60 protein-coding genes and 2 tRNA genes (1 of these 62 only partly in view) are annotated in these 53,889 nt (G+C 65.4%); 21 read left to right on the top strand and 41 right to left on the bottom strand.

Going from position 1 to position 53,889, the window contains the following annotated elements; translation table 11 throughout:
* A protein-coding gene (locus N0D28_RS01500) for a hypothetical protein (protein ID WP_260560648.1) crosses the window boundary here: on the top strand, window positions 1-104 show its 3' end. The gene continues 931 nt to the left of window position 1, outside the view; 104 of the gene's 1,035 nt are visible here — the last part of the coding sequence; its start codon lies beyond the left edge, outside the window; the stop codon is at window positions 102-104.
* A 61-nt stretch (window positions 105-165) separates the two neighbouring features.
* On the opposite strand, the gene N0D28_RS01495 is transcribed toward N0D28_RS01500, so the two are convergent.
* Genes N0D28_RS01495 through N0D28_RS01485 form a run of 3 tightly spaced genes read right to left on the bottom strand, consistent with a single transcriptional unit; the run spans window position 166 to window position 1,254 of the window.
* On the bottom strand, window positions 166-540 hold the full coding sequence (locus tag N0D28_RS01495; RefSeq protein WP_260560647.1) for a VanZ family protein: 375 nt from the start codon (window positions 538-540) through the stop codon (window positions 166-168).
* Window positions 537-1,013: a VOC family protein gene (locus N0D28_RS01490; protein WP_260560646.1), complete on the bottom strand. Its 477-nt coding sequence runs from the start codon at window positions 1,011-1,013 to the stop codon at window positions 537-539. Before N0D28_RS01490 ends, N0D28_RS01495 begins: the two co-directional genes overlap by 4 nt.
* A 10-nt stretch (window positions 1,014-1,023) precedes the next feature.
* Complete coding sequence (locus N0D28_RS01485; RefSeq protein ID WP_260560645.1) at window positions 1,024-1,254, bottom strand: hypothetical protein; 231 nt, start codon at window positions 1,252-1,254, stop codon at window positions 1,024-1,026.
* 196 nt (window positions 1,255-1,450) lie between these two features.
* Here N0D28_RS01485 and N0D28_RS01480 point away from each other — a divergent pair, with 196 nt between their 5' ends.
* On the top strand, window positions 1,451-2,440 hold the full coding sequence (locus tag N0D28_RS01480) for a biotin--[acetyl-CoA-carboxylase] ligase (protein WP_312846427.1): 990 nt from the start codon (window positions 1,451-1,453) through the stop codon (window positions 2,438-2,440).
* Between the two features lie 151 nt (window positions 2,441-2,591).
* Window positions 2,592-3,206, top strand: coding sequence for a biotin transporter BioY (locus N0D28_RS01475; RefSeq protein ID WP_260560644.1), 615 nt, complete (start codon window positions 2,592-2,594; stop codon window positions 3,204-3,206).
* Window positions 3,207-3,410: 204 nt separating this feature from the next.
* Here the strand turns inward: N0D28_RS01475 and N0D28_RS01470 are convergent, their stop codons facing one another.
* Genes N0D28_RS01470 through N0D28_RS01460 form a run of 3 tightly spaced genes read right to left on the bottom strand, consistent with a single transcriptional unit; the run spans window position 3,411 to window position 5,856 of the window.
* Window positions 3,411-4,067 carry a phosphoribosylanthranilate isomerase gene (locus N0D28_RS01470; RefSeq protein ID WP_260560643.1) on the bottom strand — a complete coding sequence of 219 codons (657 nt, stop codon included), beginning with the start codon at window positions 4,065-4,067 and terminating at the stop codon, window positions 3,411-3,413.
* Window positions 4,068-4,118: 51 nt separating this feature from the next.
* Complete coding sequence (locus tag N0D28_RS01465; RefSeq protein ID WP_312846426.1) at window positions 4,119-5,072, bottom strand: DNA polymerase III delta subunit-related protein; 954 nt, start codon at window positions 5,070-5,072, stop codon at window positions 4,119-4,121.
* 34 nt (window positions 5,073-5,106) lie between these two features.
* Window positions 5,107-5,856, bottom strand: coding sequence for a metallophosphoesterase family protein (locus N0D28_RS01460; RefSeq protein ID WP_260560642.1), 750 nt, complete (start codon window positions 5,854-5,856; stop codon window positions 5,107-5,109).
* 111 nt (window positions 5,857-5,967) lie between these two features.
* Here N0D28_RS01460 and N0D28_RS01455 point away from each other — a divergent pair, with 111 nt between their 5' ends.
* Window positions 5,968-6,519, top strand: coding sequence for a hypothetical protein (locus N0D28_RS01455; protein WP_260560641.1), 552 nt, complete (start codon window positions 5,968-5,970; stop codon window positions 6,517-6,519).
* Between the two features lie 62 nt (window positions 6,520-6,581).
* Window positions 6,582-7,754 carry a radical SAM family heme chaperone HemW gene (hemW, locus tag N0D28_RS01450; protein WP_260560640.1) on the top strand — a complete coding sequence of 391 codons (1,173 nt, stop codon included), beginning with the start codon at window positions 6,582-6,584 and terminating at the stop codon, window positions 7,752-7,754.
* 139 nt (window positions 7,755-7,893) lie between these two features.
* On the opposite strand, the gene cutA is transcribed toward hemW, so the two are convergent.
* Both cutA and N0D28_RS01440 read right to left on the bottom strand, forming a co-directional pair.
* Window positions 7,894-8,208, bottom strand: a complete 315-nt coding sequence (cutA, locus tag N0D28_RS01445; protein WP_260560639.1) for a divalent-cation tolerance protein CutA — start codon at window positions 8,206-8,208, stop codon at window positions 7,894-7,896.
* A gap of 59 nt (window positions 8,209-8,267) precedes the next feature.
* Window positions 8,268-8,780: a macro domain-containing protein gene (locus N0D28_RS01440; RefSeq protein ID WP_260560638.1), complete on the bottom strand. Its 513-nt coding sequence runs from the start codon at window positions 8,778-8,780 to the stop codon at window positions 8,268-8,270.
* A gap of 371 nt (window positions 8,781-9,151) precedes the next feature.
* Here N0D28_RS01440 and N0D28_RS01435 point away from each other — a divergent pair, with 371 nt between their 5' ends.
* The 4 genes from N0D28_RS01435 (at window position 9,152) to N0D28_RS01420 (ending at window position 13,549) form a co-directional block, all read left to right on the top strand.
* Complete coding sequence (locus tag N0D28_RS01435; RefSeq protein WP_260560637.1) at window positions 9,152-10,063, top strand: ROK family protein; 912 nt, start codon at window positions 9,152-9,154, stop codon at window positions 10,061-10,063.
* Window positions 10,064-10,808: 745 nt separating this feature from the next.
* Window positions 10,809-11,087 carry a cold-shock protein gene (locus N0D28_RS01430; protein ID WP_312846425.1) on the top strand — a complete coding sequence of 93 codons (279 nt, stop codon included), beginning with the start codon at window positions 10,809-10,811 and terminating at the stop codon, window positions 11,085-11,087.
* A 125-nt stretch (window positions 11,088-11,212) separates the two neighbouring features.
* Complete coding sequence (locus tag N0D28_RS01425; protein ID WP_260560636.1) at window positions 11,213-12,055, top strand: HAD hydrolase family protein; 843 nt, start codon at window positions 11,213-11,215, stop codon at window positions 12,053-12,055.
* Between the two features lie 57 nt (window positions 12,056-12,112).
* Window positions 12,113-13,549 (top strand): CbiX/SirB N-terminal domain-containing protein, encoded by a 1,437-nt coding sequence (locus tag N0D28_RS01420; RefSeq protein WP_260560635.1) that lies wholly within the window; start codon window positions 12,113-12,115, stop codon window positions 13,547-13,549.
* An 82-nt stretch (window positions 13,550-13,631) separates the two neighbouring features.
* Here N0D28_RS01420 and alaS read toward each other — a convergent pair whose 3' ends face one another.
* A complete protein-coding gene (gene alaS, locus N0D28_RS01415; protein WP_260560634.1) occupies window positions 13,632-16,511 on the bottom strand; it encodes an alanine--tRNA ligase in 2,880 nt (959 codons plus the stop codon).
* Window positions 16,512-17,110: 599 nt separating this feature from the next.
* Between alaS and N0D28_RS01410 the strand changes: the two genes are divergently transcribed.
* The 4 genes from N0D28_RS01410 to ahbA all read left to right on the top strand — a co-directional run bounded on the left by N0D28_RS01410 (window position 17,111) and on the right by ahbA (window position 20,381).
* Window positions 17,111-18,175, top strand: a complete 1,065-nt coding sequence (locus N0D28_RS01410) for a PP2C family protein-serine/threonine phosphatase (protein ID WP_260560633.1) — start codon at window positions 17,111-17,113, stop codon at window positions 18,173-18,175.
* Window positions 18,176-18,286: 111 nt separating this feature from the next.
* A complete protein-coding gene (locus tag N0D28_RS01405; RefSeq protein ID WP_260560632.1) occupies window positions 18,287-18,655 on the top strand; it encodes a RidA family protein in 369 nt (122 codons plus the stop codon).
* 94 nt (window positions 18,656-18,749) lie between these two features.
* Window positions 18,750-19,217 (top strand): Rrf2 family transcriptional regulator, encoded by a 468-nt coding sequence (locus tag N0D28_RS01400; RefSeq protein ID WP_260560631.1) that lies wholly within the window; start codon window positions 18,750-18,752, stop codon window positions 19,215-19,217.
* A gap of 78 nt (window positions 19,218-19,295) precedes the next feature.
* Complete coding sequence (gene ahbA / locus N0D28_RS01395; protein WP_260560630.1) at window positions 19,296-20,381, top strand: siroheme decarboxylase subunit alpha; 1,086 nt, start codon at window positions 19,296-19,298, stop codon at window positions 20,379-20,381.
* 22 nt (window positions 20,382-20,403) lie between these two features.
* Here the strand turns inward: ahbA and N0D28_RS01390 are convergent, their stop codons facing one another.
* Together N0D28_RS01390 and N0D28_RS01385 are read right to left on the bottom strand one after the other, a co-directional pair.
* On the bottom strand, window positions 20,404-21,447 hold the full coding sequence (locus tag N0D28_RS01390) for an alpha/beta hydrolase (RefSeq protein ID WP_260560629.1): 1,044 nt from the start codon (window positions 21,445-21,447) through the stop codon (window positions 20,404-20,406).
* Window positions 21,448-21,487: 40 nt separating this feature from the next.
* A complete protein-coding gene (locus tag N0D28_RS01385) occupies window positions 21,488-21,790 on the bottom strand; it encodes a hypothetical protein (RefSeq protein ID WP_260560628.1) in 303 nt (100 codons plus the stop codon).
* A 72-nt stretch (window positions 21,791-21,862) separates the two neighbouring features.
* On the opposite strand from N0D28_RS01385, the gene N0D28_RS01380 reads away from it, so the two are divergent.
* On the top strand, window positions 21,863-23,617 hold the full coding sequence (locus N0D28_RS01380; RefSeq protein WP_260561951.1) for a dynamin family protein: 1,755 nt from the start codon (window positions 21,863-21,865) through the stop codon (window positions 23,615-23,617).
* A 142-nt stretch (window positions 23,618-23,759) separates the two neighbouring features.
* Window positions 23,760-24,518, top strand: a complete 759-nt coding sequence (locus N0D28_RS01375; protein ID WP_260560627.1) for an ABC transporter substrate-binding protein — start codon at window positions 23,760-23,762, stop codon at window positions 24,516-24,518.
* 96 nt (window positions 24,519-24,614) lie between these two features.
* Here the strand turns inward: N0D28_RS01375 and N0D28_RS01370 are convergent, their stop codons facing one another.
* From N0D28_RS01370 to N0D28_RS01320, 11 genes are all read right to left on the bottom strand, one after another.
* Window positions 24,615-25,643: a DUF4384 domain-containing protein gene (locus tag N0D28_RS01370; protein WP_260560626.1), complete on the bottom strand. Its 1,029-nt coding sequence runs from the start codon at window positions 25,641-25,643 to the stop codon at window positions 24,615-24,617.
* A 145-nt stretch (window positions 25,644-25,788) separates the two neighbouring features.
* Window positions 25,789-25,862 (bottom strand) — tRNA-Gln (locus tag N0D28_RS01365).
* Between the two features lie 91 nt (window positions 25,863-25,953).
* Window positions 25,954-26,361 (bottom strand): ribosome silencing factor, encoded by a 408-nt coding sequence (rsfS, locus tag N0D28_RS01360; protein WP_312846424.1) that lies wholly within the window; start codon window positions 26,359-26,361, stop codon window positions 25,954-25,956.
* Window positions 26,362-26,427: 66 nt separating this feature from the next.
* Window positions 26,428-27,789, bottom strand: a complete 1,362-nt coding sequence (locus N0D28_RS01355; protein ID WP_260560625.1) for an LCP family protein — start codon at window positions 27,787-27,789, stop codon at window positions 26,428-26,430.
* Complete coding sequence (yqeK, locus tag N0D28_RS01350) at window positions 27,786-28,379, bottom strand: bis(5'-nucleosyl)-tetraphosphatase (symmetrical) YqeK (RefSeq protein WP_260560624.1); 594 nt, start codon at window positions 28,377-28,379, stop codon at window positions 27,786-27,788. Before yqeK ends, N0D28_RS01355 begins: the two co-directional genes overlap by 4 nt.
* Window positions 28,380-28,461: 82 nt before the next feature.
* The gene (gene obgE, locus N0D28_RS01345; protein WP_260560623.1) at window positions 28,462-29,769 is read right to left on the bottom strand and encodes a GTPase ObgE; all 1,308 of its coding nucleotides are present in this window, start codon (window positions 29,767-29,769) and stop codon (window positions 28,462-28,464) included.
* A gap of 218 nt (window positions 29,770-29,987) precedes the next feature.
* Window positions 29,988-30,263, bottom strand: coding sequence for a 50S ribosomal protein L27 (rpmA, locus tag N0D28_RS01340; protein WP_260560622.1), 276 nt, complete (start codon window positions 30,261-30,263; stop codon window positions 29,988-29,990).
* A gap of 89 nt (window positions 30,264-30,352) precedes the next feature.
* Complete coding sequence (gene rplU / locus N0D28_RS01335; RefSeq protein ID WP_260560621.1) at window positions 30,353-30,655, bottom strand: 50S ribosomal protein L21; 303 nt, start codon at window positions 30,653-30,655, stop codon at window positions 30,353-30,355.
* 170 nt (window positions 30,656-30,825) lie between these two features.
* On the bottom strand, window positions 30,826-31,143 hold the full coding sequence (xseB, locus tag N0D28_RS01330; RefSeq protein WP_260560620.1) for an exodeoxyribonuclease VII small subunit: 318 nt from the start codon (window positions 31,141-31,143) through the stop codon (window positions 30,826-30,828).
* 10 nt (window positions 31,144-31,153) lie between these two features.
* Window positions 31,154-32,083 carry a hydroxymethylbilane synthase gene (hemC, locus tag N0D28_RS01325; RefSeq protein ID WP_260560619.1) on the bottom strand — a complete coding sequence of 310 codons (930 nt, stop codon included), beginning with the start codon at window positions 32,081-32,083 and terminating at the stop codon, window positions 31,154-31,156.
* A 169-nt stretch (window positions 32,084-32,252) separates the two neighbouring features.
* The gene (locus tag N0D28_RS01320; protein WP_260560618.1) at window positions 32,253-32,459 is read right to left on the bottom strand and encodes a hypothetical protein; all 207 of its coding nucleotides are present in this window, start codon (window positions 32,457-32,459) and stop codon (window positions 32,253-32,255) included.
* Window positions 32,460-32,635: 176 nt separating this feature from the next.
* On the opposite strand from N0D28_RS01320, the gene N0D28_RS01315 reads away from it, so the two are divergent.
* From N0D28_RS01315 to argR, 3 genes are all read left to right on the top strand, one after another.
* Window positions 32,636-32,720 (top strand) — tRNA-Leu (locus N0D28_RS01315).
* 119 nt (window positions 32,721-32,839) lie between these two features.
* Entirely contained in the window at window positions 32,840-33,202 is a 363-nt protein-coding gene (locus tag N0D28_RS01310; protein ID WP_260560617.1) for a cupin domain-containing protein, read from the top strand.
* A 53-nt stretch (window positions 33,203-33,255) separates the two neighbouring features.
* Window positions 33,256-33,717 (top strand): arginine repressor, encoded by a 462-nt coding sequence (argR, locus tag N0D28_RS01305; RefSeq protein ID WP_260560616.1) that lies wholly within the window; start codon window positions 33,256-33,258, stop codon window positions 33,715-33,717.
* An 18-nt stretch (window positions 33,718-33,735) separates the two neighbouring features.
* Here the strand turns inward: argR and N0D28_RS01300 are convergent, their stop codons facing one another.
* The 4 genes from N0D28_RS01300 to N0D28_RS01285 all read right to left on the bottom strand — a co-directional run bounded on the left by N0D28_RS01300 (window position 33,736) and on the right by N0D28_RS01285 (window position 37,289).
* Window positions 33,736-34,509, bottom strand: coding sequence for a PIG-L deacetylase family protein (locus N0D28_RS01300; protein WP_260560615.1), 774 nt, complete (start codon window positions 34,507-34,509; stop codon window positions 33,736-33,738).
* A gap of 87 nt (window positions 34,510-34,596) precedes the next feature.
* Window positions 34,597-36,165: a bifunctional metallophosphatase/5'-nucleotidase gene (locus N0D28_RS01295; protein ID WP_260560614.1), complete on the bottom strand. Its 1,569-nt coding sequence runs from the start codon at window positions 36,163-36,165 to the stop codon at window positions 34,597-34,599.
* Window positions 36,166-36,218: 53 nt separating this feature from the next.
* The gene (locus N0D28_RS01290; protein ID WP_260560613.1) at window positions 36,219-36,704 is read right to left on the bottom strand and encodes an endonuclease/exonuclease/phosphatase family protein; all 486 of its coding nucleotides are present in this window, start codon (window positions 36,702-36,704) and stop codon (window positions 36,219-36,221) included.
* Window positions 36,705-36,770: 66 nt separating this feature from the next.
* Window positions 36,771-37,289, bottom strand: coding sequence for a PadR family transcriptional regulator (locus N0D28_RS01285; RefSeq protein ID WP_260560612.1), 519 nt, complete (start codon window positions 37,287-37,289; stop codon window positions 36,771-36,773).
* Window positions 37,290-37,365: 76 nt separating this feature from the next.
* Here N0D28_RS01285 and N0D28_RS01280 point away from each other — a divergent pair, with 76 nt between their 5' ends.
* Window positions 37,366-37,884, top strand: a complete 519-nt coding sequence (locus N0D28_RS01280) for a DUF4188 domain-containing protein (protein WP_260560611.1) — start codon at window positions 37,366-37,368, stop codon at window positions 37,882-37,884.
* On the opposite strand, the gene N0D28_RS01275 is transcribed toward N0D28_RS01280, so the two are convergent.
* The 11 genes from N0D28_RS01275 to N0D28_RS01225 form a co-directional block, all read right to left on the bottom strand.
* On the bottom strand, window positions 37,881-38,726 hold the full coding sequence (locus tag N0D28_RS01275; protein ID WP_260560610.1) for an SDR family oxidoreductase: 846 nt from the start codon (window positions 38,724-38,726) through the stop codon (window positions 37,881-37,883). The two genes, N0D28_RS01280 and N0D28_RS01275, sit on opposite strands and share 4 nt — an antisense overlap.
* Window positions 38,727-38,797: 71 nt before the next feature.
* Window positions 38,798-39,538 carry an enoyl-CoA hydratase-related protein gene (locus tag N0D28_RS01270; RefSeq protein ID WP_260560609.1) on the bottom strand — a complete coding sequence of 247 codons (741 nt, stop codon included), beginning with the start codon at window positions 39,536-39,538 and terminating at the stop codon, window positions 38,798-38,800.
* A gap of 50 nt (window positions 39,539-39,588) precedes the next feature.
* A complete protein-coding gene (locus N0D28_RS01265) occupies window positions 39,589-40,107 on the bottom strand; it encodes a spore coat protein U domain-containing protein (protein ID WP_260560608.1) in 519 nt (172 codons plus the stop codon).
* Complete coding sequence (locus N0D28_RS01260) at window positions 40,095-42,188, bottom strand: translocation/assembly module TamB domain-containing protein (protein WP_260560607.1); 2,094 nt, start codon at window positions 42,186-42,188, stop codon at window positions 40,095-40,097. Before N0D28_RS01260 ends, N0D28_RS01265 begins: the two co-directional genes overlap by 13 nt.
* Window positions 42,189-42,378: 190 nt before the next feature.
* Complete coding sequence (locus N0D28_RS01255; RefSeq protein ID WP_260560606.1) at window positions 42,379-43,101, bottom strand: fimbrial biogenesis chaperone; 723 nt, start codon at window positions 43,099-43,101, stop codon at window positions 42,379-42,381.
* A gap of 269 nt (window positions 43,102-43,370) precedes the next feature.
* Window positions 43,371-43,877 (bottom strand): hypothetical protein, encoded by a 507-nt coding sequence (locus tag N0D28_RS01250; RefSeq protein WP_260560605.1) that lies wholly within the window; start codon window positions 43,875-43,877, stop codon window positions 43,371-43,373.
* A gap of 58 nt (window positions 43,878-43,935) precedes the next feature.
* Entirely contained in the window at window positions 43,936-44,463 is a 528-nt protein-coding gene (locus N0D28_RS01245) for a spore coat protein U domain-containing protein (RefSeq protein ID WP_260560604.1), read from the bottom strand.
* Between the two features lie 251 nt (window positions 44,464-44,714).
* Window positions 44,715-45,611 carry a pyridoxal kinase PdxY gene (gene pdxY, locus N0D28_RS01240; protein WP_260560603.1) on the bottom strand — a complete coding sequence of 299 codons (897 nt, stop codon included), beginning with the start codon at window positions 45,609-45,611 and terminating at the stop codon, window positions 44,715-44,717.
* Window positions 45,612-45,681: 70 nt separating this feature from the next.
* The gene (locus tag N0D28_RS01235; protein WP_260560602.1) at window positions 45,682-47,064 is read right to left on the bottom strand and encodes an alpha/beta hydrolase; all 1,383 of its coding nucleotides are present in this window, start codon (window positions 47,062-47,064) and stop codon (window positions 45,682-45,684) included.
* Window positions 47,065-47,191: 127 nt separating this feature from the next.
* A complete protein-coding gene (locus tag N0D28_RS01230) occupies window positions 47,192-47,362 on the bottom strand; it encodes a hypothetical protein (protein ID WP_260560601.1) in 171 nt (56 codons plus the stop codon).
* Window positions 47,363-47,419: 57 nt separating this feature from the next.
* Window positions 47,420-48,271, bottom strand: coding sequence for a M55 family metallopeptidase (locus N0D28_RS01225; protein ID WP_260560600.1), 852 nt, complete (start codon window positions 48,269-48,271; stop codon window positions 47,420-47,422).
* A gap of 37 nt (window positions 48,272-48,308) precedes the next feature.
* Here N0D28_RS01225 and N0D28_RS01220 point away from each other — a divergent pair, with 37 nt between their 5' ends.
* Window positions 48,309-49,043: a GNAT family N-acetyltransferase gene (locus N0D28_RS01220; RefSeq protein ID WP_260560599.1), complete on the top strand. Its 735-nt coding sequence runs from the start codon at window positions 48,309-48,311 to the stop codon at window positions 49,041-49,043.
* Here the strand turns inward: N0D28_RS01220 and N0D28_RS01215 are convergent.
* The 3 genes from N0D28_RS01215 to mglB form a co-directional block, all read right to left on the bottom strand.
* On the bottom strand, window positions 49,034-49,432 hold the full coding sequence (locus N0D28_RS01215) for an ACT domain-containing protein (protein ID WP_260560598.1): 399 nt from the start codon (window positions 49,430-49,432) through the stop codon (window positions 49,034-49,036). The two genes, N0D28_RS01220 and N0D28_RS01215, sit on opposite strands and share 10 nt — an antisense overlap.
* Before the next feature lie 21 nt (window positions 49,433-49,453).
* Window positions 49,454-50,044 (bottom strand): GTPase MglA, encoded by a 591-nt coding sequence (gene mglA, locus N0D28_RS01210; protein WP_161881457.1) that lies wholly within the window; start codon window positions 50,042-50,044, stop codon window positions 49,454-49,456.
* Between the two features lie 102 nt (window positions 50,045-50,146).
* Window positions 50,147-50,632 carry a GTPase-activating protein MglB gene (mglB, locus tag N0D28_RS01205; RefSeq protein ID WP_260560597.1) on the bottom strand — a complete coding sequence of 162 codons (486 nt, stop codon included), beginning with the start codon at window positions 50,630-50,632 and terminating at the stop codon, window positions 50,147-50,149.
* Between the two features lie 155 nt (window positions 50,633-50,787).
* On the opposite strand from mglB, the gene N0D28_RS01200 reads away from it, so the two are divergent.
* Complete coding sequence (locus tag N0D28_RS01200) at window positions 50,788-53,025, top strand: phosphodiester glycosidase family protein (protein ID WP_260560596.1); 2,238 nt, start codon at window positions 50,788-50,790, stop codon at window positions 53,023-53,025.
* 27 nt (window positions 53,026-53,052) lie between these two features.
* Here the strand turns inward: N0D28_RS01200 and N0D28_RS01195 are convergent, their stop codons facing one another.
* A complete protein-coding gene (locus N0D28_RS01195; RefSeq protein ID WP_260561948.1) occupies window positions 53,053-53,688 on the bottom strand; it encodes a metallophosphoesterase in 636 nt (211 codons plus the stop codon).
* Window positions 53,689-53,889: the final 201 nt, after the last annotated feature.

Here is a 53,889-nt window from a genome sequence, read left to right as displayed (position 1 = left end):
CGGGCAGCGGCTGGCGCGGCGCGAACCTGGCCAGCTTCAACAACCCGCGCGCCGTGACCTGGCTGATTCCGCTGAACGGTCCGGCAACCGAAGCCCAGCCTTAGAGCATTGGTGGTAAAAATACGCCTACTTTTACCACCGACCAACGGAAGTAGAACACAGGCTCTAGGGTGTCCCGCGTCGCCTGGACAGACCGGGCCACCACTCGCGCAGGCCGCTGCCCAGCCAGACGCTCCCGGCCCAGCCGCCCAGCAGATCAAACCACCAGTCCTGAAGACCCGCCTCGCGCCCCGGCACGAATGCCTGATGCATTTCGTCGAAGGCACCGAACCAGGCCGCCAGAATCCAGCCAGTGGCCCCCGAGCCGGACGCCCGCCCCAGGCAGAAGCCCAGCGCTGCGTAGCTCAGAAGGTGCGCCGCCCAGTCGAGTGGGTGCGGCAGCGGTAGGCCCAGCGGGTCGGCGCGGCTACTCAGCCACCACAGCAGGGCCATCAGTGCCAGCGCGGGCCACCACCACACCCGGTTGGCGGCGGGCCTCAAGCACCACTCCCGCTGGGGTGTTCGACCAGTTCGATCAGCGTGCCTGCGCCCCATTTCGGGTGCAGAAAGGCGACCCGCGTTCCGGCCCGGCCCGCACGCGGCTCGTCATTCAGGAAGTTTGCGCCCGCCGCCCGCAGCCGCCGCATCTCGGTCTCCAGATTGCCGACCCGCAGCGCCAGGTGGTGCAGCCCCGCGCCCTGCCGCGTGAGAAACGTCGCCACCGGGCTGTCCGGGCGGGTGGGGGAGAGCACCTCGATCAGGCTGCCCCCCACCACAAAGGCCCGCACCCGCACGCCCTGGCCCTCCACCCCCTCGTCCGGCCCCTCGGGATGCAGCCCCAGCGCCAGGTACGGGGCGCTGCCACTCTCCAGATCGGGGGCGGCAATTGCCACATGGTCCAGGGTCAGGTGGCCCAATTCAAGTTGAGCCAGTGCAAGCGGGGCGGGAGGCGGTTCACGGTTTGGCCCGGTCATGCCCATCAGTTTATGTCAGCGCCGCAGCGGGAACGTGCTGGGCTGAGGCAGGCCGCGCCGGGCGCACGAACGCCTCGGTCTGGTCGTCGGCGTAGATTTCCACCGAGACGCTCACCGACACGCAGGCAGGCAGCTCGGAAAGGTCGCGGTAGAGATGACCTCCGTGCAGGCCAGACAGGGGCAGGCCCAGCAGCGGTGGGGCGGGTTCGGGAGAGTCGGGCAGACTGGCCGGGTCGTACATACGAAGACTCCTGGGATGGACCGTGCGTGCACGGAAAGGCAGAGCGGCGTTAGCGACGTTGTGATGAACCCTCAGTCAAGCACGCTGGGCTGCCGGGCAGATAGGAGCTTCTTTAGAGCGCCCCCAGGTTGGCCTTGAGCGGCTGCCCATCTCGCGGGTTTGCGCTGGTCCGGTCCGGCGCGTCAGACTGCCCGGCGTGACCTCCCTGCCTGACCAACTGCTCGCCGCCCTGACGGAATGCCCGCAACTCCCGGCGACCCTGGCAGCGCGGCTCGGCCTTCACCCGGACAAGCTGGCCGATCTGGCGCTTCAGCTCCAGGCACTGGGTGTGCCGCTGGAGCACTTGGTCCAGGGCTATGCCCTGCGGCCCGGCACGCCGACGCCCGCCGCGCTGCGGGCCGCCGGGTTTTCGGGTACCTACCGCTATCTGCCGCAGGTTACCAGCACCCAAGACGAACTGCGCCGCTGGGCCGACGACCCGGCTGATCCGGCCCCGGTGGGCGCGGCGCTGCTGGCCGAGTCGCAACTCGCCGGACGCGGGCGGCGCGGGCGGGTATGGCAGACAGCGGGCGGGGAGGACGACCCGTCCAGCCTGAAGACAGCGGCAGGGCTCACTTTCAGCGTGCTGCTGGCCCCGCAGCACCTTGGTCGCCTGCCACTGCTGCCGCTGGCAGCGGGCGTGGCGCTGCGGGAAGCCTGCCTGGAATGTCTGCCTGCTGCTGCCGAGCCGCCGGGCTTGAAGTGGCCCAACGACCTGATCACGGAAGATGGCCGCAAGCTGGCGGGCATTTTGCTGGAAGCCGAGGTGCGCGGCGGGTCGGTGCGCCGGGCAGTGCTGGGCATTGGCCTCAACGTCACGGCTGCGCCCCCCGGCGCGGTGGGCCTGGCCGACCTCGCGCCGGGACACGTTTTTCGCCGGGCTGAGCTGCTCGCGGCCATTCTGCGGGCGCTTGGTGGCTGGCTCAGCGCCCCGGACGCCGAGATCCTGGGTGGCTGGCGAATCGCCAACCGCACCCTGGGCCGCCGGGTGCAGGTGCAGACTTCCGGCGGCCCAGTCAGCGGGCAGGCCCAGAGGCTGACCGACAGCGGCGAGCTGCAAGTCGTCACCGACGCAGGCAAGGTGCTGATGATCGGGGCGGGCGACGTGGAACTGATCGGGGAATTGGCGGCTGGAACGGAGCGCTAAGTCGCCCCCTGACCCCTGTCCGGCAGTCTCGCCGACGCAGCGTGAAGGCGGCGGACAAATGCTCTAGACTCATGCACCTCGGCCCCTTCCCAACGACGTTTCACAAGCGCAAGTACAAGTCGCTGCCCACCTTCGCGGCAAAGGAACTCCCATGACCCAGTCTTCCGGCCAGCCCCTGCACCTCACCCTCGCCCGCGCCCTCAGCGCCCCGGCCAAAGCCCAGTCCAGCCTGCTCCGCACCGTGGCGCTGGTCGTGGGCGGCGCGGCGCTGGTGGCCGTCTGCGCCCAGATCAGCGTGCCGATGTTCCCGGTGCCGCTCACCCTGCAAACGCTGGCAGTGCTGCTGGTGGGGGCTGCGCTGGGCAGCCGCCAGGGAGCCGCTGCGCTGCTGACTTATCTGGCGGCGGGCGCGGCGGGACTGCCGGTCTTCGCGGGCGGCGTCGGTTCGCTGCTCAGCGTCAAAACTGGCAATCTGACTCCCACCCTCGGCTACCTGCTCGGCTTCGTGCTGGCTGCCGGGCTGGTCGGCTGGCTGGTCGAGCGCTTCGCCGCTGACCGCACGCCTTGGGGCATGGCGGCGGCGATGCTGGTCGGCAACGCGGTGATCTACGCCGTCGGGCTGCCGGTGCTGGGTGCGCTGACTGGTCTGCACGGTCAGGCGTTGCTCGGCGCGGGCCTGATCCCCTTTCTGCCCGGCGACCTGATCAAGCTGGCGCTGGCCGCCGCGCTGCTACCGGGGGTCTGGGCGCTGCTGCGCCGCCGCTGACCCCCAACCCATATCAATAAGGTTCAAAGTTATCCACAGGCTTTTCCACAGGGTCTGTGGATAACTTGTGGATAACCTGTTTGAGGGCCACCGGGCCAGGAGCGGCCTAGGCCGTCTCAGACGCGATGGAGCAGGCTTTTTGAGGTGCTCTGGAACCTTCCAAAGTTATCCACAGTGAAACGGCAAACTGTGGATAACTTTTGTTTAACAGCCCACCGCTCCTGGTTTTGCTGCGTCCAGACGCGCATCGGCCTGCTGTGCGGCGGCCACGAAAGCCCATACCCGCGCCGGGTCCTTGATCCCAGGCCACTGTTCCAGGGCGCTCACCGCGTCTACCCCGGCGGGATGAAGGGCGCTGATCGCCTGCGCCACGTTGTGTGGTCCCAGCCCACCCGCCAGCCACCCGCCCGCTGGAAAGTGCGGCGCGAGTGCGGCCCAGTCGAGCGGCTGCCCACTGCCCGGTTGCGGCGCGTCGAGCATCAAGGTGACGTGGGGCGGCAGCGGCGCTTCAAAGTGATAGGTCAGTGTTTGCGGCGAAACCACCCGCAGGACCGGATAGAACCCGGCCAGTTCCGCGAGTTCGGGGCCTGAAAATTCTCCGTGAACCTGAACTGCGGACACGCGGGCCGCGTCTGCCAGCTGCAGTACCTCGGCCACGCTCTGATTTAGAAAGACCCCGACCCGGCCCACTCCCGGTCCCACTGACAGCGAGATCTCGCGGGCCAGCGCAGGTGCAACGAGCCGCTTGCTGACCGGCGCAAAGATCAGGCCAACGGCGTCCGCGCCCGCCTCGGCAGCGTTTAGCGCGTCGCCAAGGGTGGTGGTGCCACAGATTTTGACGAGGGTCCGGCCTGAAGGCATGGGCCAGAGGGTAGCATGCTGCGGCGGGATGGGTGGCCTGCGTTGACCGTCTCAGCCCGCTTCTCCGAAGGCGTCGCGCAGCGTCAGGGCAAACACCTGAAAACTCAGGCCCGGATTGGCGTAGGCTTCCAGCGCTTCTTGCAGGGCTTCGAGCGCCGTGTCGGCGGCGGCCCGCACCGTGCCCGGTTCGTCTCTCCAGACGAAGCGCAGCGCTTCCGGGTGCAGTGCGGGCGAGAAGGTCTTTTCCAGGGCGGCAGCGGCTTCCAGCGCGGGCCACAGCCCTTCTTGCAGCGCTCCGGTGAGCTGGCGGGCGTCGTTCAGAGCGGTCCGCACGGCGTCCAGATCGCTCAGCAGTCCGGCGCGTCCGGCGGCGAAGGCCAGCAGCGCCCCGTCTCCAGGCTGGTGCCCATCAGTCAGCAGCCGCGCCAGCTCGGTGTCTGGCACGGGCGGCACGTTCAGGCGGCTGGCGCGGCTGACCAGGGTGGGAATCACCGAGCGCAGGTCCTCGGCCAGCAAGACGAACAGGGCGCGGTGCGGCGGCTCCTCGATGAGTTTGAGCAGTGCGTTGGCGGCCTCGGGGTTGAGATGCTCGGCTCCGTCGATGATCACAGTGCGCCGCCGGTAGGTGGGCCGCACTTCCAGGAACTCGTAGACGTGCTGCTCGTAGTCCTTGCCCTGGTCGCGGGCTGAGAGCACCGCGCCGATGGGGATGATCTTGCGCCGCGCCGCCTTGCCGGTGCTGGTGACGGTGCGGGCCGAGAGAACCAGCACGTCGGGATGGACGCCCAGCGCTGCCGCCCGGCACGAGGCGCACTCGCCGCAGGGCAGTGGACCGTCCGGGTGGGCGCAGTTGTGCCGGGCGGCCAGCACCGTCGCCAGCGCCCGCTTGCCCACCCGCGCCGGGCCGGTCAGCAGCCAGGCGTTGCTCTGCGGCAGCGCGAGTTGCGCCATCAAAGCGGCGTGGCTCGCGGGCAGGTGCGGCAGGTCGGGCCGGATCAGGGTCACGGCGCGCAGGCCTCTGGACGCTTCATAGGTGGCCTCATTTGCCCAGCAGCAGCCGTGCGCCCAGCACTTCCGGCAGTCCGGCCAGGTTCACGTCGCGCTGCACCTGGGCCATGTCGTAGTTGACCCTGAATACCTGGAAGTGCCCGCGCGTGCTGTCGTAGACGGCGTAACTGGCCTGTGGGTTGCCGTCGCGCGGCTGGCCCACCGAGCCGGGGTTGAGAATGACCCGCGCTCCCGGCGGCACCATATAGCTGCCGCCCTGCACGAATGCCTGGTGCTTGACCCACTCGCCCACCGGGGCATTCAGCGTGGCATAGACCGCCGGGTGGTGGGTGTGGCCCACGAAGGCCAGCCGCCCGTGCCACCCGGCGAACGCCTCGCGGGCCGCCGTCACCGAGTCGGTGTAGTCGTCCAGGCTGGTGGGGGTGCCGTGGCGGTAGCGCGCGCCGATGCTCTGGTCGTCGATGCCGTCGCGCCAGCTCCGCACCCAGGCCAGGTCGCGGTCCGACAGGCGCTCCAGTTGCCACGCCAGCGCCTGCGAGACGATGCTCACGCGCATATTCAGGCCGTCGGCACGGTCCAGGAGCATCTGGTCGTGGTTGCCCATCAGGCAGGTCGCGTCGAGGTTGCGTAGGGCGCTCAGCACCTCGCGCGGGTGCGGGCCGTAGCCCAGCGCGTCGCCCAGATGCACGACCTGACTGTAGTTGCGCGCCTGGGCGTCCGCCAGGACAGCTTCGAGCGCGGTGAAATTGGCGTGAATATCAGAAAGCAGCAGCAGCCGCACGCAGGCATGATAGCGGCAAGTCTGCCCTCAGGCAGCCCGCTGTCCGCACAGCTCTCCAAACTGCCTCGCCCGACCCCTCACTGGCCTGCTGCGCCCGCTATGCTGGGCAGCGTGCCGAGCAACGTTTCCTCTCTCCATTTGCCCGCTCCGCCGCAGGTCTGGAGCGACGTGTACGGGGCGCTGCACGCCCGCTATGCCGCCCGCGCCGGGAATCATGCCTGGCTCGTCGCTGCCGCCCCCGAAACGGCTGGGGCCGCCGCCGAGGCCCTGGCGCTGTGGCTGGCGGGTGAGGGGGGGCGGCTCAAGGGCCACCTCGAACTGCTCGTCCACGGGACCCTGCTGCCGCTGGAGCGCACGCTCCGCGGGCAGCCGTTCAGCGGTGTGCTGGTGGTGGGCGGGGCGCTGGCGGGCGGCCCCGCCTTGCAGTGGCCCGAGCGGACTGTGACTGCTGCGAGCGGCCTGAGCTACCGCGAGGGTGGCCCCCTTCCGGCCTGGCGAGCGGCCACGCTTCTGAGCGGTGTGACCCGGCAGGGTGAGAGCGCTGCCGCCAGCCTCTGCGCCGCCCTCAGCGTGCCGGTGCTGGTGTGCGAACCGCCGCAACTGGGCGAGGCGCTGCTCAGCCTGGCCGGGCGGGTACCGCAGGGACTGGCACTGATCGGCTGAGAGGCCGCTGTGACCCGGTCGTCCTCACGGTTGCCCCGCGCCGCTGCCCCTAGACTGCCCGCGTGAGTGCGTTCCCCCCCTCCGTTCTGCCGCCAGCATTGCCGACTGAGGTTGGGCCGGTCCGGCATCTCTACGTGCATGTTCCGTTCTGTCCCAGCATCTGCCCCTACTGCGACTTCCACGTGCTGACGCGCCGCAGCGGGCAGGTGGAGGCGTATCTGGACCAGTTGGAGCGCGAGGCGGCAATGCTGGCGGCAAACTATGCCACTGACCTGGACACGGTCTACCTCGGCGGCGGCACCCCCAGCTTCCTGCGGGACGACGAGCTGGCCCGCCTGACCCAGACGATCCGGCGTCACCTCGGCTGGGGCAAAATCGAGAACACCCTGGAAGTCAACCCCGGTACCGTCAGCGCGGCGCGGGCGCGGCACTGGCGCTCACTCGGCTTTGACCGGGCCTCGGTGGGTGTCCAGAGCCTGGACGACGCCACCCTCAAGTTCCTGGGCCGCCAGCACGACGCCGAGCAGGCCCGGCAGGCGGTCCGGCAGCTCACCTCGGCGGGCTTGCGGGTCAGCGGCGACCTGATCACGGCGGTGGCGGGGCAGCCGCTGGAAAGCGACATCGCCGGACTGATCGAGCTGGGGGTGAATCACATCAGCGCCTACACCCTGACCATCGAGCCGGGCACGCCGTTTGCCCGCCGGGGCGTCACGGTGGCCGAGGACGACGAACGCGCGGGGTTCGAGCGCACCGCCGAGTTGCTGGGAGCGGCGGGCTTCGGGCGCTACGAGATCAGCAACTACGCCCGCTCCGGCGAGCACTCACGTCACAACAGCGCCTACTGGCAAAACCGCTTTTATCTGGGTCTGGGACCGGGCGCGGCGGGTCACTACCCGAGCCGTGATCCGCAGCTCAAAGCCGAGCGCCGCACCAACCCGCACCTGCACGACTGGCTGGCCCACGATTTCGCCTCGGGCCTCGCCGGGGAGGCGGAGGCGATTGACGCCGAGGAGCACGTCACCGACGCCCTGTTCATGGGTCTGCGGACCCGCGCCGGAGTCAATCTGACCGAGCTGTCGCGTGCCAGCGGCATCGCGGTGGGCGAGCGCTACGCCGGACCGCTGCAACGCAATCTGGTGGCGGGCCTGCTGATGCGCGAGGGCGAGCAGTTGCGCGCCACCGAGCAGGGCTGGTGGCTGCTCAACAAGGTGCTGGCCGACTTCGTGAACGGTTGATAGCCACTGAAGCTCAGCCCTAGCCGAAGCTGGGCGGAGCGAGAATAAGAAGGTCTCGGCTGACGGCGATAAAGACCTATGTTGGAAAAACACCGACATAGGTTGATCTCAGAGCAAGTTGGGATGAAGCTGTTTCAGTTCAGGACAGACTGAGGCTGCCGTTGAGCCAGCGCAGAAACTCCGGCGAGGCCCGGTCCACCGGCAGCGCCACGATCTCCGGCACCTCGTAGGGGTGGTGCTCCTTGATGAATCGCTCCAGCTCCGGGTAGCGCTCACCGTTGGTCTTGATCAGCAGCAGGGTTTCGGGTTCCTCGGCCACCTCGCCGCCCCAGCGGTAAACCGTCTGCACGCCGGGCAGCATATTCACGCAGCCAGCCAGCCGGTGTTCGACCAGTCCCCGCGCCAGTTCTGCGGCCCCAGCGGGCGGCACCGTGACCATCACGACTAAAGACATGCCGCACAGTCTAGACGATTGGGAAGCGGCTGAGCGCGCATCACCGTCCATTTGGCTGCTCAGTACCGGTCCAGCACCTGCTGCGCCGCGCTCAGGGCGGCCCGGTCAAACAGCACCAGCCGGACATGCAATTCGGGGTGCGCCGCCAGATAAACCTGGATCGTGCCGACAGCAACGTCCAGCGCTGCGGCCAGCGGATAGCCGTAGACGCCGGTGCTGATGGCCGGAAACGAGACGCTGCGGCAGCCCGCCTCGCTCGCCAGTTCCAGGGCGCGGTGGTAGGCTCCGGCCAGCCGCGCTGCCTCGCCCTGCCCGCCACCACGCCAGATCGGCCCCACCGCATGAATGACGTGCTTCACGCCCTGTCCGGAGAGATTGAAAGCGGGCGTGATCACCGCGCTGCCGGTGGGCGTGCTGCCGATGACCCGGATGGCCCCGAGCAGTTCGGGACCTGCTGCCCGGTGAATCACGCCGTCCACGCCGCCGCCGCCCGCAAGCTGCGCGTTGGCCGCCGTGACCAGAGCGCAGCTCGTCTCGGCGGCGATGTCGCCCTGCACCAGTTCAAGTGGCATGCTGGCAGAATAGAAGGCGGGGTGGGCTGCATGCTGAGAACCGAACAACATTCCCTCGCCTCCACACTCATTGTTTTGGCCGCCACCCAGCCGCATGGCATCTTGCCCTGACCCTGGAGGAGCGCCCTCCCAGGGCTGTGGATGCAGACTTCCGTCCGCATTTCAGTGCATGAATTTGACTTCGCCCGCATACTGCGCTATAGTTTTCCTATCAATAAAACGACACCCGCCCTTGAGGCGGATTTTTTATGTCCTGCATCCAACTCCAAGCTCCAGGTCTGACTTTCGGGTCTGGGTGTTCTCCTGGCTGAGTCCTCCTCTGGCCTGGACAGCCCGGACCGGCAGCGTCCGGCAGATGCTGTAATGGGGCCGTGTCTTCACCTTCCCACTTTCCTGCCCTGCTTGCCCTGGACATCGGCGGCACGTCTATGCGGGCGGCCCTGCTTCACGGCGGCCAGTTGACCCGGCGCGTGGAGGCCCGCACCCCCAAGCCCAGCACGCCGGACGCGGTGATCGCCGCCGCTCTTGAACTGGCCGCGCCGCTGGCCATCCAGGCCGCCGCTGTGGGGGTGGCCTGCGCTGGTGCTGTTGCCGGTGGGCGCGTTACCGCCACCGCCGTCCACACCTTTCCTGGCTGGACCGACATTGCCCTGGCCGAGCAGCTCTCGGCGGGCTTCTCGCTGCCCTGCGCGGCGCTCAACGACGCCCGCGCCGCCGCCTGGGGCGAGTACGTGGCAGGAGCGGGGCGCGGCGCGAGCGAGTTCATGTTCGTCACTGTCAGCACCGGGGTCGGCGCGGGGCTGGTCTTGGGCCATCAGCTTCACCTCGCGGCCAACGGGCTGGACGCCGAACTCGGCTTCGTCAGCGTCCCTGCCGAGTGGACCGCCGGAACAGCTGTGCCGCCGCTGGGCGACCTGGGGCCGCTGGAATTCGAGACGAGCGGCACCGCGCTGGGCCTGCAGGCCCGCAGCCTGAATCTGCCTGATGCCCGCGCCCTGGCCGACGCTGCCGAGGCTGGAAACGAGACAGCCGACACCGTCTACCGCCGCTCCGCCGCGCTGATTGCCTGGAAGGCGGCCGATGTCGCCGCGCTGCTGGGCGTCACCAGGGTGGCGCTGGGCGGTAGCGTGGGATTGCGGGAAGGCTACCTGGCGCGGGTTCGGGAGAGCCTGGCCCGCTTTCCGCCGCGTTACCAGCCGCAGGTCACTCACGCCGAGCTGGGCGCGGATGCCGGGCTGATCGGTGCAGGGCTGTGGGCCGGGCGCTCAGAGCAAACGCTGTAAGACCTGCACGTCCAGCGCGTCTCTACCGTGTAGCGGTCCGCTGAAAAAGGCCGAGACGATCGCTTTTATGGCAATCAGGGCGGCAGATGTCGGGCGGCGGACCGGCTTGCCTTCCAGCTCAGGCCCGTGTTCAGTCAGCAGATCGGCGGGCCAGAGTGGAGCCGCGCCTGGTCGGTTGGGAGTTCGTCCGCCCGTCAGCCAGGTGCAGACGCCCGCTTCGGCAGAGGCAGGCAGGAGAGAGAGGGATTCTGGGGGGCAGCTGAACAGCATCTGGCGGCGCGGCGTGGCATCCCGCATATCGGCAACTGGACAAGTTCAATACTCCTGAAATTCATTGTGCTGGACGGACAGTTCTCTATCTGATTGGTAGTGGGGAGGGCCGATCATGGAGCGCGCTCAAGTTGCATGGGTCACGTTCTGGCTGCTGCAGCCGTGCCCTGACTCTGAAGGCGAATCGAAGAAACGCCCTCCCAGCGCCGTATATTCAGACTTCCGTCGCTCATTTCGGTGCATAAAGTTGACTTCGGCTGAATCGCCCTTTATACTTGAGGGGAACGACGCCCCACAAAAGGGTGTTTTTTTTGGTTTCGATGACACCAAAAGGTCCACTTTGTAGGCCAGTCTGCAATGCGAAGGCGGCTGAAAAGGGACACTATGGATGTTCCAGGTTCGCCAAAGGTCGAGGTCGCGCACTCTGGTCAACGAACAAGCGCGCGGTTTTACCTGGAATGACTCAAGGAGAAGTATGGCTGCAGGACGAGTAAAGTGGTTTAACGCGGAAAAAGGTTTCGGTTTCATTGAGTGCGAAGGTCAGCCTGACGTGTTCGCGCACTACAGCGCCATCAAGGCGACGGGCTTTCGCAAGCTCAACGAAGGCGACGAAGTCGAGTTCGACATCGAACCCGGTAAGAATGGTCGTGGCCCCCAGGCCGCCAACATCGCCGTCACGAAGGCTGCCCCCGAGAGTGACCGTGGTGGTAGTAGCTTCGCGCGTAGCAGCGGTGGCGGCAACAACCGCTGGTAAGCGCTTCAACCTAAATCACCTTCATCAACAGGCGGCAAGAGACTTTCGGGTCTCTGCCGTTTTTTTGTGCCGCCGATTTTTGTCCTGGGATGAACAGGCATGACGCTGCTGGGTTAAGTTAAAGCATGTCCCTGCCTCCCCACCGCCCCCAACTGCTCGCCTTCGACCTTGACGGCACCCTCATTCTGGAAGCCAGCCTCACTGTTCCGGCGGCGACCATCAGCGCTCTGGCGAGGCTGCGCCGCCTGGGTGTTCAGGCCGCCATCGTGACCGGGCGCGATCAGCCGCCCCCCGGCGTGCTGGAAGCTGCCCGGCCCGTGGCGGTGGCGACCAGCAACGGCGGGCATATCACGATTGGCGGCCAGGTGCACACCGAACTGCGCTTCAGCGAGGCTGAACTCGCCGCTGTGCTCGGGCATCAACTCGGCAATGCCCGCGTGATCGCCTTTACCCACCGCGCCATCTATGTGGACGTGCCGCCCGGTGTGGCCGCGCCCGAGTGGCTGGCCCGGCGCGAACATTTTCCGCTGAGCGAGGCCCCGGCGGGTGAAGTGATCAAAGTGGGGTTCTACCACGCCGAGGTGGCGAGCTGGCGCGACGAACTGCGTGGCGGCGGTTTCGGCCATCTGGTCTTTACCGGCGCGCAGCCGCCCTACCCTGAATTTCTGACGGTGACGCCCAGCGGGGCCGACAAGGGCGCGGCCCTGAGCGTGATTGCCCAGCAGCTCGGGGTGCCGATGGAGCGTGTCACGGCCTTCGGTGACAGCGACAACGACGAGGCGATGCTGGCGCTGGCGGGCCGGGCGGTGCAGGTGGGGCGGTTGCCGCTGCTGGTCCCCTACGCCCATGAGCAGGTCGAGCGCCCTGAGGTGCTGGGAGAGTACCTGCACGCCCTGGCCGATGGGCTGGAAGCGGATGATCCGGCGCGCGACTCCCTGGAAAAAACGGCCAGCGGACAGGACAAATAACCCAAACCCCCGCCGATCTCACAGGACGCGCGTTGTCTGGGCGCTAGATTCGGGGCTATGCGTTCTCTGGTGCTCATCGGTCACGGCTCCCACCTCAACCCCGAATCGTCGGCGGCGGTTTACGCCTACGCCGATCTGCTACGCCAGCGCGGCCTCTTCGACGAGGTGGTGGAAGGCTACTGGAAAGAGGAGCCGTCGCTGCGCCAGGTCCTGAAGACGGTGCGCTACACCGATGTCACCGTCATCCCGATGTTCATCAGTGAGGGCTATTTCACCGAGACGGTCATTCCGCGCGAGCTGGGACTGGGCCATCAGGGGCCGGTGCCGCCGCAGGGCGTGGCCCGCGTGATCGGTGGGCGCACCGTGCGCTACACCCTGCCCTACGGGGTGCATCCTCGCATGAGCGAGGTCATTCTGGCCCGCGCCCGCGAGGCCTACCCGGCCATCAATGCCGACGATACCGCCCTGATCGTGCTGGGACACGGCACCACCCGCAACGAGAACAGCAGCAAGATCGTCCACCAGAACGCCGAGAGATTGCGGGAAGGCGGCGAGTTCGCCGAGGTTCACACCTTCTTTCTGGACCAGGAACCCAAGGTGGTGGGCTGGCGGCAGCAGGTGAAGGCCAAAAATGTGGTGCTGGTGCCGTTCTTCGCCTCCGAGGGCTGGCACACCCTGGAAACCATTCCCGAGGACATCGGCCTGACTGGCGAGGTCACGGTGTTTGAATCTGATCTGGAAGCTGAGCCGGGCAGCCAGCCGGACTACGCCCAGACGGTGTACTACAGCAAGCCGGTGGGCACCCACCCGGCCATCGCGGAAGTGATCATACAACTGGCCGAGGACGCCCACGGGGCCAGTGCCCAGGGCGACGTCGAGCGCGGCCACCAGGAGGCCTGGAACGCCCTGCTGCAACTGGCCAGCGACACCCTGCGGCTGGGCGAGGTGATCGTGCGCCCGGTGGAGGGCATGTTCGAGCTGCGCCATGCGCTCGACGAGGGCAAGGCCAACGAGGGCCTGAGAACGGTGGTCACGCCGGAGGGTGTGGGCGAGCAGGTGCGCTTGGATGAGCGCGGGGAGTACCGCCCGGTGCATACCTTGCGGAGCCTGGCGCGCGGCTGGCGGGCAGTGCTATGCGAGCGCGACCTGCCGCGTGCGCTTCACCTGCTGTATCCGGCGGTGGTCGAGGAGAGCTACGCCCACCACCACCATGCCCTGCGCTGCACCCCCTGGGCCGCCACTGCCCGGCGGCAGACCGGCATCTATGCCAAGGTGCAGAAAGCCACCCCGCAGCAGGTCGAGTCCGTGTCGAATGACGTGTGCGGCGGCTGCCTCAAGACCCGCCTGTGGGCCGGTGAAGCCTTGCATCAGACTTTTTTCAGCGGCGTGCCAGGGGGGATTCCATGCGCCGAAGCCTGCACTTTGCTGGTCGCCGAGATGCGCGAGGAAGTCACCGGCAAGCGCGGTCAGGGTGCGGTGGCCGCGCACGACTGAAGTGCCGGGCTGAGGGGTTTGAATGCCAGAGGGTCCAGAGGAACGGTTCCTCCCTGGACCCTTCATTAATGATTGGGCGTCCCTAGAACGCGCCTTCCAGTGCGCCCAGCGCTGCTTCCGGGTCCTGCACACCGGCCTGGGCCATATCGGGCCGCCCGCCGCCCTTGCCGCCGCCCGCCGCTGCCAGCTTGCCGATGAGCTGGCCTGCGTGTGCGCCGCGTGCTACGGCGTCCTTGCTGGCCTTGACGACCAGGCCCTTGTCCCCGGCGACAATCGCCAGATCAGCCCCGCTCTTGTCCAGCAGGTTGTCCGCCGCGCCGCGCAGTTCGCCTGCCTCAATACCGCTCAAGCGGGCCGTCGCCACCTTGAAGCCGCCGAGTTCGCGGGTCTGGGTGCCGCCGCTGGCCTCGCCGCCCATCTGGGCCTGAGTCAGTTGGCGGCGCACCTGCACTGTTTCCTGCTGGGCCGCTTTGAGCTGGGCCTGAAGCTGAACCACCCGGTCCGGCAACTGCTCCAGACTGGTGTTGAGCGTGCCTGCTGCCCGGCCCGCTGCTGCGAGGCGTTCACGTGCCCAGCGCACGGCCAGCTCGCCCGTCAGCGCCTCGATGCGCCGCACGCCCGCCGCCACGTTCTCGTCGTTCACGATCACGAACGCGCCGATGTCGCCGGTGCGCTCCACGTGTGCGCCGCCGCAGAGTTCCAGGCTGGTGATGGTCGCGCCCCTGTAGGGCACGCTGCCCTCCACGCTGACCATCCGCACCACGTCACCGTATTTCTCGCCGAACAAGGCCATCGCACCCGCTGCCCGCGCCTCGGCAATCGGCAACTCGCGCCAGGTCACAGGAAAGTTGGCCGTCACCCAGCGGTTGACCAGACTTTCCACCTGCAAGAGTTCGTCGGCGCTCATGGCCGCGCTGTGCGAGAAGTCGAAACGCAGGCGTTCGGGGGCCACCAGCGAGCCTTTCTGCGCCACGCCGCTGCCCAGTACGGCCCGCAAGGCGGCGTGCAGCAGGTGGGTGGCGGTGTGGTGGCGCTCGGTGGCCTGGCGCTCTGGATTGACGTGCGCCTGCACTTCCTGGCCCACTGTCAATTCGCCGGTCTCTACCTGAACCCGGTGGAGAAACACGCCCTGGGCGGTCTTGTGGGTGTCGAGCACCCTGGCCTCACCGCCTTCCCACTCCAGTCGCCCGGTGTCGCCCACCTCGCCGCCGCCCTCGGCATACAGCGGGGTGCGGTCCAGGATGACCTGCGCCTCGCTGCCGGCGCTCAGGTGGCCCAGGCTCTCGCCGCCCAGCACGATGGCCTGCACCATGCCCGCTGCCTCAAGCTGCCCGTAGCCGACAAACTCGGTGGGGGAGAGGTCCGAAAGCGCTTCGTCGGCCCCGCCGAACAGCTCGGACTTGCCGTACTTGCTGCCCGCCCGCGCCAACTCCTGATCCTCGGCCAGCGCCTTGTCGAAGCCTGCCTCATCAATCGAAACGCCGTACTCCTCGGCAATTTCGCGGGTGAGGTCAATGGGGAAGCCGTAGGTGCCGTAGAGGGTGAAGGCTTCGCTACCTGCAAGCGTCAGCTTTAATCCAACGGGTAGTTGCTCAACCTGTTTTCCTGTTGGCCCAAAAGCGTTATAGCCGCCGACTAGACCGTCTTTAACTTGATTCTGTCCAAATCCTACTGCTTGCCCTGCGCTATCGCCAATCTGAGAACCAAACCGTGTCGCAACAAAATCTGATGCATCAGCATGGCCTGACGATAAAACGATTGATGCCAGAGTGGTGTTTAGTCTCTGAATTCCGTTCTCAAGCGTCCTCAAGAACCGTTCTTCCTCGCCCTGAATAGCCTTCTCAATGCGGCTCTGATTCTCCCTGAGTTCGGGATACGCCTCACCCATGCTCTCCACGACCAGCGGCACCAATTTGTAAATGCTCGCTTCGCGCAGGCCCAGCAGGTAAGCGTGACGGCTGGCGCGGCGCAGAATCTTGCGGATGACGTAGCCGCGCCCGGTGTTGCTCAGCGTCACGCCGTCGGCCACCGTCATGCTCACGGCACGAATGTGCTCGGCCACCACCCGGTGCGACACGCTCTGCTCGCCCTCGTAGGGCTTGCCCGACAGTTCGGCGATCTTGTCGATCAGCGGCAGAAACACGTCGTTGCTGTAGAAGTCCGGCACGTTCTGCACCACGCTGGCGACGCGCTCCAGGCCCATGCCGGTGTCGATGTTCTTGAAGGGCAGGTCGCTCAAGGTCGGTGTGCCGCCCGGCCCCGGTTCCTGGCGGTCATACTGCGGAAACACCAGGTTCCAGACTTCCAGAAAGCGGGCGCTCTCACGGGTCTGGTAGTAATCAGCCCAGGTGTCGTCGCCGTAGTCCGGCCCCCGGTCATAGTAGATCTCGCTGCACGGCCCGCACGGTCCGTTTGGCCCCTTCATGGGCGCGTCAGCGGGCCAGAAGTTCTCGTCGGCCCCGAAGCGGTGAATGTGGTCGGCGCTCAGTCCGATGTCCTGCGTCCAGTAACCAAACGCCTCGTCATCGTCCTCGTAGATGGTGACGTACATCTGCCCGGCGTTCATCCCCATCCATTCGCTGCCGGTCAGAAATTCCCAGGCCCAGGCAATCGCCTCGCGCTTGAAGTAATCGCCAAACGAGAAGTTGCCCATCATCTCGAACAGACTCAGGTGTCGGCGGGTGCGGCCCACGTTCTCGATGTCGCCCACCCGGATGCACTTTTGGGCGGTGGTCACGCGCTTGCTCTCGCCCTGCTCGAAGCGGGCCGCTGCGCCCATGAACTGCGGCTTGAACGGCTGCATCCCCGCCACCGTAAAGAGGGTGGTCGGGTCGGGGGCGACGGTGGGGTGCGAGGGCAGTCTCAGGTGACCCTTGGATTCGAAAAAGTGCAGAAACCTGTCGCGGATCTGGGCCGTCGAAAGGGGTGTGCCAGAGGTCTGGCCGGGGGTCTGGGCAGTCATAATCGCCAGTATAGCGGCGGCCCTCAGCCGCGCCGTGCAGCAGGTGACGGTCAGCATGGGGGCCGAAAATGGGGGGCAGACAAACGGAAGACTGAGAGCGACGCCAATCCAGGTCACACACGCCGCACATCAAAAATCAGAATTCTGAAAGGTTTGCCGTCTCATAATGTGCTTCGGCCGCCCAAACATGAAGCAAATGAGACTGCTCAGGTGGCTGCTGAGGCTCCTTCACTTCCGATACCAGGCAATTAAGCCGTGATTCAGCTCTCGAATGGCTTCAGGTTTAGCCTTCAAGCCTAAGTCAGTCATTCTGTCAAAATCCTGACAAACGGTTTTTGCCCACCCACCCGCTCTCCACTGGCTCCGCTGCGGTCCTCATACACTCAAATTGCACCGACAGCTGGACGCTTTAGCTCTGTTTCATTTGTCATTCATCTGACCATGTGGATATTTTACGGCGAGGCAACCCTACTTTCTGTCAGACTGCCGGTCCATCCCGCTTACGCCAGGTCACACTCCGCCCCGTTTTCGAACAACGTCAGCACCAAAGGAGGGAAAGGATGGCCATTTCGCACTCGCCGCCGATTTATACTGAGTCCATGCGACGCAGTGGGGCCTCGCCGCTTCTCTCCGGCCTGCTGACCGATACCGGGCGTCAGCGGAGCGTCAATGAGGACGCGGGGCTGGCGGTGGAATTGGCTCGGGGCGGCCTCTATGCGGTGGCCGACGGCATGGGCGGGCATGCGGCGGGTGAACTGGCGGCCAACCTGGCGCTCGACGCCCTGGGCAGCACCTTCTTGCAGGGCAAAGGCCGCAAGCGGCCCCCCGAACGCCTGGCCGAGGCGGTGCAGGCGGCCAATATGGAGGTCATGCGCCACGCGGTGGGCGAGTACGTGGGCATGGGCACGACCCTAGTGGCGCTGGCGATTGACCGGGGCGCGGCCATTCTGGCGCACGTGGGCGACTCGCGGGCCTACTTGCTGCGCGGCGGCGAACTCACCCGGCTGACCGAGGACCATTCCTGGGTGGCCGAGCAGGTGCGCCTGGGCAACCTGACTGAAGCTGAGGCCCGCGACCACCAGTGGCGCAGCGTGGTCAGCAATGCCCTGGGCGGCGAGGAACGGGTGCGGCTCGAACTCTACGGCTTTCCCCTCAAGCGCGGGGACCGGCTGCTGCTGTGCAGCGACGGCCTGAGCGGTGTGGTCGAGGAGCAGGATCTGCGGGTGATGCTGGGCTGGCGGCTGCCGCCGGAACTGACCGCCCAGCGCCTGATCGACGCGGCCAACGCCCTGGGCGGCCCCGACAACGTGACCGCCGTGATCGTGGATGTGGGCGCGCAGCAGCCGCTACCGGGCTACGGTCTGCCGCCGCGCCAGAGCGACGGTCCGATTTATGTGGACGTGCTGCTGGGCCTGCGCCGGGGCAGCAGTCCGGCGATGTACCTGACGCTGGCGCTGGTGTACTTCGCCCTGATGGGTGCGCTGCTTTTTCAGGAGGAACGCAGCCTGATTCTGCTGGTGACGGCTGTGCTGCTGCTGGGCCTGCTCGGCTGGGTGGTGCGCCGCAACCGCCTCAAACTCAACCAGGCGCTCCCGGCGGCGCTCAGACTGGGCAGCGCGCCGCGTCAGCCGAAATCTCCCCCGGACCGCCAGAATCTGAACTGACCGCATCTGAACTGACGGCGCTTGAAGAGGCGGCTGCTAGACTCACTGAATGAGTGACCAACCCCAGCCTGATGCGGTCCAGTCCAGTGCAATGCAGACCCCCAGAAAACGGTGATTGCCACTGCCGAAGCGCCCGCCGCCATCGGCCCCTACAGCCAGGCCGTGCGTTTCGGCAACCTGATGATCACCAGCGGCCAGATTCCGCTGACGCCGGGCGGCGATCTGGTGGCAGGCGGCATCACCGAGCAGACCCGGCAGGTGCTCGACAACCTGGCGGCGCTGCTGCGGGCGGCGGGCAGCGACTTCGCGGGCGTGGTCAAGACCACCGTGTTCCTGAGCGACATGAATCACTTTGCCGAGATGAATACCGTCTACGCCGAATATTTTGTTCAGCCTTATCCGGCCCGCTCGACGGTGCAGGTGGCAAGACTGCCCCGCGACGTGCTGGTCGAGATCGAGGTGATGGTTCAGTTCGCCTGACTCCTCACCACTTGACTCCTCACCACTCGACTGCGCCGCGCTTGACTTCTCACTGAGCCTGTAAGTAACATGCTGACATGTCGGGGAGTCTTTCATGACGGTGTCGAGCCGCTTCGCGGTGGCCTCGCACGTGCTGGCGCTGCTGAGTGTCCACGCGGGCCAGGTTCACGGCGGGGAGGCGCAGAGTTCGGAGAAGCTGGCGTGCAGCGTCGGCGTCAACCCGGTGATCGTGCGCGGCGTCAGCAGTATGCTGCGCCGGGCCGGACTGGTCTGCTCGCGCCAGGGCGTCACCGGCCTGAATCTGGCCCGCCCGGCGAGCGAGATCAGCTTGCTGGAAATTTACCGCGCGGTGCAGCCGCCCGAGCGTCTGATCGCCCTGCACGAGCATCCCAGTCAGGAGTGTGCGGTGGGGCGGCATATTCAGGAGGTGCTCGGTGCGGTGTGCAGCGAGGCGCAGGCGGCTCTGGAGGCCAGGCTGGCGCGTACCAGTCTGGCCGAACTGGCTGAGGAACTGACGGCCCGTGCTGACGCTGAGTCGCCGCTGAGCCTGTCGCCTGCCTGAACGGTCAGTCAAGGCGAGGCAGCGAAAACAGGGTCTGGCAGGACGTTTTACTGGCCTCGGCGGTGCTAGCCTGGGGACATGACCGCCACCAATCTGACCCCGGCGCAGGGCAACCAGCCTGCCGCCCCCTCGGCGCGTGAACTGCTGCTCAACCGCATCCAGAAAGACATCCCCATCGTGCAGCGTCCCTACGCCGTGCTGGCGCAGGAGGTCGGGCTGAGCGAGCAGGAAGCGCTCAGTATTCTGCGCGAGGTCAAGGTCGAGGGGGTGCTGCGTCAAGTCAGCGCCATTTTCGACACCCGCACGCTGGGCTACCAGTCGAGCCTGGTGGCTGCCGTTCACGACGCCGAGCAACTCGATGCGGGGGCCGAGATCGTCAGCCAGCACCCCGGTGTCAGCCACAACTACCGGCGCAATCACGATTTCAACCTGTGGTACACCATCGCCGTGCCGCCGGAGAGCGACCTGGAAGCCCACGTGCAGCGCCTCCACGAGCTGTCGGGCGCGAAGCTGACCCGCTTGATGCCCACGCTGCACCTCTACAAGATCGGCGTGGAATTCGACATGACCGGCAGGGAAGCCTGGAACGCCAAGAGTAAGCCCCAGTACACCAGCGCCCAGCGCAACATCGGCTACGTCGTGACCGACACCGACAAGCGCTTTGTGGTGGAATTCCAGAAAGACCTGCCGATCACCGAGGAACCTTACGCGGCGGCCTGTGCGGCGCTGGGCATGACCATTGCCGAGGTGGCCGCCCACGCCGAGAAGATGAAGGCGGCGGGGGCGCTGCGGCGGGTCAGCGCGGTGTTCAAGCATCAGTCGGCGGGCTTTACCTTCAACGCGATGGGCGTGTGGGCTGTGCCGCAGGATCAGGTGGCCGAGATCGGACAGGCGATGGCCAGCTTCAAGGCCGTCTCGCACTGCTACCTGCGCCCCACCTACCCCGAGTGGCCCTACACCATTTTCACGATGGTGCATGGCCGCAGCAAGGAGGAGGCGTTCGGTAAAATTCAGGCCATCAACGACGAGGTGGCCCCCTTCGAATACGACATCCTGTATTCGACCAGGGAGTACAAGAAGGTCCGTCTGGAGTTCTACAAGCCGGAGTTCTACGCGTGGGAGCAGGCGCAGCACCTGACGCCTCAGACGGCAGCCCAACTTTGATTGGCCCAGTCCTGACCGGTTCTTAAAACTTTGTCCCGCCCTGGCGCTCCTGCATGTACAGCAGTGCTTCGGGCAGGGCGTTTTGCCAGGTGACCCAGTTGTGGCCGCTGGGGTACTCTCGGTATTGGTGGGGCACGCCGAGGTCTTGCAGCGCGGCGGCCATCCGGCGGTTGGGAGAAAGCAGCCATTCCAGGGTGCCGGTGTCCAAACTGATCTTGAGGGTCGTGGGTGGCCTGAGCTGGAGCTGCTCGCGTAGCCACTCGCCTGCCGTGGTGGTGTCGATCTGCGGGCCGTGCCTGCCCTGCGGCGAGGCGATGAAGGCCCCGCTGTGGCTGACCACCCGTCCGAACACGTCGGGATGCTGCCAGGCGGTGGAGAGGCTGATCAGGCCGCCCAGCGACGCGCCCCACAGCCCGCGCCCCCCGGCCTCGCGGCTGACCGGGAAGCGGACCTCGACCTGCGGCAGCACTTCCTGAAGCAGAAAGTCGAAGTAGCGGTCGTTGAGGTAGTACTCGGCGTTGCGGTCCAGCGGCTCCACGAAGACCAGCACCGCCGGGTCGATCAGGTTATGCGCCAGCGCCCGGTCGAGCAGTTCACCCAGCCTGCCGGTGCGGTAAAAGGCCACGCCGTCCTGCACGTAGTACACCGGGTAGGTCTGGGCCAAGTCGTAATTCGGCGGGGTGTAGACATAGCCTCGGCGCTTGCCGGGAAACACCTCGCCGTCCCAGGCCAGCCGGTGCGCCTCGCCGCGCTGCGAGGGGCTAGCGGGCGCGTCTCCCTGCCACAGCCAGTGGCGCGGATACTCGCCCACCTCGGCGGCGCGAGGATAATTCCACCAGGGATTGAGCGACCTCTGCGGGTTGTCGGGGTCGGCAAAGGGTTGACCGTCCTCGCCCAGCCAGGCGTACTCTACCCACGCCCCGCGCGGCAGCGTCAGCGTCATGGGCTGGCCGCCGATGACCGGCAGTGGCGCTTGTTTGATCCAGTCGGTGAAATCGCCCAGCAGCGCGGTTGCGCCTGTGGGCGGGGTGAAGGTGACCCGGGTGCCTGCAACGGAAACGGCCATACCCTGGAGTTTAGAGCAGAGGCGGCGCGTTGGCCGGGACTTACTGCGCCTCGCCCGGCATCCGGATGTGATCGACCTGTGCGCCGTAGCGCAGCAGAATGGTCTTGAGGCGCTGCACCGCTTTGCTGGCCCGCTCACGGTCCGGCGGCAAGAAGGCCAGCGTGAGCTGACCGTCCACGCCGGGGCGAGGCTCCAGCGCCCGCACTTGCAGCGGCACGGCGAACGCCTGGTCCTGCATGATGTCGCGCAGCACGCGGGTAAAGGTCAGGCCGTCCATGTCTGGCAGCGTGAACTGAATGCCCAGCACTTCCTGCTCCGGAGCTTGGCTCGGGGAGTCACTCATAGCGTGCAGGCTAGCAAACCCGCCGCCCGAAAGAGGTCTCCTGCAAACTCCCGCTAGACTGGACCCATGACGCTGCTGGTCAATGCCCAGGTCCAGATTCTCCTGACGCGCGAGCGTACCCTGCTGGCCGACCTCCAGGCGTTTCTGGAGACGCAGGAGGCTCCCCAGCGCGAGGTCGAGCAGGCCCGCCAGAGTGCCCGCAACCTGGACGAAGCGTTTTTGCTGGTGGTGGTGGGCGAGTTCAATTCCGGCAAGAGCAGCTTCATCAACGCGCTGCTGGGTACGGCGGTGCTGCCCGAGGGTGTGACGCCCACCACCGACCGCATCTATGTGATTCAACACGGTGTGATTCAGCAAGGTGGCGTTCAGACGGAAGGCATTCAAAGCCGGATGGAAGCCACCGACGATCCCTTTGTCAGCCGCATCCGGGTGCCGCTGAGCGTGCTGGAGGGCGTGGCGCTGGTCGATACCCCCGGTACCAACGCCATCATCCGCCAGCACCAGACGCTGACCGAGGGCTTCTTGCCGCGCGCCGACTTGGTGCTGTTCCTGACCAGCGCCGATCGGCCCTTCACCGAGTCCGAGCGGCAGTTTCTGGACCTGGTCAAGCGCTGGGGCCGCAGCGTCATCATGGTGGTCAACAAGGCCGATCTGCTCGAAACACCGCAGGCCGCAGAGCAGGTACGGGCGTTTGTCGAGGGCGGCGCGCGGGCCACGCTGGGTCTGACGCCGCCGGTTTACCTGGTGTCGGCCAGGAGGGAGCAGCGCGGCGGTGACGCGGGGTTCGCGGCCCTACGGGAAGTGCTCAGATCGCGTCTCTCCGAAACCGAGCGCACCCGGCTCAAGCTGGCCTCGCCGCTGGCCGCCGCCGCCACGCTGCTGGCCGCCCAGCAGACACGCGCGGCTGGGGCCAGGCTGGCCCTCAAAACCGATCTGGCCGCCCTGAGCCGCCTGGAGCAGCAGCGTGAGCGCCACCAGGGCGTTATGCAGGCCGAACTTGGGAGTCAGCTTGGCCGCATGAACCGCCTGCTCGGCGAATTCGAGGTGCGGGCCGATAAGTTCATTGACCGCGCCCTGCGAATCGGCAATATCCGCCAGCTCGTCAACGCCCGCGACCTGGAGGCCGCCTTCCGGCGCGACGCGGTGGCCGACTTGCCGGAAGCCATTGAAAAGCAGTTCGGCCAGATGATCGACCGTTTCGTGGAGAGCAATCTGCATTTCTGGGAGGACGTGCAGGCCGACCTCATCAACCGCGATCCGGCCAGCCGCCAGGGCGAAGCTGACCGCCAGGACGGGGTCAGCACGGCGCGGCCCCGCTTCTCGTATGACCGCGCCGCGCTGGTCGAGAACCTCTCCGGCACGGCCCAGCGCCACCTGGCCGAGAGCACCCAGCAGCAGCTCACGCGCCAGCTCACCCAGGACGCCGAGGACGCCATGAAGGGCGTGATTGGCTTCGGAGCGGGCGGGGTAGCCGTCGGCACCGCCACGGCGCTGATTCTGGGCGGCGCGCTGGCCGACTTCACCGGCATCCTGGCCTTTCTGACGGTGGGCAGCCTGGGGCTGTTCGTGCTGCCGCAAAAGCGCCTCGCTGCGCTGAGGCAATTGCGCGCCCGCCTCTCGGCCCTGCGTGAAAGCCTGGACGCCACCCTGCGCCGCGAATACCTGCGCGAGCAGGAACGTGCCGACGCCCGCCTGAACGACGCGGCCCTGCCGTTTACCCGCTTTCTGGAGCAGCAGCAGACCCGGCTGGCCCAGGCCGAGCAGCGCGGCGGCGAGCTGATACAGCGTCTTGAGCAGCTCAGGAGCGAGGTAGAGCAGTTGAGCTGAGGGGCGCTGTCCTGGGAAGCAGGCGACAACAGCACTGCTGATTTTCGGCCTGTGACAGGGGCGTCAGTTCTGGGCCGCTAGCGTGCTGACACCTCGCTGGTCCGGGCATGTTTCCCGGGCGCGGCGCAGAGGAGGGCTTACCTTGAAGCGTCTGTGTTTTGCTTTACTCGTTGCGCTGCCGCTATTGGCGTCCGCCGCTCAGGCCCGCAGCCTCGATGAGATTCGTGCCAGTGGTGTGCTGCGGCTGGCCACCAGTGCCGACTTCGAGCCGTTCAATTTCCTCAAGGACGGTCAGTTCGCGGGCTTCGAGGTCGACCTCGGTGACCTGATTGGCAAGCAGCTCGGCCTCAAGGTGGTATGGGTCAAAGACGATTTCGATTCGCTGCTGAGCGACTTCAGCAAAAACGAGTACGACGTGGTCATCGCTTCGCACGCCATCACCTCGACCCGCGCCAAAGTCGTGGACTTTACCCAGCCGCATTACTGCACTGGCGGGGTGGCGCTGGCCCAGCCAGGCGGTCCGCTCACCAGCAAGGCGATGGCAGGCCGGGTGCTGGGGGCCGAGTCGGGCAGCACCTACATGGGTTATATCCAGAAACTGCCGTTCGACAAGCAGCTCACGGTCTACGGCAACTCAGATGAAGCTATTCAAGCGGTCGCTACCGGCAAGGTCAGTGCCGTAGTGACTGATAAGTTCGCCGCTCTGGCGGCGCTGAAAACCTATAACAAGGCCAAGCTGGTGATGGGCGACTTGCTGTGGCGCGAGCGCATCGGTATGGCGGTGCAGAAAGGCAACGTGGGGCTGCGCCAGGCACTCAACGGCGCACTCTCGACCCTGCTGAAAGACGGCCAGTATGCCAGGCTCTCGCAGAGCTATTTCGGCCAGGACGTGCGCTGCTGATTGGCCCGCTGCCGATTGATCCGGTCCAATCACAGCTGACAGCCAAAAAAGCCCCAGCACGGGGCCGGGGCTTTCGAGGTCAAGTGCGCTGAGACGTTAGCGCTTGGGGTTGATAGTGATGGTGCCGCCCTGCGACACGTTGTAGGTGTTGACGAAGGTGTTGTAACCGGGGGCAATCAGCACGATCTCGTGGCCGCCGCGCGTCAGGTTCAGGTCGAGGCCGCCGTTCTGGATGGTGCCGACCTGGCGTCCGTCCACGAAGATCAGCGCGCCCGCGACGCTGCTGCGGATGCTCACCGGGGCGGTGTTGCTGACCGGTGCAGGGGCGGGCGTCACCACAGTGTTGAATTCCACGTTGACGTTGGTGGTGGCGTTGGCGCGCACCGTGATGGTGGTCGCGTAGTCGCGGTAGCCGGGCGCGGTGATCCGCAGCGGGTAGCTGCCGGGGCGAATGGCGCTGAAGGTCTGGTTGGCGTCGCCGAGGCGCTGGCCTTTGAGGTACACCACCGCGCCGGGGACATTGGTGCCGACGAAGATGTTGCCGGTCTGGGCGACCTGCTTGGAGACGACGTTGTAGAAGGCTGTGTCGCTGACCCAGCTATTTTGCGGAATCGGGCTGACCACGATGCTCAGCGCCTGGGCGAGCTGCTGCTGGCCCTTGGCATTGACGGTGGCGAGCTGGTCTTGCTGGGTGGAAAACTTGCTGAGGTCGCCGAGGTCGAGCTGGGTCTGGCTGGCCAGCACCAGCACCTTGTTGAGGCCCTCGGGACCGGCGATGTCGAAGGTGAACTGGTCGCCCGGAGCCGGGAAGGTCTTGACGGTGTTGGCCTTGACGAAGTTTGCGCCGCTGGCAAAGCGGTTGGGCAGGAGTTGATCGACCTTGCCGGTGCCGTCCACGTTGAAGAGGTAGACGTAGGCGTCCTGGCTGGCGCGTACATTCAGGGTGATCTTCTCGTCGATTTTGTAGTTGGGAATCTGGGTGCCGTCAGGGTTCTTGTCAGTCCACACCGAGACGCTGAGGTCCGGCTGAACGGGGTTGACGATGATGCTCTGGGCACTGATCTTGGGGGCCGCCATGGCGCTGCTGAGCAGCAGGGCAGCGGGCAATACGAGTAACTTATTCATGTGGTGCCTCCTGAAAAGAAGCTTAAACTGCAAAAGGTGACGCCCCATGAGTGGGGCAGGAGAAAGCCTTTATTCAGGTTCAGTCTTTCGTCAGGGTGAGCGGACCAAAAAAACACGCGCCGAGAGTGAGACTCGGCGCGTGCGGTGGCTGGGGCACATGGATTCGAACCATGATCGTCGCTTCCAAAGAGCGATGTCCTGCCATTGGACGATGCCCCACCGCGAGGTCACGAACGGGGGGAAGTATACCGGGCCGCCGGGAAGCGGTCAAGCACGCTTGAGCGTGGCCTGCGCCCCGGCACAGCGGTGGTCAGGCGGCGTCTTCGGGAAAGCTCAGCGGCGTGGCGTCGCTCCATAGCCCTTCGAGGTCGTAATACTCGCGGGCGTCCTTGGTCATGATGTGCACCACGATGCTGGCCCCGAACGCCAGCAGCAGCCAGCGGTCCGAGGGGCCTTCGACAGTGGGGCGGCCCAGCCCGGCGGCCATCGCCTTCTCGCGGATGTTCTCGCGGATGGCGTTGAGCTGCAAGCCCGCCGTGGCGGTGCAGATAACGAAGTATTCGAGGGTGCTGCTGACCTCGGTGAGGTCGAGCACGACGACGTCCTCGGCGCGGCGCTCGCGGGCCGCGTCCACGATGGCACGTAACTGGGCCAGGACCGGGTCGTGGCTGAGGTTGGTGTTGGGGCTGAGATTGGAGGGGGTACTGGGTCTGGTCATATCAAAACTCCGAATAAATGAGGGCGGGCCATCGGGGAGTGCCCGGAGAGGGGAAGATCAGCTGCATCAGTTCACGGGCGGCTGGGTTACAGGTGGGTGGGGCGCGAAGCGGTTCAGGGCGGCGAAGAGCTGCCGGGCGTCGCTGCCGAGCAGCACCCCGATCTGGCCCGGCTGCACTGCGAAGCGCTCGCCCTGCAAGCGGGGCAAATTGAGCTGGTCGGCGAGTTGCTGGGCCACTTCCACATCGGTCTGGGTAAACACCTGGCTCTGTTCATTACTGCGGGGCAGGGTGCTGAGCTGCACCTTCGGGTAGCCCGACTCATTCAGTGCCCTGACCATCGCCGGGCCAAGCTGCGCGCCGCTGGCGTCTTCAAGCAGCACCGTGACCTGGCCGGCTTTGTTGAGGTTGGCCTTGTCCTGGCTGGTGGGGCCGCCGCCTGAAGGAGCACTGCTCAGGGCGTCGCCCCAGACCTGGGCCAGCTTCTGGCGGTCGACGGCCAGGTTGAAGCTGTGCGGGATGGTGTTGGTGGGCAGCGTGGCGAAGCTCAGCTTGAACTGCGAGAGCACCGGCTGCACACTCTGGAGCAGGCCAGGGTCGAGGTTGGTCTCCACCCCGCCCATCACGCTGAGAATGGTGGGCAGGGCCGAGAGGCCGCGCGCGGTGGTCAGTTTGCTGGCAAGCTGGCTGAGCGCCTGCTTCTGGTGGTCGATCCGGCCATAATCGTCGCCGAAGCCCTTGCGGACGCGCAGGTACCACACGCCCTCCTGCCCGTCCAGGTGGTGCGGTCCCGCCGAGAGCTTGAGGTTGACATCGGCGGCCTTGTCGATCCACTCGATGCCGCCCTTCGGCACGTTCACGTCCAGCCCACCGAGCGCCTCGATGACCCGCGCCGCCTCCTCGGTGCGGACGATCAGGTAATTGTCGACCCGCTCGCCGGTGATGGTTTCCACCGCACTGACCAGCGCCTGCGGGCCGCCGTCCCAGTACTTGGCGTTGACTTTCTGATCTGCCGCCGACTTGCGCGGGTCGAACTCGCCCACGTTGGTGTCACGCGGAATCGAGAGCACGCTGACGCGCCTGCCGCGCACCTTGACCAGCATCAAAGTGTCGGTGTTGGAGGTCTGGATCACGCCCTTGCGCTGGTTCTGGTCCTTGCAGGGCTGGTGATAGTAGCAGTAGATCACGTCGCGGCCCGCCAGCAGCAGCGTGAAATTGGGCAGGCTGCCGCTGAGAACCACCGCGCCGCTGCCCTGGCCGCTGGCGCTCAGGGCGTAGTAACCGCCGCCGCAGAGGCCCGCCAGGGTGAGCGCGGCGAGTTGCAGCGGCCTGATCCACCTGGCCTGGCGGCGACCCGCTTCACTTCTCTCGGATAGACTGCTGTCCGGCAACTTCTTGCCTGGCAATCTTCCCTCCGGCGGCCTGCTCACGCCGGGCCGGGCAGTGCGCCGCGCGCTTGCAGGCCCCGGTAAGCGTCCAGCGTGCGCGGGTGCACCGGGATGCCGCGTGCCTGGAGGTAGTGGACCTTGGAACTGATGGCCAGCGCCAGCGCTCCCTCCAAGTCCACCATCGCCAGTTCGCGGATGTTCTGGTTGACGCCCCGGCCCGGTTCCGACACGTCGGCCACGTAGACGCAGGCCGCCACCGGACAGCCGCTGCGGGGGCCGGTGGTGTGGTCCTCGACGGCTTGCAGCACCACCGGGTCGAGATAGCCCCAGCGCTCCAGCAGGGTGCGGGCGGCCCGGCCATGCAGTGCCAGCGGGTGTGCGGCGTCAATCGGCACTTCCGGCGGGGCCAGCCGCAAAAGTTCGCGGTCCGGCAGATCGCGGGCGATGTCATGCAAGATGCCGGCCAGATAAGCCCGGTCCGCGTCGAGCCGGTTGGCAACGGCAATCTCGCGGGCCAGCGTGGCCACCCGCACCACATGGTCAAAGCGCCGGGTCTTGACCATTAAGCGGACACGCGCCTCCCACTCGGCGACCTGACCGAGCGGCGGAAACGCGTGGCGTGTCTGAATCATGACAAAAGCTGGAGGGGCCAGTGCCGCATGCGCCGAGTATAGCGCCGGGAAGGCTGTGAGCACCTGAAAAGCCGGTAAAGATTCAGCGGCGGGTGTCGTCATCTTCATCAAAATACTCGAAACGCATCCCGCCAATGTCGACGCTGTCGCCTTGACGCGCGCCGACCCGCCGCAGGGCGTTGTACAGGCCCTGGCGCTTGAACACCCCCGAGAGGTACTCGGCGGCGTCTTCGAGGTGGCGGGCAAAGCGCGCGATCTTTTCCTCGAAGCCCCCACCAGCCACCACCCAGATGCGCTCGATCTGGCCGTCCTTGTCGGCCTCCTCGCGCAGTTCGAGTTCGAGCGGCGGCACCACCACCGCGTCACTCTCCTCCTCCAGTGCGTGGGTCTGCGCCCACAGTTCGCGGGCAGGCAGCAGCTCGAAGAGCGCGCGCCTCAGCTCGTCGAGGCCGGTGCGCTCGGCGGCGCTGATCCGCAGGACCGGCAGGCCGAAGCGGACCAGCTCGTCTTCCACCATCACGGCCACGTCCTCGTCCACCGTGTCGACTTTGTTGAGGGCAATCAGCGACACGCTTTCCAGCAGGCTCGGGTCGTAACTGCGCAGCTCGCCTTGCAGCGATTCGAGTTCCCGCACCGGGTCGACTGCCACGTCCAGCACGTAGATCAGCACGCGGGTGCGGCTGATGTGGCGCAGAAATTCCAGGCCCAGCCCGCGTCCCTCGCTGGCCCCCTCGATGATGCCGGGAATGTCGGCCAGCGTGAAGCGCTCGTCGCCGGTATCGTCGCTGACGACGCCCAGAATGGGAGAGAGGGTGGTAAACGGGTAGGCCGCGATCATCGGGTTGGCGTTGGACAGGGCCGCCAGCAAGCTGGATTTGCCCGCATTGGGATAGCCCACCAACCCCACGTCGGCGATCAGGCGCAACTCCAAGCGCAGCTTGCGCTTCTGGCCGCGCACCCCGATCTCGGAGAAGCGCGGTGCCTGACGGGTGCTGGAGGCGAAGACGCTGTTGCCGCGCCCGCCCGCGCCGCCCCGGCCAACCACCTTGAGCTGCCCCGGCCGGATCAGGTCGGCCACCACTTTGCCGGTCTCGGCGTCGAAGGCGGTGGTGCCCACCGGCACGTCGATGATGATGTCCTCGGCGTCGGCCCCGTTACGCAGGCGGCCCTCGCCGCCGTTGCCGGTGCCCGCCTTGAACTTGCGGCGGCCCAGGAGCCGCTCCAGGCTCTCGACGCCCTCGACGGCCCGCAGGTATACACTGCCGCCCTTGCCGCCGTGTCCGCCGTCGGGACCGCCCTTTTCCATGTATTTGGCGCGGTGAAAGCTCATGGAGCCGTCGCCGCCGTTCCCGCCGATGACTTCGATTTCAAGTACGTCTCTGAAGGCCATAATGACTCCGTGAAGCTGTGGGCGCTGAGCAGTGAACGCGGTTCAAATTCAACTCAAACTCAAGTTCAACCTGGACGCGGGAAAAGACACGGGCGCAGGACATTGGACACGCTCAGCGCCCACCTGCTCCCCCGGCAAGCCGAAAAAGGCCGAGCGCGTGGCCCGGCCTTTTCAAGCCGCGTGGACTGTAGCGAAAAACTCAGCCTGCAACCATTCCTTCAGTCGGCGGCCAGTTGGGTCGGGGCGGCCTGCACACTGATGAAGCGGCCCTTGTTGCCCTTGTTGGCAAACACCACTTCGCCGTGAACCAGCGCGAACAGGGTGTGGTCGCGGCCCATGCCGACGCCGACGCCCGCATGGAACTTGGTGCCGCGCTGACGGACCAGGATGTTTCCGGCCAGCACCTTCTCGCCGCCGAACTTCTTGACGCCGAGGTACTTGGGATTGCTGTCGCGTCCGTTCTTGGACGAGCCTACGCCTTTCTTGTGAGCCATGTTGGTTACCTTCCGGGAGTGAAAATGTTGAGTTTCTGGTGCATGGGTGAGGAAGACCCTCACTTCATCCGATGTTCGCGGCGCGGGCCTTAGCCCTGAATGCCGGTGATCTTGAGGGCCGTGAACTGCTGGCGGTGGCCCGTGCGGCGGCGGTACTGCACGCCACTCTTGTACTTGCGGATGTAGATCTTCTTGAGCTTGCCGTGGTCGACCACTTCAGCGTTCACGGTGAACTTGGCCGCGTCTGCGCCGAACAGGGTCTGCTCGCCGCCCACCATCAGGGCTGTGAGCCCCATCTTGTCGCCCGCTTCGCCGCTCAGCTTCTCGACGCGGATCACGTCGCCTTCCTCTACGCGGTACTGCTTGCCGCCGGTTTGGATAATTGCAAACATCGTTGTGCTCCTTGGGTTGGCCCCGGCCTGTCCGCTGTTTCCGGCCCTGAATTCAGGGAACCGGAACGTACTGGAGGCTTCGGGGCAGCTCCCCACCTTCAAGGCAGGGCATCAGCGCAAAATTGTATCACGCCGGGGAGCGGCCCTCAAGCATGAGTGGCTAAGCGGTTTCAGAAGTACAAATCGTCGTCGTCTTCGTTCGTGGCGTCCGTGTCTTTCTCAGTGGCTTCGTCAGCGTCGGCTGGGTCTTCCGGCGTGAAGCTGATTGGCAAAGTCAGTCCATCACCCTGATCAAGTGCGCTCCGCAGGGCGTCAATGCGCGCCTTGCAAATTGCGTAGGCAGCCTGGGCCTCGGCCAGCAGCGGCAGCACCTTGTCGAGATCGGTCTCGCCCGCTTCGAGTTCGGCGGCGATCCGGGCGAGCTGCTCGGCGGCGGCGCGGTAGCTCTGGGTTCTGGCTGCGCCGGGCTGGGCCTTGCGGGCGCTCACGGGAACGGCCTCACAGCCGCGCCGCGTCCACCAGTTCGCGTGCGCCGCGCTTGAGCAGGTCCTGGGCCAGTTCCGCGCCCAGATCGGCACACTCGGCGGGGTCGCCCTGGGTGTGCGCCTGAATGATGGTGCTGCCGTCGAGCGCGCCCACCCAGCCTTCCAGACTCAGCAGCCCGTTCTTGATGGTGGCGAGTGCGCCCACCGGGGCCAGGCAGCCCGCTCCCAGACCCGCCAGAAACTCGCGCTCGGCGGTGGTGCGGTCATCGGTGTCGCGGTCGTGGATGGCGTAGGCCACCTCGATGCCCAGGTCATCGTCGCTGCGGGTTTCGAGCGCCAGCGCGCCCTGGCCCGGCGCGGGCAGCAGGATGGCCGGGTCGATCAGCTCGTCGATGCGGTTACGCAGCTCGGTGCGGATCAGGCCCGCCGCTGCCAGGATGATGGCGTCGTACTCGCCGCCCGAGAGCGCAGCCAGCCGGGTATCGACGTTGCCGCGAAGCTGCACCACCTGCAAGTCGGGCCGAAAGGCATTCAGAAACGACTTGCGCCGCACGCTGCTGGTGCCGACCCGTGCGCCCTGCGGCAGCTCGGCGAGCTTTTTCATGCCCTCCTTGCCCACCAGGGCGTCGCGGGCGTCGACCCGTCTGGGGATGCTGGCGATTTCCAGGCCCTCGGGCTGCTCGGTGGGCAGGTCTTTGAGGCTGTGCACCGCGATGTCGATGCGGTTTTGCAGCAGGGCTTCCTCGATCTCCTTGACCCAGAAGCCCTTGTCCCCCTGAGCGGCCATGCGTTCCAGGCTGCCCCGGTTGCGGTCGCCCTGGGTGACGATGCTCTGAATGCGAAACTCGGTTTCCGGCCATTCTTCCTTGAGGCGGGCCACAACCCAACGGGTCTGCGCGAGCGCCAAAGATGAGCCGCGCGTACCAACAGTGATAGAGCGCATAACCTGAGCATTATGCCAGTCTTTGGGCAGCCATGCTGGGAATGCGCCGATCACTGTGGCGCAGGCGACTCTACGGCGAACATAGAACCGCGCCGCACCGGGCTGTCCAACATGGAAACGTCCCCGCTGAACTGCCGGGGACGCTGTGTTTCTGGTGCCTGACGGATCTTCAGATCATTGCAGGCATACCGTCGGGCATGCCGGGCATATCCGGCAGATCGGTGTTGGGGCTGGGGTTCGGCTCCGGCAGGCCGGGGGTGTCGGGGTTGGTCGGCGGATCGTACATCGGAACGCCGCCGCTGCCGGGCATCCGTTCGGGCAGCGAGGCGGGCACGTTGGTGGGTTCGGTGGCGGGTGCAGCGGGGGGATCGGTCATGGTCAGGCCTCCTGAATGAATGAGCCGGAATGAATCAGAACGCTGGTGTGGTCAGGAAGAGTCTACGCCGCGTCCTTGGCAGCCGAGCAAGGGGAGCGTGAAGAGGGATTCACGCCGGGGATGCGCTGCGTCTTGACAAGCCTGGAAGCCGCCTGTAAGCTGACTGAGCCTGAAACGCCGAGGTGGCGGAATTGGTAGACGCACTAGTTTCAGGGACTAGCGCCGCAAGGCGTAGGGGTTCAAGTCCCCTCCTCGGCACCACCCTAAAAAGATGGCCCCCACGAAAGTGTGGGGCCATCTTTTTGGTTGACGGTGTGGGCTGCTGGCGAATGTTCATGCGAAGGCCGCGCCGTGCCCGGTCAGCGGCGTATTCTGGGACCGTGCAACATTTTCCTCTCTCGAACCTGCCCGCCCGTTCTGCTCCCGACTCCCGCTTCACTGGCCCCGTTTGGATGCAGGAGCTGACCTCCGGCGCAATGCGCGTCACTTTCACGCCCGGCGCGCGCACCGCCTGGCACCGCCACCCGCACGGCCAGACCTTACTGATTCTGAGCGGCAGCGGTCTGGTGCAAAAACGCGGCGAGGCGGCCCTCAGCTTTCAGGCCGGGGACGTGGTGACGGTCGAGGCGGGTGAGGAGCACTGGCACGGGGCTGCGCCCGACTCGGTGATGTCGCATATCGCCTTGCAGGAAGGGCAGACCGAGTGGTTGACCCAGGTGACCGACGCGGAATACGCGGGCTGAAAACGCGCCGAAGAATACCGTAGTTGCATAATTATGCGCTATACTGAATGGATATGCTCAGCAAGGACCAGCGTCAGAAGCGTATTCAGGAAATCATCGCCCGCGAGAATGTCGCCACCCAGGGCGAACTGGTGGCCCTGCTCCGGGCCGACGGTGTGCAGGTGACGCAGGCCACCGTCAGCCGCGACATCAACGAGTTGCGGCTGGTGCGGCTGCCGATGGGCAAGGGCAAGCACCGCTACTCGCTGGCCCAGTACCGGGGCAACGAGAATCTGGAAGGCGAGCTGGCCCGGCTCTTTCAGAACTTCGTCCACGATATTGACCGGGGTGAGAATATGCTGGTCATTCGCACCGCCGAGGGCCACGCTTCGGGGGTGGCCCTGCTGCTCGACAGGCTGCGCCGCGACGACATCGTGGGCACCATCGCGGGCGAGGACACTATCTTTGTGGTCGCCCGCAGCATCGAGGAAGGCGAGACGATTCTGGAGGAGTTTCACGAGCTGATGCTGGGGTGAAGGTGAGTCCAGCCCGCCTCAGTCCAGATAGTCCCGCGCTTTGAGATGGGTCATCCGCACGTTGAAATGCTCCGCCGCCTTCACGCCGCCGAGCTGCCCGGTGCGGGCGCGGCCCTCGCGGAAGCGCTCAGTGTTCCAGGGCCATTTGTAGAAGTCATGGTAGAAGGTCATGACCTCGGCTGCCACCTCCAGCTTGTCCTCCATGTCGATGAACACTTCGGGGTAGGGGCTGGCGGGCGCGTAGTACTGGTAAAAGCGAATCGGCTCGCGCCAGGGATCGAGCTTGCCTACTTGCTGGGGAGCGTCCTCGCCGCTGTCCATGCCGGGATCGCCGCTCAGATCGGGCGGCGGCAGCGGTTCGCCTGACGCGTTGGTGCGCTGCTCATTGATAATTTTGGGAATGCGCGCCAGGGTGATGGCGTCGTAGGCGATCTTGGCCGACATGCGGTGGTCGGGGTGCGGGTGGTCGTCGCTCCAGGTGATGACGGCGTTGGGCCGGAACTGGGCGTACAGGCGGGCAAGTTGCAAGCCCTCGGCACGGCTCCCGGTCATGCGGCTGTCACCCATATCGAAGAAGTGGTGCTGAGCGCCGATTTTATCGGCCACCCAGGCCCCGTGCTCGCGCCGGATGCGCGTGACCTCCTCGTGCGAGGCGTCGCCGAACTGCGAGGCGAGTTCGCCCAGGGTGGTCCACACCAGCATCACCTCGTCACCGCGCGCAGTGTGCTTGGCCAGCGTGCCGATGCAGCCTATTTCGTCGTCGGGGTGGGCAAAGACAGCCATGATTCGCATAGGAATCAGGATACGCCCGAAAAGGAGAAGGCAGGCCGTCTCCGTCAGGGAAACAGCCCGCCGATATCTTTACGCGCTACAGCCGATTCACGGTTTCGGCTCATTCAGAATGACGATCCGGCCCTCATTCTGGGCCGCCACATTGGGCACGGCCTTGAGGTAGTCGACCAGGTAGTCGATGTCCAGCAGGCCGGTGTCGAGGCGTCGTCCCTGGGCGTTCTTGAGCACGTCGAAGCCGTCGCCGCCGTTGGCCGTGAAGGTGTTGACTGCCACCGTGTAGGTTACGGCGTCGTCCAGCGGCTGACCGTTCAGGCTGGCAGTTACCAGGCGCTGTCCGGCAGGCTTGCCGAGGTCGAAGGTGTAGCTCAGGCCCTTTGAGACATTGAGAAACTGGCCCTTGCTCTCGGCCCAGGTCGCCACGCCGTATTCGAGCGCCGTCTTGAGTTCCGCGCCGGTCAGGTCGAGCAGGGTCAGGGTGTTGCCGAACGGTTGCACGGTGATGGCTTCCTCGTAGGTGATCGGCCCCTGGTCAATGCTGGCGCGCACGCCGCCGCCGTTGACCAGCCCGATCACGGCCCCACCTTTCTGCCCAGCCATCAGCGCCGCGTCGGCCAGCACGTTGCCCATGGTGTTCTCACGCTTGCGGACGTCCTCGCGCGCGCCGCCCAGGCCGGTGCTGGTCTGCCCGATCACCTGGCGGCGCAGAGCAGCAATCGGTACTGTCAGGGTGTCGAGCATCTTGCGGCTGGTGGGGTCCTCGGCAATGTCCATCGTGACCGGGATGGGGTTGCCTTCCCAGGCCGTCACCGCGCCCATGTCGTCAAAGTCCACCTTGATGCGCCCGAGCACCTTGCCCCATTCCCAGGCGGCCAGCAGCAGGGTCTTGTGGCCGTCCGGATTCTGGACGACGGTGGGGTAGGGCCCTTCGGACTTGGGGAAATCCTTGTTGTCGAAGGTGCCGAGCAGGGTGTGGCTGTGGCCGCCCACGATCACGTCGATGCCCGGCACTTTGGCCGCCACTTCCTGCTCCAGCGTGTAGCCGAGGTGCGAGGTCAGGATGATCTTGTTGATGCCCTGCGCCTCCAGCGCCTTGACGCTGGCATTGAGACTGGTCATCAGGTCCAGCATCTTGACGTTGTCGCCGGGACTGGAGATCAGCGGCAGATCGGGCGTCACTGCGCCGATCACGCCGACCTTCTCGCCGTCCACGCTCAGCACCGCGTAGGGCTTGATCAGGTCCTTGAGCAGCGGCTCCTGGCTCACGTCGAGGTTGGCCGACAGCAGCGGGAAGTTGGCTTTCTGGGCGAAGGCGGCCAGGGCCGGGGGGCCGTCGTCGAACTCGTGGTTGCCCACGGCCATTGCCTGATAGCCTTGCAGGTTCATGAACAGCACGTCGGCCAGCCCCTTGTAGAGGTTGTAGTAGAGCGTGCCCTGGAAGGTGTCGCCGCCCGACAGAATCAGTGGGTTCATGTCCGATAGGCTGTACTGCTTGATCAGGGTGGCCTGACGGGTATAGCCGCCGTACATATTTTCCCCGATCTTGGTGGGGTCCACATGGCCGTGCAGATCGTCGGTGTGCAGAATGGTGACGGTCAGCGGCTTGGCGCTGGCGCTGGCGAGCAGGGCCATGGTCAACAGCAGGGCGATTTTTCTCATGCCCGCATTCTAACGGGTAGATGAAATGTATGGGAGATAAGCCGCTGGGCCGCTCACTCATGCAGCCACGCTATCAATGCCCGGTGACCGTTGCCGCCGGGGAGCTGAACCTCGGCGCTGACGATGTTCAGGCCACGTGCGAATACGTGGTCGATGCACAGGTTGGGCTGGGCAGAGGCGAAGGTGTGGCCCAGCCCTTGCCCAGCGGCGTCCCAGGTGTCGTCAAACTGGGAGGTCGGGGCGCGGTAGAGCTGTCCGCGCGGCGGGGTCTTGAAATCTCCGGCGACGATCAGCGGTCCCCGGACGGCGGCGGTCTCGCGCATCAGGATTTCAAGCTGGTTATGGCGGTTGTGGCGGGTGGTTTGCACCTGACCGTCGAGCACCCGGCTGAATATCACGACGGCCGGAAAGCGGCTGAGCGTGAGCATCGCCCGCCCATTTTTTCGGACCGCCCACTGGTCCAGTGCCGTCAGCATGAGCAGCGGCGCGGGCCAGGCCAGCAGCAGCACGGCAAGGTAATTCCAGCTCAAACGCCGCACCCTGACCACTGTGCCAGCCGGAAATGAGAACGAGAATCCTGAGACCGGGTTCAGTTCAGGCTGGGTTCAGCCCAGCAGTTCGGTCCAGAAGGCGATGCTGGCGCGCTCGTAGAGCAGCCCCATCTGGAGCGGCTGGGCGGCCGAGAGCGTGGGCGGCAGGCAGACGGACTGGCGCTCGTATTCGGCCAGCCGAGCGCGGTGCAGGGCCAGCTGCTCGGCGGCGAGTGCGCTCACCTGCTGCGGCGTGCCCTGCTCGGCAAAAAAGAGCTTGAGCAGTCCCAGGTCGCGCAGTTCGGGAAAGCCCGCCGGTTCCGAAAGCCAGTCTTGCAGCGCCGCCCGGCCCGCCTCCGTCACCTGATAGGTGCGTCTGCGCCGCCCGCTCGCCTCTTGGGTTTCTTCCAGCAGACCCAGCGCGGCCAGGCGCTGCGGCTCGGCGTACAGCTGCGAGCGCGGAAAGGTCCAGAAGTTGCCCACCGAGGTATCGGCCCAGCGCTTGAGGTCGTAGGACGTGCCAGGGCCGCACTGGCCGAGCAGGCCCAGCACGATGTAGGACGAGGGGCCGAGCGCCGGACTTGCATCACTCACCTCCGAAGTCTACACTTTCTTCAGACCGTCCAAACTAGACCATTTAAATTGGATGGTGGGGGGTCGGGGAGAAATCATGACGTCCAGCAAGATGCCGAACGAGACTGTGGCCGCCAGCGCCAGGCCAGTTACCAGGCGTGTGACCGCCCAACTGGAAGGCGACTTCGTGGTGTTCATGATCGGGATGCGGGTGAACCAGCCCTGGAAAGTGTCGGCCTGGCTGCCAGTGTTTCTGGCGATGCCAAAGATGATTGCAGAGCTGTCTAAGCACCCGGAACTCGGACTTCTCGGCGGGCGTTTTGCGGGTCTGACCCTGATTCAGTTCTGGCGCAGCAGTGAGCACCTCAATGCCTACGCCCAGTCACGCGAACACGTTCACCTTCCGGCCTGGCAGGCCTTCAACCAGAACGCGCGCAAGTCGGGCGGCGCGGTGGGCATCTGGCACGAAACCTACCGGGTGGCCGCAGGCCAGTACGAGACCGTGTACGTGGATATGCCCACCTTCGGGCTGGGTCAGGCGGGCAAGCTTGTAGAGGCCAGCGGGCGCAGGGCCACGGCGGCGGGGCGGATGGGCGGCGGGCCTGGGGGCGCTTAGCTAGACTTGGCCTTTTCCGCCGCCTGCATCGCCAGATACATCTGATACTGCGGCGCGCCGCCGAGCATGTTCTGGCCGCCGTCGACAGGCAGAATGACGCCCGTGACGTAGCTGGCCGCGTCCGACACCAGAAACAGGGCCGCGTTGGCGATGTCCTGCGGCACGCCGAAGCGGCCCAGCGGCACGGTGCGGGTAAATTGTCCGCGCGTCTTCTCGTCGGGAGCCAGACGTGCCATGCCCTCGGTGCCGTCAATCGGGCCGGGGATGATGGCGTTGACGCGCACGCCGCGCAGCCCCCACTCGATGGCCAGGGTCTGTGTCAGGGCGTCCACACCCGCCTTGGCCGCCACCACATGCGCCTGCATCGGCACCGGCACGCCGTAGGCGCTGATGCTCAGCACGTTGCCGCCAGGCGTCTTGAGGTGTGGGGCCGCCGCCTTGATGGTGTGGTAGGTGCCGATCAGGTCAATCTCCACCACCGTCTTGAAGCCGTTGGGCGAGATGCCGTCCACCGGGGCCGGGAAGTTGCCCGCCGCGCCTGCCAGCACGATGTCGAAGTCGCCGTGTGCGGCGACGGCCTGCGCCACTGCCGCCTGCATGGCCGCGAAGTCGCGCACGTCGGCGCTGACGCCAATGGCCCTGCCGCCGTCCGCCACGATGCCCGCTGCCGCGTTCTGGGCCTTCTCCAGATTGCGTCCCAGAATCGTGATCGCGCAGCCGTGCGCCGCGAAGCTCTGGGCGATGCCGAGGTTGATACCGCTGCCGCCGCCGGTAATCAGGGCGTGCTTCCCTGCCAGCAGATCGGGGCGGAAGGTGGAGGAGGCGGGGTGGGGCTGGGTCATGTGGCTCCTTGTGGTCGCGGTGTTTGGCTTGGTGGTGGCTGAGAAGGAGGTGGTGAGTAGACCGAAATTTCTTACTTCCGAAACGCCGCTGCTAACCCTTCTGCCGTCATATGCTGCGCATTCCAGTCCACCGCCTGACTCAGGCTTTCGGCATGGGGTAGGGCAGCGTTTAGCACTTTCTTGGTGCCTTCCAGCGCTTTCGGCGGCAGTGTGGCGAGATGGGCGGCCAATTGCTCGGCGCGTTCAAACAGCAACTCAGGAGTGTCCAGCACCTCCGTCACCAGGCCGATGCGCTCGGCTCTGGCAGCGTCTATCGGCTCTCCGGTGAGGGCCAGTTGTCTTGCCCAGCCCTGGCCCACGATACCGGGGAGGCGCTGGAGGCCACCCAGATCGGCGGCAATGCCCAGCCGCACTTCTGGCAAGCTGAAGCGGGCGTCCGCGCTGCACAGGCGGATGTCACAGGCCGAGATCAGTTCGGTGCCCGCGCCGATGCACCAGCCGTGCACAGCAGCGATCACCGGAATCGGCAGCGACGCAATGCCCTCGAAGGCCGTGTGCATCGGGGCGACCTGGGCACGGAACTTCTCCAGATTGCCGAGCGACTCGCCGATGCTCTGGGCCGACGACTTCACGTCCAGCCCAGCGCTGAAGAGTTCCTCGCCGCGAATGATAAGCGCCCTGGCTGAGCCGAGTTGAGGCAAGGCTTCGGCCATCTCGCGCCAGAAGACCGGTCCCATGCTGCCTTTTTTGGACACGATGGTCAGGGTGGCGACCTCACCCTGGGAGGTGAGCCGAATGGACTGATCACTCATGGGGAAAGTGTAGCGCGGGAAAGTGGACCGGATTTACCAGCAGATGCCCCTCAAGGTGCAAGCATGTTCATGGTCAGGTTGAGGGTCGCGCCGTAGTTGCCGCCGCGCACCCGCTGACCGGGCGGCACTTCAAGGGTCGGCGTGATGTTGAGGCTGGTGGAGGTCATGTTGCTGAGACTACGTTCAAACACGACGCTTCCAGCTTGACCATTTCCCCAGGGCTGGAGTCCCTGCATGCCCGGCAGCGAGATGCGGTAGAGCAAGTGCTCTAATCCGCTGGTCAGGGAGTGCATCCCGCCGCTCTCGCTCGGCGTGTCCAATGACACACTCACGTTGACATCGCTCGGCGTCTCGGCAGTACACGCCAGTGTCGCCACCGTTGGAGCGTAGATCAGCGCGGTGGGTGTCGTCCAGTAATACGTCGGCAGCGCCACGTCATTGGCTGACAGGATACAGCTTGTCGCCCCAGCCGCGCCCAGTGAGCCGAGAAGCGCGGCGGCGACCATAGATTTGTTCAGGGTGTGTTTCAGGGCAACAGCAAACCGGGTGAGGCTGTTCAGGGTGTACATGTGAAGTCCTTTGCCGTGTCATTAAGCGCGACTGTGCAGCGGCGTTTGCCGTCCTCACTTCTCAGTACTGCCGTGACTTCGCCGACGGGTGGCAACAAGATCTGCCCTGCTTCGTCAGCATAAAGCTGCTGGCCGCCAGGTAATTCCAGTGTGCTGTACGCTGCCAGTTCGGTGGCCGACCAGCGGACGGGCACGAAGCGGGAACGAGTGAAATTGCCCCGCCAGTCGTATACCGAGACGCCAACTTGACTGAGATTCAGGCTGAGGCTGGCCTGGTGGTAACTGATTTCAATCGGCAAGTCGTCTTCATTGACGCGCACGTCAAGCGGCGTTTGCAGATTCAGGCCGGTCAGTACCAGATCACCTTGAGGATTGGTCAGGCCACGGACTACGCCATTGAGACTGATCGGCACGTCCCCGATGCCCGTTCTGAGGAGCAGCGCCGCAACGCCGGTCTGGTCACTGGCACTGCTGATCTGGCCGCCGACGGCTATCAAGCTCCCTGAGATGCGGGCCGCCACTGTGCCGTTGGTGCTGGCCGCCACACCGCCCTGTACTCCCCGGTTAAATTCGTAGGCTGCTGAGAGTTCACTGGGTGCGCTGTAGCGCAGACTCAAGCGGTCTGGGCCGATGGCGCGGTTGTAATCCAGCGTGGCCGTGTAGTCGGGCGCGGCACCGGCTGTCTGGGGAGCGCCTACTGCGGCCGAAGCGCTCAGGCTGCTGACATTGTCCAGGCGGTAGCGGGCCTGTAAGCCGAAGCGCAGGCGTCCGGTACTGCTGAATTCGCTGGATAGGGTGGCACTGGCGCGCTCAGTTTGCCACTGCACTGCTGCTTGTCCGGCGATGGTGCCTGACAGTCGGTATTCGGCTTTGCCAAGCAGGGCAATCTGCGGACTGAGTACCCAGCTGCCGTCAAGACCCAGCGCCGTTTGCTCGTTGTGCTGCTGAAAGTCAGGACTTTGGGTATAGGTTCCGTAGATCGCCGCCTGAGCCCGGTCACCTGCCAGACTGTAGCGGGCGGTGTAGACACCATTTAGTTGGTTGTTTTCGAGGGTGCTGAGATCGGCGCTGATGCTGGCCGTCTGACTCAAAGAAGTGGGGCCGGACTTGAGCGGGTTGAGCGTGGGGCTGGTGTGTTGAAGCGTGGTGTAGTAGGCGGCCACATTCAGGTGGCGGCGTGTGCCGACCAGTTCACCGGCCAGTTGTGCGGTGAACTGCGGCGTAATGAGCAAATTGGCGTTGACGACCGCTGTCAGCCCATCACCCTGTTGCCAGCCCGTTGCTCCACTGATACTGAAACTCCCCGCCCGGTTGAGATTGGGCAGTTGATAGGCAAAGCGTTGGGTCTGAGTTTGGCTGCCGACGCGGTACCGCACTTCAACCTCGCCCTGAAGGGTTTGAGGCTGCAAGCCGCGCAGCGTCAACTGGCCTGCGGGTGCCTGGAACGCCTGAACGGTGCGGCCATCCAGCAGCACTTCAATGTCGCTGTCGGCGGGCAATTCAAGCGTGATCGGCGGCACCTCGTTCGGAAGTAACCGGGCGTAGTCAGCCTGCACGCCCAGCGCGGCAGGCTGCGCGGCGATGCCAGTGCGCCCAAAGACTCCAGCGCTGAACTGCGGCGAGAATTGCCAGGCGGCGCGGGCGTTGAGCCGCTGACTGAAGGTAGTGCCGCTATAGAGTTGGCGGTAGCCGAATTGAGTACTAAGCGGCCCGCGCAGATACTGGGCGTTCAATTCGCCCTGTTCGTTGAATTGATTGCTTTTCAGATTGCCGTCGGCGGCCAGGCTATAGCCCAGTTGCCACAAACCGATATTGCTGGTGCGCGTCAGCGGCTGAATCTGGAGAAGCTGCATGGAGCTGCCCAACACATCAAAATTGGCTGCCACATTGAGGGTCAGGCCCAGGCGGTCAAGCTTACGAACGACTTCAGGCCGTAGTGGCACGTAGCGCTCGCCCTCGCAGACCTCCACCGCGCCGCCGTAGTTGCGTTCAGACACTGTCAGCGCGCTCAGCGGCAGCCAGAGCTGCTGATCAGGGGTGAGATACACGACCTGCACACCCCGGTCTGTGCCGCCGATCATCAGTTGAACCAGTAGACTTTCGCCCGAAAAACAAGTGTCGCTACTGGTGGACGGCCCATTGGCCAAGTCCTGACCAGGCCCGCCTTGTGCCGAGGCGGGCATTACGAGGCCGCTGCACAGACTCAGGGTCAGGGCCATCCACGCCCGTTTGCTCCACTGAACATGCTGCTGAACCTGTCGGGCAGCCATATTAAGGCGCACGTAAAGTAAACTGCTGAACCGCTTGGTTCTGAGTAAATTGCAAACCGACTTCCGCCGTCGTGGGGGCAGCGCCGCTGACTGCAAAGCGCATCGAGCCGCCCCCCAGCAAGTTGAAAGAAGGCACTTCAAGTTTCTGGCCGTCCACGCTCAGCTCCACGTCGGTCAGGGTGGTATAGAGGTTGCCACTGTTGGACGCCACCACCGCCAGGCCGTCACTGCTGCGCTCCAGGGCAAAGCTCAGTTTTGGTGCTGCGCCCACCGCAGACAGCATCAGTGGCAAGCTGAGCCGGTAGAGCGTGGTGATCTTGACGGAGCCGTCTGGCCCGTCTACTGCCTGGGGCGGCAATTCCTGAATAAAGACCCGGTAAGCATGTTCGTTGGTGTCTGCGGCGTTGCCACGCCGTGCGATCCGAATGGTCTGTTCCTGGCCGGGCGTCAGGGTAAAACCACTTGGATTGACAATCAGATCGCGGGTGGGGGCATAGAGATCTTCGCCGTTCTGTGTCCATTGATTGAGTTCAAGCCTGAAGCTGGCGGTTTGATCCGAGACATTTCGCAGGGTCAGCGAAGTGGCCCGCTGGTTGCCCACCATTTTCAGCGAAATTGGCGCAAACGACAGGGCGGTGGCCGCCTGAGCAGACGGAACAGCCAGGGTGAGCAAGCTCAGGCCAACCAGGCAGCGCCCCAGTATAGAGCGGTTGATACGGCTCACAAACCACATAATTCCTCCCGAAAAGCCAAGCTTTGTATAGATCAGACCGATAGAATAACAAGAACAGAGTAAACTTCTTTTCTTTTAAATTTCTTTCAAGCGCCAGTCGAACCCAACTGTCCGGAAATTTCTGGGTCATACCATTCTAAATACTCTAAATACAGCTTGGACATTGAAGGGAAGCCGTCTAATGAATAGCGGCTTCCCTTCAATGTCCAAGCTGTGACGACATCAAAATGCTGAGGCCGTTTCTATTCTTGATCTTAAAATCAGGGGGTCGAGGCCAACACAGACAGGGTGACTGTGGCAGTGCCGGTGTAGCTGCCCTGAATGTTGTCCTGGACAGGTTTGGGGACCGATACCGTCAGGGTTTTAGTGTAGCCAAGGAGGGTGTTGGCAGCGTTACCGGCACCTGAGCTTTCATCACCTATGCTCTGTCCAGTGACCGTGGCGGTGAGGGTTTTCGTGCCGGTCTTGGTGGACGAGTTGGTCAGGGTAATCGGGGTGGGACTCACGTCCACCCGGAAGTTTGCGCCGGTATTGCACATCACGTTGACAGTGGTGGTGCCTGTGGCTGCGTCGGCTGACTGCGTCCAGTACATCACCGGAATGGTCACATCGCCGGGCTGACTCATGGTGCAGGCGTCGCCCACAGTCGCATTGATCTGAAAGCTGTTGGATTGGCTGCCGGTACCGTTCTGGGTCACGGGTCCAGTGGCGGGGACGGCGAAGGCGGCGGAGGTGAGCAGGGCGGCGGCAAGAACGAGATATTTCATATGGACTCCTGAATAGAGAGAGGGCGAGTGGTTGCGGGGTCAGTGGCTGGAGTCAGGTTTAGGGAGCCACAACGGTCAGCGTTACGGCGACGGTGGTGCTGTATTGCCCGCCGCGCTGAAAGCGGGTGGGCTTCGTCACGGTGACGTTAATAGGAAAGGTGCGTCCACCAGCAGTATTGCTGTTATCTAATGGTCTTAAGAATCCAGCAGGCTGCCCGGAGACAAAGGGCCTGTTAAAGAGGTTGTTGGCAACGACAATCGCAGGCGGAGCCACAACAACCACCAACGGAATAAGCTCACCGCTTTTTGTCAGGGTGACAGGCTCCGAAACTCCCAGCTTGTACTTGGCACCAGTATTGCAGTTAATTGTCACGTCGGTGTTGCCGTTGACCGTGTTGGCCGACTGCGTCCAGTACAGCGGGCCGACATTGACATCAGCGGCCTGACTCATGGTGCAGGAATCGCCCACGCTAGAGTTTACGCCGAAGGTGTTGAAATTGCTGCCGGTGCCTTGCTGAGTCACCGGAACGGCCAGGCTGGAGCAGCAGGCCAAAGCGAGGAGTGTTGTCAAACTTTTTTTCATCATGCCAAGACCTCATAACGCTCTCTATGGAGCGTTTGAACAAAACAGAGCGTGTTTAGATCGCTGGGCGTCAAGTACTTGAGCTTCTTCAGCTTAATAGAGCAGTCTTACATTGGTCTCAATTTTTGGAGACCCAGCTACACACACAAATGTGAAATTATCGTCACTTTGAGAGTCCGGCTCGAAAATCGTGGCGCAACATGTTGTAGGAAGGCAGAGGTGGAGCGGAGGTCGGTGGTTGACCCCACTGCACCTCACCCCACCCGCTCTGCTCCAAAAACCCGCCCTGGCTGCCGGTACTCATCCTGCGCGGCCACCAACTGAATCTCACGGCTGCCAGCGGCGTGGGTCATTTCCAGCAGAGCGTAGAGAGCGCTGGTACTCAGGCCCAGCGCCTCGCCCGCCTGCCCGCTTGCGAGGTACTGGCCCAGAAACAGCGCGGCAATGGCGTCCCCAGTGCCGTTGCGCGGCGGATCGAGCGCCAGCATGGGCGTGCAGCACAGCCACGCGCCCTCGCCCGTCACGGCCAGCGTCTCGATGCTGTCCGGCGGCGCGTCCACCCGCACCAGGCTGGTCACGACGACCACGCGGGGGCCGCCCTCGCGCATCCGGCCTCGCAGTTCCTGGGCGGCGCTGAGGGCCTCGGCCAGTGTTCGCACGGTCCGCCCGCTCAGCAGTTCCAGCTCGAACTGATTGGGTGTCAGAATGTCGGCCTGCGGCACGGCCTGGGCCGCGATCAGCTCCGGCAGTTCGGGCCGCACGAACACCCCACGCCCGTAGTCACCCATCACCGGGTCGCAGCAGTAGAGGGCGTCCGGGTTGGCGGCCCGCACCCGCTCCACTGCGCCGATCACCGCCCCCACCGTGCCCTCGCTGCCCATATAGCCGCTCAGCACCGCGCTGCAGCTCGGCAGCACGCCCCGCGCTTCGATACCGTCAATCAATTCGGCCACCACCTCCGGCGCGAACACCTGTCCGGTCCATTCGCCGTAGCCAGTGTGGTTGGAAAACTGCACGGTGTTGATGGCCCACACCTCGAAGCCCAGCCGCTGAAGTGGAAAGACAGCGGCGGCGTTGCCGACATGCCCGTAACTGACCCACGACTGGATGGAGAGGATGTTGCGCGGCGGGGTAGGGGGGAGGGTGGTCATGCAGGCAAGATAGCGCCGCGCTCCGGTGGGCCGGGCCGCCGGGCCCAAGTGGGGCTGAGACGACGCCCGCTTACGGTGTGCAGGGGTCCACGCCGGGCCGGGTGGTGCGGGTAAACTGGCAGCCGTATTTGGTGTCGGCCACCACGCCGGGCGTCATCACGTCGTCTCCGGCAGGTTTGGGACCGCCGCTGGCCCATTTCATCCAGTCGTTGAAGGCTTCCACCAGTTCCGGCCCCACGAACTCGCAGTGCCCCGCCGCCCGGATGGCCCGCTGCACCAGCAGCCCCGACGTGCCGTTTTGCTGCGCCATCTTGAGGTAGTGCTGCTCGTGGGCAAAGGGCACGTAGAAGTCGCCGAGCGTGTGCATGGTCAGCACCGGCACCTTGAACTGGGCGTGAATGGCCGGGAGCCAGCGCAGGCCGTCGGCGCGCGGCAAGTTGGCGCTCGGATCGGCGGTGGTGCGCAAGACCGCTTGGTTGTAGGCGACTTCGGCGGGTGTGGGCGTGTCGCCCTGGGTCCAGCGGTACACCGCGCCCTGGTTGCCGTAAGAGTTCTTGGTCAGGATGCCGCTCAGTGTGCCGTCCGAGCCTCCGGTACTCAGCACCGCGTCCTGCAAGGCTCCCACCCGGAAGCCGAGGTCGAAGACCGGACGCGGGCCGCCGGTCAGGTTCAGGGCGATGTCGCGCAAACGGGTGCCCTGCACGGTGTTGGGTGTCCACAGATCGCCGCTGCTGTCACTGAAGAGACCTGCTTTGATGTCGGGCAACAGCGTCTGAAACCCGCTGGCCGGAGACGTGCTGGGGCCGTAGCCACCGAGTTCCTGGGCGTTGAGGGTGTAGTCGCCCAGCCACTGAAACTCGTAGGGCGGATCGAGCACCGCGCACAGCGGCATGGAGGCGGCGTAATTGACCTTGTGCCTGGCTGTCGCCAGCGTTTCGGCCTCTACGGCGGCGGCGGCGACGTTGCCGCCCATCGAGACGCCCATGATGTAAGTTGCCGTCGGCGCAGCGTACTTGCCCTGCGTCAGCGCGGCGAACTGCTGGGCCAGGGCGTTGGTGTCCTCGATGCCCGATCTCACGTCGTAGTAGTTGGACGAATAGCTCGAGGCGGCCCAGGCGTAGCCCAGCGACACCAGGTACTCGCGCAGCGCGGGCGGACTGACCGTGAGTGCCGCGCCCATCCCAGCGTAGCCGTGCGCGTACATCACCAATTTGCCGTTCCACTTCTCCGGCACTTCGATCAGATAACTGGCCTGGCCGTGTTCGCCCGCGTACAGTCCCTTGTAGAGCGTGGCCCCGGCGATGGAGGGCGTGGTGGGCAGCGCCGCCGTGAAGACCCGCGTATCTTGCTCGCGGCCCGGCTGTGCGGCGGTATTCAGGACAGGGGCGCAACTGGACAGCAGCAGCAGGGTGCCGATCAGCAGGGTCGTGGCGCATGGACCAATCAGGTTCATGAATCCTCCCAGAAGTGTGGTGATGTGCTGGAAGTATTAGAAACCCCGACCAAGCTGCTGTCAAACGCCCTCCTTTGAGTGAAGAGGGTCGTTATTGTGCAATTTTAGGATTAATCGTGAAGGAGGCTTATTTTTTTGGCAGTCCTCGGCCCAGATACGATCCCAGGGCCACGCCCAGGCCAATACCGATGGCCAGGCCGCCCGCGCCGAAGCGGGTCAGGCCCATCAGGGCGAAGCCCAGTGCCGCGCCGATGGCAATGCCTGTGCCCATTGCCTGACTCTTGGTTTTGAAGTTCATGGCCTGACTATAGAAATGACAGTTGAGCGCTTTGTGAGCGCCCGTGAAGGCCGCGTCTCAGCTGTCCAGCCTCACCTGCGCCACCTGGCATAGCATCCGGAACGTCTGGAACAGGTGGTAGGCGTCGGGGCTGCTGTAACCCACCGTCACGGCGTCCACGCGGGTCACGCCGGGAACGCGCCCGGCCTGATCAGCCCTGGCCTGATGGTCGAAGGAGAGCTGCACGCTGGCCGGAAAAATGACCGTGAACGGCCTGGCAGTGGCGGCCTGCTGCACCGCTGCCCTCGCGCCCGCCTGAATCTGGCGGCACGCCTCGGCGGGGTGCAGATGCACGGCGCTGAACATGCTCAGCCCTTCCTTGACCGCCACGCCGACCACATCTGCGCCCAAGTCGTCCTGCACCTGCCTGACCGCGATGTCGTCGCCACTGACAAACACCGTCGGCACGCCGTAATGTCCGGCCAGCAGCGCGTTGAGGTACGGCTCGCCCGCCTGCACGCCGTTGATCCGCACATCGCGCACGTTGCCGTTCCAGGTATGGGCCAGCGGCGCACCCTGCGTTCCGGCGCGGGCATGGTAACCCACCATCAGGAGCGCCGCCACGCCGCTCTCCTGCACGCCCTGCACCATGCTCAGGGGACGGTCGTTGCCGGAAATAAAGCGCACCCGCTCGTCTAAGTAGTCGGGCAGCAGGTTCCGCATGGTCTCGTGCGAGTCGGCGATCAGTACGCCTTCGGCTCCCGCCTCGAACGCGCCCAGTGCGGCGGCGTTGGCCTCACGGGTCATCTGGATGCGGGCGCGTTCGTACTCGCCTGCGTTGACCAGGCCACCAAATTCGGGCGGACTGACCTGCACCCACGACGCCACCCCGCACACGCCTTCCATATCCACGCTGATGACGACATTCATAGCGCTGAGCGTAGCGGGCAGGCCCTACATTAAGCAAATGACGACTCTTCAACGGGTGGAAGCTGCCCTGGCCGCGAGCTGGCGCGGGTATCCGGGTGAGTGGGCGACGTTTGGCCCGCTGAGCGCCCTTTACGCTGGCCCTGGTCTGCCGATCAACGTCGCGCTGGGGCAGACCGATCAAGGGGATGCACTGGAGTATCTGCCGCAGATAGAGACGTTCTTCGCCGCCCATTCGCATCCCGCCTCAATGCTGCTGCACTCGCACGCGCACCCGGCCCTTGTTTCGGCGCTGGCGGCCAGACACTACCATCTTGACTATCTGCTGCACGCCTACGCCCGCGAAGTGTCCGGCGAGTGGCCCACGCCAGTCTTCGAGATTGAGGAGGTGACGCCCAGTGAGTGGGCCGAATTCACTCCGCTGGCCTTCGGGCCGGGCAGCCAGGAAATGATGCAGGTCAATGCCGGGGTGCCGGACGTGATGCGCCTGGGCGTCAAGGTGGGTGGGCAGTGGGCGGGCTTCGGGGCCGTGACGGTTTTGCCCGATCAAGGCGGCGGCGTGGCCCTGCTGTTCAGCGCGGCGACCCGGCCCGAGTACCGGGGCCAGGGCATTCAGACGGCTTTGCTCGCGGCCCGCCTGCAAGTTGCCCATGACCAGGGCGCGGCGCTGGCCGCTGTGGACGTATCGCCCGGCAGCGTCAGTGAGCGCAACGTGCTGCGGGCAGGCTTTGGGCTGGTCGGGACGCGGCTTAACTTCGTGAAAGTTCAGACCTGAATCCTGTGCCCCGCGCTTCTCAGCGCCGTCTGCGCCTCGGTCAGCCGCTCGCGCTTGACCAGCACGTAATCGGTATCGAAGGTGGACATGGCAAAAATGCCCACTCCGGCGTCACGCAAAGGGTTCAGGACCGCCGCCAGGATGCCCGTCAGGCCAAAGTCAAACGGGCCGTGCAGCTTGAAGGCCACCCAGCCGGATGCGTGTGTTGTGCCTTCCGGCAACAGGTGGGCCTCGCACACCAGCGAGAGTTCGTCCTCGCTGCGGGTCAAGCTGAAGAAGGAGCCGGTCAGCAGTGCAGCAGGCAGATCAGCAGCAGGCGGCCACTGCGCCACCGCAAATTCGGTGGGATCAGGGCCGCCCAGCAGGGACAGCGTGAGTTGAGGTGACATGGGGCCCACTCTAGGGCAGGTTTACTGTCCCTTGGCGAGACGTTCCAGCACCAGCCGCGACACGGTCTTGAGCGTTTCGAAGACGCCCCGGCCCTGATCGGCCACCGCTTCGTGCCACTGCAACTCGTGCTTGGGGTCGATCACGGCGCGGATCATCTCGGTGCTGAGCGCGCCGTCGAGGTCACGCTTGTTGATCTGGAGAATCATCGGCACTTCCTTAACGTCGATGCCGTGCTCCAGGAGGTTCTCGCGCAGGTTACGCATACTCTCGGCGTTGGCGCGCAGGCGGTTGGGGGCGCTATCAGCCACGAAGACAATGCCGTCCACGCCGCGCAGAATCAGTTTGCGGCTGGCGTTGTAAAAGACCTGTCCGGGTACGGTATAGAGGTGGAAGCGGGTTTTGAAGCCCTGCACGCTGCCGAGGTCGAGTGGCAAAAAATCAAAGAAAAGGGTGCGCTCGTCCTCGGTGGCCAGCGAAACCATCTCGCCGCGCAGGTGGCCCGGCACTTTGGCGAAGACCTGTTTGAGGTTGGTGGTTTTGCCGGACATGCCGGGACCGTAATACACGATCTTGCAGTTGATTTCGCGGGCGGCGAAGTTAATGGTACTCACGTCATTCCCCTTTGGGCCAAGGCCGCGCGGCGAGGCGGGCGAAACGGTGAACGGAGCCAGGAAAATCCCTGAGCGGTGGGCGGCATTCAGACCAGACCGGAATCAGCCGAGCAGATCGTCGAGCATCGAGACGGCGTTGCTGCCGAAATCCGCGTCGAATTTGATTGGCGGCGCTTCCTTGAGGGTTTTCATGATTTCGTTCAGGGTCGTGATGGTTTTCTTGGCGTGCAGTTTGACCCGGCCCAGCGGTACGCTGCTGTCGAAAATGAGGGTGAGGAGCGCCATATCGCCCACCGACTCGACGTAGATCGCGCCCTGCTCGCCTTGGTGAATCTGCTCACTGAAGGTGCGCTCACCGAGCATGTTGGCCAGCGCGGCAGTTGCGGCGGCGTTGGAGGCCACCAGAGTCGCCACCGAATCGAGGGCGGGTGGGCGGGGTGCCCACAGCGCTTCTTTGTGAGACAGCACGAAGCCCTTACGGTCAACCAGGAGGCAGTAGCGGACGCCTGTGGCTGCGAGCAGGTGTTCGACTTGCGTCTCGACCTGATCGAAGGCGTCACCGTACAGCGCGAGAGAAGGCTCAATCATCGAGGGGCAGTATAAAGAGGGCGTTCTTACAAGAGGCGTACAGATTTCGGGCAGGCAGTCTCATCCAGTCCCAGTCCCTGATAAGACTTGCCGGAGTGGATTGTGGGGCGGCGTGGCTCATCTGGGCGGTGAGGGCAGCCGCTACACTGCCCAGCGTGAAGAGCTTGCTCCCCCTGACGCTCCTGCTGTCGCTGCTGAGCGCCGCCGCCGCCGCGCGTCCGGTGGCCATCGGCGGCGTGCCGACCAGCCCAGTCATCGAAACCAAACTGCTTTCGGGCGGGCGCGAGGGGCTACCGATCTGGTTTTTGCCGCAGTTGGGGCTGCAGACCCGCAACGACCCGCAGGACGTGTGGCTCAGTTACGGCGCGCGCAGTCTGCGCTACACCGTCCAGGGCGGCTGGCAGGCCAGCGGCTTTGTGCTGGCCGCGCCGCTGCCCGCGCCGGAGCGCTCCGGCGCGGGTGGCAGCCTGCACGTGGGTCTGGAGGTGCTGCGGGCACTGGGATTGCCGCTGGGGGGCAGTGCCCAGCGTCTCGACGTGCGGGTGGCGCGCCCCAGCGTTGACGTCCCCGAGCCGCCCGTGCCGCAGGTGGCTTTCCAGGCGGCTCCGAAGGCGAACACAGCCAAAGTGGACATGGCCAAGACAAATACAGTCAAGACAAACACGGTCAAGGTGGCGGTCAAAATTACGCCGACGGCCACCCCTGCACTGACCAGCACCGGACAGACCAACCCAGTTCAGGCCAATCCAGTCAAGGCGGCCACCAAAGCTGCTGCCCAGTCGCCTGCGCCGCTGGTGGCCCACAGCCCGGCCCAGCCCAGCTCTGTCCAGGTCAGCCGGGTGCCGACCCCCCCGTCCGCGTTGAGAAGCGCCAGTGTGGTGCCGACGCCGCTGCCGACTGCGCCCGGCCTTCCGGCGAAGGCCGTGCCCGCATCCGTCCAGCCGACACCAAGACAGCCGACTCCGGTCCAGACTGTACCGACCCAATCGGCACCGACGCAGCCTGCCCCAGCTCCGCCGCCCGCAGCGGACATTGCCCCGGCACCGATGCAGCCCGCTGCCCCGAGCGGCCCCCGGATTGTGGGGGTGCGCTCCAGTCTCACCACCGTCCGCAATATTCAGGTGCAGCGGCTGGTTATCGACCTGAGTGGCCCCGCCACCTACAACGCCCGCAATGAGCGCGGCGGCGTGACCCTCTTTTTGCCGCAGGCGAGTGCAACTCCCGGCGTGCAGACCCTGGAGAGTGGCGATACCCTGACCTTCGCGCCCGACGAGCGCGGCGTGACGGTGCGGCTCGACGCGGGCGGTGGCCAGAGCCAGGTGATGACCCTGGACGACCCGGACCGCCTGGTCATCGACACGGCCACCAGCCTCAGCGCCGACGTGCCGCCGCCCATCAAGGAGGACGCCCTGCCGGACGGCGTGAGCCTCAACGTGTTCGGCGGCCTGTCGCTGCTGAGTTTCGATGCCAGCCGCTACGCGCCGCACGTGGTCACGGCCCCCAGCGGCGCGGCACTAAGCGTCGCCGAACTGGTGCGGCGCGGCGGCGGGGTCGCGGGCGTCAACGGCGGCTATTTCGATCCGCCCAGCAGCCTGCCGGTGGACTTCGTGGCGGCGGGCGGCAAACTGCTCGCCGCCAGCCTGGAACGGCGCGGCACGGTGGGTTTCGACGCGCGCGGCGCAGCCCTCTTCGGCTTTCCGCGCCCGCGCTACATGCTTTCCGGCGCGTTCGGCAGCCTGACGGTCAATACCGTCACCGCCCGGCCCGCGCCCACACTGCTGAGCGCCTTCGTCGGCGACGGCAAGGCAGCGGTGGGTGGACCGGGCCTGCTTACTTTGACGCTCAATTCGGCAGCCACCAACGTGCTGCGCGCCGACATGAACGGCACGGTGCCCGCTGCCGATCTGATCAGCCTGACGTTCGACCCGGCCCGCTTTCCGCAGTTGCCGCGCACGCCGGGCAGCCCGCTGCAAGCCGTCCTCAATTACCAGTCGCCCGACTGGCAGAACATCCGCGAGGGCCTCAGTGCGGGCCCGATGCTGATCCAGGGCGGCCAGATCGTCCTCAATCCGGCCCGCGAAGCCTTCGACGTGCTGAGCGGGGTGTGGCGGCCCACCCGCCAGGTGGCGTTTGCCATCTACAAGGGCCAGCCCACCCTGGCGTTTCTGGAGTTCGGCACCCCCGAAACCTTTGCCCGCGCCCTGCACAGTGCCGGGGTGCAGGACGCCCTGCGGCTGGACAGCGGCTCGAGCGCCACCGTCTTCGTGTCGGGCGGCTATCTGGGCACCGGGGGCTACCTCAATACGGTCTGGAGCCGCCCGGTCCCCAACGCCATCGTCCTGGTGCCTGTCAGTACGACGGGGGCGATGGGAGCAGGCGGCAAGGTCAAGTAGAAAGTCGCGGCCTTTCCCGCTGCCAGATCAGTCGCCTGCGCCCACCTTCGCCAGCAGCCGCTCGTCTTGCTGGGCTAGTTCGAGGATGTGGTAGCCGTAGGCGTTAATCACCTGCGCGCCGCTGGCCTCGTCGGTGTACGACACCTTCTTGCCCTCGTACTCGTGGATGTGGCCGTGAACGACCAGTTTGGGGCGGCGCTTCTCGATGAAGCCGCTGATGAATTCGCAGCCCCGGTGGGCGTAGTCGCTGCCCGCGTGCGGTCCCGTCGGCGGCGCATGCGTCAGGAAGATGTCCACGCCGCCGCGCGCCTGCCAGGCCAGTTTGCCCAGTCCCCAGCGTGCCTGCGCGGCGGTGTACTGGTTCTCGCCGTCGCGGTAACGCGGCACCCCACCCCAGCCCGCGATCCTCAGACCCGCCGCGCTGATGACCCGCCCATCGGCGTTGATGACACCCTGCGGCAGATGCCGCCCTGACCCTTCGTTGATGTACTCGTCGTTGTGGTTGCCCGGCACATACACCACCGGCACCGTCAGGGTCGTGGCCAGAAATTCCAGAAAATAGCCGGGAATGTCGCCTGCCGAGAGCACCAGGTCGAGTTCGGGCAGGCCCTGCGGAAAGCCGTTTCGGTACACGTAGGGATGCACCATGTCGGCCACCAGCATGATCCGTTTGGTGATCTGCCCAGCTGACAAAGAGCCGAGTGGGCGCGGCTGGGTCTGGAGGTGGGTGGAGGGCTGAACAAAAGACGTCATGGGTAAGGGCTCCTGCCCGGAGACGGCCTATCGGTGGACCTGCCGTCAACGGAACTGCTGCGCTGATCGCCGCATGAACGCGACTATTCTTGTAAATCACCGGGGCTTTTG

The organism is Deinococcus rubellus (genome assembly GCF_025244745.1).
In the GTDB taxonomy this organism is placed as follows: Bacteria; Deinococcota; Deinococci; order Deinococcales; family Deinococcaceae; genus Deinococcus; species Deinococcus rubellus.
Note: the sequence above shows the minus strand (reverse complement) of the source record. Positions and strands in the feature narration are given on the sequence as shown.

Excerpts from the sequence above, each read along its gene's own strand:
- N0D28_RS01230 (WP_260560601.1), bottom strand. The coding sequence starts at position 47,362 with ATGAACTTCAAAACCAAGAGTCAGGCAATGGGCACAGGCATTGCCATC.
- N0D28_RS01385 (WP_260560628.1), bottom strand. The coding sequence starts at position 21,790 with ATGAGTGACTCCCCGAGCCAAGCTCCGGAGCAGGAAGTGCTGGGCATT.
- N0D28_RS01220 (WP_260560599.1), top strand. The coding sequence starts at position 48,309 with ATGACGACTCTTCAACGGGTGGAAGCTGCCCTGGCCGCGAGCTGGCGC.
- N0D28_RS01420 (WP_260560635.1), top strand. The coding sequence starts at position 12,113 with ATGCGTTCTCTGGTGCTCATCGGTCACGGCTCCCACCTCAACCCCGAA.
- N0D28_RS01490 (WP_260560646.1), bottom strand. The coding sequence starts at position 1,013 with ATGACCGGGCCAAACCGTGAACCGCCTCCCGCCCCGCTTGCACTGGCT.
- N0D28_RS01475 (WP_260560644.1), top strand. The coding sequence starts at position 2,592 with ATGACCCAGTCTTCCGGCCAGCCCCTGCACCTCACCCTCGCCCGCGCC.
- rsfS (WP_312846424.1), bottom strand. The coding sequence starts at position 26,361 with ATGACCAGACCCAGTACCCCCTCCAATCTCAGCCCCAACACCAACCTC.
- N0D28_RS01425 (WP_260560636.1), top strand. The coding sequence starts at position 11,213 with ATGTCCCTGCCTCCCCACCGCCCCCAACTGCTCGCCTTCGACCTTGAC.
- alaS (WP_260560634.1), bottom strand. The coding sequence starts at position 16,511 with ATGACTGCCCAGACCCCCGGCCAGACCTCTGGCACACCCCTTTCGACG.
- N0D28_RS01295 (WP_260560614.1), bottom strand. The coding sequence starts at position 36,165 with ATGAGAAAAATCGCCCTGCTGTTGACCATGGCCCTGCTCGCCAGCGCC.
- rplU (WP_260560621.1), bottom strand. The coding sequence starts at position 30,655 with ATGTTTGCAATTATCCAAACCGGCGGCAAGCAGTACCGCGTAGAGGAA.
- N0D28_RS01440 (WP_260560638.1), bottom strand. The coding sequence starts at position 8,780 with ATGCCACTTGAACTGGTGCAGGGCGACATCGCCGCCGAGACGAGCTGC.
- N0D28_RS01280 (WP_260560611.1), top strand. The coding sequence starts at position 37,366 with ATGACGTCCAGCAAGATGCCGAACGAGACTGTGGCCGCCAGCGCCAGG.
- N0D28_RS01260 (WP_260560607.1), bottom strand. The coding sequence starts at position 42,188 with ATGATCGGCGGCACAGACCGGGGTGTGCAGGTCGTGTATCTCACCCCT.
- N0D28_RS01235 (WP_260560602.1), bottom strand. The coding sequence starts at position 47,064 with ATGAACCTGATTGGTCCATGCGCCACGACCCTGCTGATCGGCACCCTG.
- yqeK (WP_260560624.1), bottom strand. The coding sequence starts at position 28,379 with ATGATTCAGACACGCCACGCGTTTCCGCCGCTCGGTCAGGTCGCCGAG.
- N0D28_RS01250 (WP_260560605.1), bottom strand. The coding sequence starts at position 43,877 with ATGAAATATCTCGTTCTTGCCGCCGCCCTGCTCACCTCCGCCGCCTTC.
- N0D28_RS01470 (WP_260560643.1), bottom strand. The coding sequence starts at position 4,067 with ATGCCTTCAGGCCGGACCCTCGTCAAAATCTGTGGCACCACCACCCTT.
- N0D28_RS01195 (WP_260561948.1), bottom strand. The coding sequence starts at position 53,688 with ATGCTGGTGGCCGACATGGTGCATCCCTACGTGTACCGAAACGGCTTT.
- ahbA (WP_260560630.1), top strand. The coding sequence starts at position 19,296 with ATGACCGCCACCAATCTGACCCCGGCGCAGGGCAACCAGCCTGCCGCC.
- N0D28_RS01400 (WP_260560631.1), top strand. The coding sequence starts at position 18,750 with ATGACGGTGTCGAGCCGCTTCGCGGTGGCCTCGCACGTGCTGGCGCTG.
- rpmA (WP_260560622.1), bottom strand. The coding sequence starts at position 30,263 with ATGGCTCACAAGAAAGGCGTAGGCTCGTCCAAGAACGGACGCGACAGC.
- N0D28_RS01300 (WP_260560615.1), bottom strand. The coding sequence starts at position 34,509 with ATGCGAATCATGGCTGTCTTTGCCCACCCCGACGACGAAATAGGCTGC.
- N0D28_RS01265 (WP_260560608.1), bottom strand. The coding sequence starts at position 40,107 with ATGTACACCCTGAACAGCCTCACCCGGTTTGCTGTTGCCCTGAAACAC.
- N0D28_RS01390 (WP_260560629.1), bottom strand. The coding sequence starts at position 21,447 with ATGGCCGTTTCCGTTGCAGGCACCCGGGTCACCTTCACCCCGCCCACA.
- hemC (WP_260560619.1), bottom strand. The coding sequence starts at position 32,083 with ATGCGCTCTATCACTGTTGGTACGCGCGGCTCATCTTTGGCGCTCGCG.
- N0D28_RS01270 (WP_260560609.1), bottom strand. The coding sequence starts at position 39,538 with ATGAGTGATCAGTCCATTCGGCTCACCTCCCAGGGTGAGGTCGCCACC.
- N0D28_RS01370 (WP_260560626.1), bottom strand. The coding sequence starts at position 25,643 with ATGAATAAGTTACTCGTATTGCCCGCTGCCCTGCTGCTCAGCAGCGCC.
- pdxY (WP_260560603.1), bottom strand. The coding sequence starts at position 45,611 with ATGACCACCCTCCCCCCTACCCCGCCGCGCAACATCCTCTCCATCCAG.
- N0D28_RS01245 (WP_260560604.1), bottom strand. The coding sequence starts at position 44,463 with ATGATGAAAAAAAGTTTGACAACACTCCTCGCTTTGGCCTGCTGCTCC.
- N0D28_RS01320 (WP_260560618.1), bottom strand. The coding sequence starts at position 32,459 with ATGACCGATCCCCCCGCTGCACCCGCCACCGAACCCACCAACGTGCCC.
- obgE (WP_260560623.1), bottom strand. The coding sequence starts at position 29,769 with ATGGCCTTCAGAGACGTACTTGAAATCGAAGTCATCGGCGGGAACGGC.
- N0D28_RS01275 (WP_260560610.1), bottom strand. The coding sequence starts at position 38,726 with ATGACCCAGCCCCACCCCGCCTCCTCCACCTTCCGCCCCGATCTGCTG.
- argR (WP_260560616.1), top strand. The coding sequence starts at position 33,256 with ATGCTCAGCAAGGACCAGCGTCAGAAGCGTATTCAGGAAATCATCGCC.
- cutA (WP_260560639.1), bottom strand. The coding sequence starts at position 8,208 with ATGTCTTTAGTCGTGATGGTCACGGTGCCGCCCGCTGGGGCCGCAGAA.
- N0D28_RS01410 (WP_260560633.1), top strand. The coding sequence starts at position 17,111 with ATGCGACGCAGTGGGGCCTCGCCGCTTCTCTCCGGCCTGCTGACCGAT.
- N0D28_RS01215 (WP_260560598.1), bottom strand. The coding sequence starts at position 49,432 with ATGTCACCTCAACTCACGCTGTCCCTGCTGGGCGGCCCTGATCCCACC.
- N0D28_RS01430 (WP_312846425.1), top strand. The coding sequence starts at position 10,809 with ATGGCTGCAGGACGAGTAAAGTGGTTTAACGCGGAAAAAGGTTTCGGT.
- mglB (WP_260560597.1), bottom strand. The coding sequence starts at position 50,632 with ATGATTGAGCCTTCTCTCGCGCTGTACGGTGACGCCTTCGATCAGGTC.
- N0D28_RS01225 (WP_260560600.1), bottom strand. The coding sequence starts at position 48,271 with ATGAATGTCGTCATCAGCGTGGATATGGAAGGCGTGTGCGGGGTGGCG.
- N0D28_RS01485 (WP_260560645.1), bottom strand. The coding sequence starts at position 1,254 with ATGTACGACCCGGCCAGTCTGCCCGACTCTCCCGAACCCGCCCCACCG.